54 protein-coding genes (1 of these 54 only partly in view) are annotated in these 55,545 nt (G+C 71.8%); 33 read left to right on the top strand and 21 right to left on the bottom strand.

All coding sequences use genetic code 11. The features are described 5' to 3' along the window. The 4 genes in view from M8C13_RS31240 to folP are tightly spaced (at most 32 nt apart) and all read right to left on the bottom strand, a layout consistent with a single transcriptional unit that may run on beyond the window. Nucleotides 1–1,183 carry the 5' portion of an FGGY-family carbohydrate kinase gene (locus M8C13_RS31240; protein ID WP_252484340.1) on the bottom strand. It extends 308 nt beyond the left edge of the window, so only the first 1,183 of its 1,491 coding nucleotides appear in the window; it begins with the start codon at nt 1,181–1,183; its stop codon lies off the left edge, out of view. A gap of 8 nt (nt 1,184–1,191) precedes the next feature. Next, entirely contained in the window at nt 1,192–1,365 is a 174-nt protein-coding gene (locus tag M8C13_RS31235) for a hypothetical protein (RefSeq protein ID WP_252484339.1), read from the bottom strand. Between the two features lie 32 nt (nt 1,366–1,397). After that, complete coding sequence (locus M8C13_RS31230; protein WP_252484416.1) at nt 1,398–2,027, bottom strand: nitroreductase family protein; 630 nt, start codon at nt 2,025–2,027, stop codon at nt 1,398–1,400. Next, complete coding sequence (gene folP / locus M8C13_RS31225) at nt 2,024–2,869, bottom strand: dihydropteroate synthase (RefSeq protein WP_252484338.1); 846 nt, start codon at nt 2,867–2,869, stop codon at nt 2,024–2,026. Before folP ends, M8C13_RS31230 begins: the two co-directional genes overlap by 4 nt. A gap of 186 nt (nt 2,870–3,055) precedes the next feature. On the opposite strand from folP, the gene M8C13_RS31220 reads away from it, so the two are divergent. Further along, entirely contained in the window at nt 3,056–4,042 is a 987-nt protein-coding gene (locus tag M8C13_RS31220; RefSeq protein ID WP_252484337.1) for a GGDEF domain-containing protein, read from the top strand. Here M8C13_RS31220 and M8C13_RS31215 read toward each other — a convergent pair. Both M8C13_RS31215 and M8C13_RS31210 read right to left on the bottom strand, forming a co-directional pair. Next, entirely contained in the window at nt 4,039–5,247 is a 1,209-nt protein-coding gene (locus M8C13_RS31215) for a glycosyltransferase (RefSeq protein WP_252484336.1), read from the bottom strand. The two genes, M8C13_RS31220 and M8C13_RS31215, sit on opposite strands and share 4 nt — an antisense overlap. 125 nt (nt 5,248–5,372) lie before the next feature. Then, entirely contained in the window at nt 5,373–6,407 is a 1,035-nt protein-coding gene (locus M8C13_RS31210) for an LLM class flavin-dependent oxidoreductase (protein ID WP_252484335.1), read from the bottom strand. A gap of 50 nt (nt 6,408–6,457) precedes the next feature. Here M8C13_RS31210 and M8C13_RS31205 point away from each other — a divergent pair, with 50 nt between their 5' ends. From M8C13_RS31205 to M8C13_RS31190, 4 genes are all read left to right on the top strand, one after another. Then, a complete protein-coding gene (locus M8C13_RS31205; protein ID WP_252484334.1) occupies nt 6,458–8,038 on the top strand; it encodes an FAD-dependent oxidoreductase in 1,581 nt (526 codons plus the stop codon). A gap of 217 nt (nt 8,039–8,255) precedes the next feature. Beyond that, complete coding sequence (locus M8C13_RS31200; RefSeq protein WP_252484415.1) at nt 8,256–8,723, top strand: hypothetical protein; 468 nt, start codon at nt 8,256–8,258, stop codon at nt 8,721–8,723. Next, nucleotides 8,720–9,808: an MAB_1171c family putative transporter gene (locus M8C13_RS31195; RefSeq protein WP_252484333.1), complete on the top strand. Its 1,089-nt coding sequence runs from the start codon at nt 8,720–8,722 to the stop codon at nt 9,806–9,808. The genes M8C13_RS31200 and M8C13_RS31195 overlap by 4 nt, the downstream gene beginning before the upstream one ends. Before the next feature lie 41 nt (nt 9,809–9,849). Beyond that, entirely contained in the window at nt 9,850–11,004 is a 1,155-nt protein-coding gene (locus tag M8C13_RS31190; protein WP_252484332.1) for an NAD(P)/FAD-dependent oxidoreductase, read from the top strand. Here M8C13_RS31190 and M8C13_RS31185 read toward each other — a convergent pair. Continuing rightward, nucleotides 10,998–11,393, bottom strand: a complete 396-nt coding sequence (locus M8C13_RS31185; protein ID WP_252484331.1) for a YbjN domain-containing protein — start codon at nt 11,391–11,393, stop codon at nt 10,998–11,000. The genes M8C13_RS31190 and M8C13_RS31185 overlap by 7 nt on opposite strands. 121 nt (nt 11,394–11,514) lie before the next feature. On the opposite strand from M8C13_RS31185, the gene M8C13_RS31180 reads away from it, so the two are divergent. After that, nucleotides 11,515–12,162 carry a nitroreductase family protein gene (locus M8C13_RS31180; protein WP_252484330.1) on the top strand — a complete coding sequence of 216 codons (648 nt, stop codon included), beginning with the start codon at nt 11,515–11,517 and terminating at the stop codon, nt 12,160–12,162. Nucleotides 12,163–12,188: 26 nt separating this feature from the next. Next, entirely contained in the window at nt 12,189–12,971 is a 783-nt protein-coding gene (locus M8C13_RS31175) for a cyclase family protein (protein WP_252484329.1), read from the top strand. Here M8C13_RS31175 and M8C13_RS31170 read toward each other — a convergent pair. Next, the gene (locus M8C13_RS31170; protein WP_252484328.1) at nt 12,921–13,664 is read right to left on the bottom strand and encodes an SDR family oxidoreductase; all 744 of its coding nucleotides are present in this window, start codon (nt 13,662–13,664) and stop codon (nt 12,921–12,923) included. The two genes, M8C13_RS31175 and M8C13_RS31170, sit on opposite strands and share 51 nt — an antisense overlap. Nucleotides 13,665–13,778: 114 nt before the next feature. Between M8C13_RS31170 and M8C13_RS31165 the strand changes: the two genes are divergently transcribed. After that, nucleotides 13,779–14,174 (top strand): helix-turn-helix domain-containing protein, encoded by a 396-nt coding sequence (locus M8C13_RS31165; protein WP_252484327.1) that lies wholly within the window; start codon nt 13,779–13,781, stop codon nt 14,172–14,174. On the opposite strand, the gene M8C13_RS31160 is transcribed toward M8C13_RS31165, so the two are convergent. After that, nucleotides 14,171–15,550 carry a PLP-dependent aminotransferase family protein gene (locus M8C13_RS31160; protein ID WP_252484326.1) on the bottom strand — a complete coding sequence of 460 codons (1,380 nt, stop codon included), beginning with the start codon at nt 15,548–15,550 and terminating at the stop codon, nt 14,171–14,173. The two genes, M8C13_RS31165 and M8C13_RS31160, sit on opposite strands and share 4 nt — an antisense overlap. Then, entirely contained in the window at nt 15,543–16,001 is a 459-nt protein-coding gene (locus M8C13_RS31155) for a carboxymuconolactone decarboxylase family protein (protein ID WP_252484325.1), read from the bottom strand. Before M8C13_RS31155 ends, M8C13_RS31160 begins: the two co-directional genes overlap by 8 nt. Before the next feature lie 125 nt (nt 16,002–16,126). Here M8C13_RS31155 and M8C13_RS31150 point away from each other — a divergent pair, with 125 nt between their 5' ends. Beyond that, entirely contained in the window at nt 16,127–17,605 is a 1,479-nt protein-coding gene (locus M8C13_RS31150) for an MFS transporter (protein ID WP_252484324.1), read from the top strand. Here M8C13_RS31150 and M8C13_RS31145 read toward each other — a convergent pair. After that, complete coding sequence (locus tag M8C13_RS31145; protein WP_252484323.1) at nt 17,574–18,389, bottom strand: alpha/beta fold hydrolase; 816 nt, start codon at nt 18,387–18,389, stop codon at nt 17,574–17,576. The genes M8C13_RS31150 and M8C13_RS31145 overlap by 32 nt on opposite strands. A 178-nt stretch (nt 18,390–18,567) precedes the next feature. Between M8C13_RS31145 and M8C13_RS31140 the strand changes: the two genes are divergently transcribed. The 3 genes from M8C13_RS31140 to M8C13_RS31130 all read left to right on the top strand — a co-directional run bounded on the left by M8C13_RS31140 (nt 18,568) and on the right by M8C13_RS31130 (nt 21,882). Then, nucleotides 18,568–19,704: a serine hydrolase gene (locus M8C13_RS31140; protein ID WP_252484322.1), complete on the top strand. Its 1,137-nt coding sequence runs from the start codon at nt 18,568–18,570 to the stop codon at nt 19,702–19,704. A gap of 29 nt (nt 19,705–19,733) precedes the next feature. Beyond that, complete coding sequence (locus M8C13_RS31135; protein ID WP_252484321.1) at nt 19,734–20,843, top strand: serine hydrolase; 1,110 nt, start codon at nt 19,734–19,736, stop codon at nt 20,841–20,843. Between the two features lie 76 nt (nt 20,844–20,919). Beyond that, nucleotides 20,920–21,882, top strand: coding sequence for a LuxR C-terminal-related transcriptional regulator (locus tag M8C13_RS31130; RefSeq protein ID WP_252484320.1), 963 nt, complete (start codon nt 20,920–20,922; stop codon nt 21,880–21,882). Between the two features lie 5 nt (nt 21,883–21,887). Here M8C13_RS31130 and M8C13_RS31125 read toward each other — a convergent pair whose 3' ends face one another. After that, on the bottom strand, nt 21,888–22,478 hold the full coding sequence (locus tag M8C13_RS31125) for a dihydrofolate reductase family protein (protein ID WP_252484319.1): 591 nt from the start codon (nt 22,476–22,478) through the stop codon (nt 21,888–21,890). 35 nt (nt 22,479–22,513) lie between these two features. Between M8C13_RS31125 and M8C13_RS31120 the strand changes: the two genes are divergently transcribed. Next, complete coding sequence (locus M8C13_RS31120) at nt 22,514–22,735, top strand: hypothetical protein (protein WP_252484318.1); 222 nt, start codon at nt 22,514–22,516, stop codon at nt 22,733–22,735. 730 nt (nt 22,736–23,465) lie between these two features. Here the strand turns inward: M8C13_RS31120 and M8C13_RS31115 are convergent. Continuing rightward, nucleotides 23,466–23,648 carry a hypothetical protein gene (locus M8C13_RS31115; RefSeq protein WP_252484317.1) on the bottom strand — a complete coding sequence of 61 codons (183 nt, stop codon included), beginning with the start codon at nt 23,646–23,648 and terminating at the stop codon, nt 23,466–23,468. A 156-nt stretch (nt 23,649–23,804) separates the two neighbouring features. Between M8C13_RS31115 and M8C13_RS31110 the strand changes: the two genes are divergently transcribed. Further along, a complete protein-coding gene (locus M8C13_RS31110; protein ID WP_252484316.1) occupies nt 23,805–24,182 on the top strand; it encodes a DUF1963 domain-containing protein in 378 nt (125 codons plus the stop codon). 1 nt (nt 24,183) lies between these two features. Here the strand turns inward: M8C13_RS31110 and M8C13_RS31105 are convergent, their stop codons facing one another. Further along, entirely contained in the window at nt 24,184–24,453 is a 270-nt protein-coding gene (locus tag M8C13_RS31105; protein WP_252484315.1) for a hypothetical protein, read from the bottom strand. A 508-nt stretch (nt 24,454–24,961) separates the two neighbouring features. Between M8C13_RS31105 and M8C13_RS44765 the strand changes: the two genes are divergently transcribed. From M8C13_RS44765 to M8C13_RS31090, 4 genes are read left to right on the top strand one after another with little or no spacing between them, the layout of a single operon-like run. Beyond that, complete coding sequence (locus tag M8C13_RS44765) at nt 24,962–25,087, top strand: hypothetical protein (protein ID WP_256510023.1); 126 nt, start codon at nt 24,962–24,964, stop codon at nt 25,085–25,087. Further along, complete coding sequence (locus M8C13_RS31100; protein ID WP_252484314.1) at nt 25,084–25,626, top strand: DUF305 domain-containing protein; 543 nt, start codon at nt 25,084–25,086, stop codon at nt 25,624–25,626. The genes M8C13_RS44765 and M8C13_RS31100 overlap by 4 nt, the downstream gene beginning before the upstream one ends. A 30-nt stretch (nt 25,627–25,656) precedes the next feature. Continuing rightward, nucleotides 25,657–26,676, top strand: coding sequence for a LacI family DNA-binding transcriptional regulator (locus tag M8C13_RS31095; RefSeq protein WP_252484313.1), 1,020 nt, complete (start codon nt 25,657–25,659; stop codon nt 26,674–26,676). Nucleotides 26,677–26,735: 59 nt separating this feature from the next. Further along, the gene (locus M8C13_RS31090; RefSeq protein WP_252484312.1) at nt 26,736–27,290 is read left to right on the top strand and encodes a dihydrofolate reductase family protein; all 555 of its coding nucleotides are present in this window, start codon (nt 26,736–26,738) and stop codon (nt 27,288–27,290) included. Here M8C13_RS31090 and secA2 read toward each other — a convergent pair. Together secA2 and M8C13_RS31080 are read right to left on the bottom strand one after the other, a co-directional pair. After that, nucleotides 27,268–29,523, bottom strand: coding sequence for an accessory Sec system translocase SecA2 (secA2, locus tag M8C13_RS31085; RefSeq protein WP_252484414.1), 2,256 nt, complete (start codon nt 29,521–29,523; stop codon nt 27,268–27,270). The two genes, M8C13_RS31090 and secA2, sit on opposite strands and share 23 nt — an antisense overlap. 34 nt (nt 29,524–29,557) lie before the next feature. Beyond that, on the bottom strand, nt 29,558–29,986 hold the full coding sequence (locus tag M8C13_RS31080) for an HIT family protein (RefSeq protein ID WP_252484311.1): 429 nt from the start codon (nt 29,984–29,986) through the stop codon (nt 29,558–29,560). Nucleotides 29,987–30,040: 54 nt separating this feature from the next. On the opposite strand from M8C13_RS31080, the gene M8C13_RS31075 reads away from it, so the two are divergent. Beyond that, complete coding sequence (locus M8C13_RS31075) at nt 30,041–31,000, top strand: M48 family metallopeptidase (RefSeq protein WP_252484310.1); 960 nt, start codon at nt 30,041–30,043, stop codon at nt 30,998–31,000. Between the two features lie 44 nt (nt 31,001–31,044). Here the strand turns inward: M8C13_RS31075 and M8C13_RS31070 are convergent, their stop codons facing one another. Next, complete coding sequence (locus M8C13_RS31070) at nt 31,045–32,223, bottom strand: AAA family ATPase (protein ID WP_252484309.1); 1,179 nt, start codon at nt 32,221–32,223, stop codon at nt 31,045–31,047. Between the two features lie 82 nt (nt 32,224–32,305). Between M8C13_RS31070 and M8C13_RS31065 the strand changes: the two genes are divergently transcribed. Further along, entirely contained in the window at nt 32,306–34,165 is a 1,860-nt protein-coding gene (locus M8C13_RS31065) for a Na+/H+ antiporter (RefSeq protein WP_252484413.1), read from the top strand. A 33-nt stretch (nt 34,166–34,198) separates the two neighbouring features. On the opposite strand, the gene M8C13_RS31060 is transcribed toward M8C13_RS31065, so the two are convergent. Next, complete coding sequence (locus M8C13_RS31060; RefSeq protein WP_252484308.1) at nt 34,199–34,894, bottom strand: PP2C family serine/threonine-protein phosphatase; 696 nt, start codon at nt 34,892–34,894, stop codon at nt 34,199–34,201. Nucleotides 34,895–35,026: 132 nt separating this feature from the next. Here M8C13_RS31060 and M8C13_RS31055 point away from each other — a divergent pair, with 132 nt between their 5' ends. The 4 genes from M8C13_RS31055 (at nt 35,027) to M8C13_RS31040 (ending at nt 41,404) form a co-directional block, all read left to right on the top strand. After that, the gene (locus M8C13_RS31055; RefSeq protein WP_252484307.1) at nt 35,027–36,067 is read left to right on the top strand and encodes a LacI family DNA-binding transcriptional regulator; all 1,041 of its coding nucleotides are present in this window, start codon (nt 35,027–35,029) and stop codon (nt 36,065–36,067) included. 393 nt (nt 36,068–36,460) lie between these two features. Continuing rightward, nucleotides 36,461–37,321: a dienelactone hydrolase family protein gene (locus M8C13_RS31050; RefSeq protein WP_252484306.1), complete on the top strand. Its 861-nt coding sequence runs from the start codon at nt 36,461–36,463 to the stop codon at nt 37,319–37,321. A gap of 15 nt (nt 37,322–37,336) precedes the next feature. After that, entirely contained in the window at nt 37,337–38,275 is a 939-nt protein-coding gene (locus tag M8C13_RS31045; protein ID WP_252484305.1) for a glycosyl hydrolase 53 family protein, read from the top strand. A gap of 45 nt (nt 38,276–38,320) precedes the next feature. Continuing rightward, nucleotides 38,321–41,404 carry a glycoside hydrolase family 2 TIM barrel-domain containing protein gene (locus M8C13_RS31040; protein ID WP_252484304.1) on the top strand — a complete coding sequence of 1,028 codons (3,084 nt, stop codon included), beginning with the start codon at nt 38,321–38,323 and terminating at the stop codon, nt 41,402–41,404. A 53-nt stretch (nt 41,405–41,457) separates the two neighbouring features. Here M8C13_RS31040 and M8C13_RS31035 read toward each other — a convergent pair whose 3' ends face one another. Next, on the bottom strand, nt 41,458–42,324 hold the full coding sequence (locus tag M8C13_RS31035) for a GDSL-type esterase/lipase family protein (RefSeq protein WP_252484303.1): 867 nt from the start codon (nt 42,322–42,324) through the stop codon (nt 41,458–41,460). Nucleotides 42,325–42,625: 301 nt separating this feature from the next. Further along, nucleotides 42,626–43,666 (bottom strand): LacI family DNA-binding transcriptional regulator, encoded by a 1,041-nt coding sequence (locus tag M8C13_RS31030; protein ID WP_252484302.1) that lies wholly within the window; start codon nt 43,664–43,666, stop codon nt 42,626–42,628. 122 nt (nt 43,667–43,788) lie between these two features. On the opposite strand from M8C13_RS31030, the gene M8C13_RS31025 reads away from it, so the two are divergent. Genes M8C13_RS31025 through M8C13_RS30990 form a run of 8 tightly spaced genes read left to right on the top strand, consistent with a single transcriptional unit; the run spans nt 43,789 to nt 53,190 of the window. Further along, nucleotides 43,789–45,291, top strand: coding sequence for a sugar ABC transporter ATP-binding protein (locus tag M8C13_RS31025; protein WP_252484301.1), 1,503 nt, complete (start codon nt 43,789–43,791; stop codon nt 45,289–45,291). Then, a complete protein-coding gene (locus M8C13_RS31020) occupies nt 45,288–46,325 on the top strand; it encodes an ABC transporter permease (protein ID WP_252484300.1) in 1,038 nt (345 codons plus the stop codon). The genes M8C13_RS31025 and M8C13_RS31020 overlap by 4 nt, the downstream gene beginning before the upstream one ends. Further along, nucleotides 46,318–47,292, top strand: coding sequence for an ABC transporter permease (locus M8C13_RS31015; protein WP_252484299.1), 975 nt, complete (start codon nt 46,318–46,320; stop codon nt 47,290–47,292). Before M8C13_RS31020 ends, M8C13_RS31015 begins: the two co-directional genes overlap by 8 nt. Then, nucleotides 47,289–48,350, top strand: coding sequence for a rhamnose ABC transporter substrate-binding protein (gene rhaS, locus M8C13_RS31010; protein WP_252484298.1), 1,062 nt, complete (start codon nt 47,289–47,291; stop codon nt 48,348–48,350). The genes M8C13_RS31015 and rhaS overlap by 4 nt, the downstream gene beginning before the upstream one ends. Before the next feature lies 1 nt (nt 48,351). After that, nucleotides 48,352–48,669: an L-rhamnose mutarotase gene (locus M8C13_RS31005; protein WP_252484297.1), complete on the top strand. Its 318-nt coding sequence runs from the start codon at nt 48,352–48,354 to the stop codon at nt 48,667–48,669. 18 nt (nt 48,670–48,687) lie between these two features. Then, complete coding sequence (rhaI, locus tag M8C13_RS31000; RefSeq protein ID WP_252484296.1) at nt 48,688–49,842, top strand: L-rhamnose isomerase; 1,155 nt, start codon at nt 48,688–48,690, stop codon at nt 49,840–49,842. 1 nt (nt 49,843) lies between these two features. Next, on the top strand, nt 49,844–51,868 hold the full coding sequence (locus M8C13_RS30995) for a bifunctional aldolase/short-chain dehydrogenase (RefSeq protein WP_252484295.1): 2,025 nt from the start codon (nt 49,844–49,846) through the stop codon (nt 51,866–51,868). Continuing rightward, nucleotides 51,865–53,190 carry a rhamnulokinase family protein gene (locus M8C13_RS30990; protein ID WP_252484294.1) on the top strand — a complete coding sequence of 442 codons (1,326 nt, stop codon included), beginning with the start codon at nt 51,865–51,867 and terminating at the stop codon, nt 53,188–53,190. Before M8C13_RS30995 ends, M8C13_RS30990 begins: the two co-directional genes overlap by 4 nt. Here M8C13_RS30990 and M8C13_RS30985 read toward each other — a convergent pair. After that, on the bottom strand, nt 53,138–54,190 hold the full coding sequence (locus M8C13_RS30985) for a LacI family DNA-binding transcriptional regulator (protein WP_252484293.1): 1,053 nt from the start codon (nt 54,188–54,190) through the stop codon (nt 53,138–53,140). The two genes, M8C13_RS30990 and M8C13_RS30985, sit on opposite strands and share 53 nt — an antisense overlap. 330 nt (nt 54,191–54,520) lie before the next feature. Between M8C13_RS30985 and M8C13_RS30980 the strand changes: the two genes are divergently transcribed. Continuing rightward, nucleotides 54,521–55,522, top strand: coding sequence for an SGNH/GDSL hydrolase family protein (locus M8C13_RS30980; protein ID WP_252484292.1), 1,002 nt, complete (start codon nt 54,521–54,523; stop codon nt 55,520–55,522). Nucleotides 55,523–55,545 lie beyond the last annotated feature (23 nt).

Genomic DNA, 55,545 nt, shown 5'->3' with positions numbered 1-55,545 from the left:
CCAGCCGCTCCGCCTGCCCGCCCGCGGCGGCCATCGCCTCCAGGTTGTGCCGGACACCGTGCGCCACGCCTTCCAGCGCGGCCCGGTACAACTCGGCGCGGCCGTGCCGCAGGGTGAGCCCGGCGATGATGCCGCGCGCGTCCGGGTCGAAGATCGGCGTGCGCTCCCCCGCGAAGTAGGGCAGCACCAGCAAGCCGTTGCTACCGGCAGGCACCCGCGCCGCCTCGTCCAGCAGGGTGCCGACCTCGCCGCCGAGCAGGCCGCGCAGCCAGTCGGTGATCGAGCCGGAGGTGGCCATCCCGGCGGCCAGGCTGTAGGTGCCGGGAAACACGCCCCTGGTGGTCCACAGCTCCGGCGCGGGCACGGGGTCGGCCGGCACCTGGATCAGGAACATGGTGCTGCCGTACATGATCATGGTGTCGCCGGGCGCGCTAACGCCGACGCTGGTCGCCTCGGCCCAGGCGTCCACCGTGCCCGCGGTGACCGGGATCCCCGGCGGCAGCCCGGTCTCCCGCGCCGCCTCCTCGGTGACCACACCGGCGATCTCGGTGGGCCACAACAGCTCCGGCAGTGGCAGGCCGGGCGCGACCCGCTCCGCCCAGTCCCGCGCCCAGTCCGCGGCGTGCAGGTCGTAGAGCGGATCGCACTGGCTGGCCGAGTGGTGGTCGAGCACGAACCGGCCGGTGAGCCGGTGCACCAGGTAGGAGCTGGCCATGAACCACAGCTCGGTCCGGCGGTGCGTCTCCGGCTCCAACTCGGCCACCCAGCGGATCTTGGGTCCGACCGCCTGGCTGGACAGCGCGGTGCCGCCGCGGGCCAGGATCGGCGCCGCGCCCAGTTCCGCGGTGAGCGCGCTGATCTGCTCGGTCGCCCTGGTGTCCACGCCGTAGAGGATCGCCGGGCGCAGCGGCCTGCCCGCGCCGTCGGCAGGCAGGTAGCAGGGGCCGATCCCGCTGACCGCGACCGCGGCCACCGGCCCGGCCTGGGCCAGTTCCCTGGCCAGCGCCCGGAAATCGGCCCACCACACCGCGTCCGCGTCGTGCTCGAACCAGCCCGGACGAGGCGTCGAGGTCTGGTGCGCCCTGGTCGCGGTGGCCAGCACGGTGCCGTCCCGCCGGGTCAGCACGCCCTTGCTGCTGGCGGTGCCGATGTCGATCCCGAGCAGCAGTCCCTGGTCCGCCACCGCGCCGGTCAGGCGTCCTTGGTCAGGTCGACCCCGTGCTCACCGGCCAGCCGCTTGAGGTTGTTCAGATCGGCTTCGTGCAGGTCGGCGCGGTGCTCATCGCCCTCGGCACGGGCCGCGCGGACGGCCTCCTTGGCCTGCGCCACCCGCTGGTGGATGTTCGTCTCGAACTCACTTGCCACGTCTTGGTCCCCGAACTCTTGAAAGAAATCGCTCACCAACGGTCAAAATGCAGCACGTCGGACAGCGGCTGGCGCGCCGCGCGCCGGAAGTCCGTGCCGACAGCGTAGGCGGTGGGTATCAGCGCCGCCTGACGGACATCCTCGGGCAGTCCGAGCAGCTCGGCGATCTCGGTTTCAAACGCCAGGTGCAGGGTGGTCCACGCGGTGCCCAGGCCCCTGGCGCGGGCGGCCAGCATGTAGCTCCAGGCCGCGGGCAGGATCGAGCCCCACAGCCCGGCCTGGTTGCCCGCAGGCAGCTCCGGCACCCGCAGGCACGGGATGACCAGCACCGGCACCTCGCCCATCTTCTCGCCCAGGTAGGCCACGCTGCTGCCCACCCTGGACTGCACCTTGGCCCGTTCCGGATCCTCGGCGAACAGCTTGCCCGCCGCGCCGCTGGACTCCAGGTACCCGGCCACCGCGCGCCGGTAGAACTCGCCGATCGCGGCCCGCTGGGCCCGGTCGGTGACCACCAGCCAGTGCCAGCTCTGCCGGTTGCTGCCCGAGGGCGCCTGCAACGCGATCTCCAGGCACTCCTCGATCAGCTCGCGCGGCACCGGGCGGTGCAGGTCGAGGCGCTTGCGGACCGAGCGGGTGGTGGTCAGCAGCTCGTCTGGGCTCAGGTCGAGGGTGGACACGCCAGCAGCGTAGCGACGGTGTCGAGCACCGTCCGGGTGCGGGCGACCTGGTGCGCCCGGAACACCGCGGCCCCGGCGTGCGCGGCGATCGCGGTGGCGGCCAGCGTGCCGTCCACCCGCTCGGCCAGCGGCACCCCGAGGGTCTCGCCGACGAAGTCCTTGTTGGACAGCGCCATCAGCACCGGCCACCCGGTGCCGACCAGCTCGTCCGCCCGGCGCAACAGCTCCAGCCCGTGCCAGGTGTTCTTGCCGAAGTCGTGGGTCGGGTCGATCAGGATGCCCGCCCGGGGCACGCCTTGGCGCACCAGGCTTTCCGCCCGCCGCGTGGTCTCGGCGACCACCTCGCCGACCAGGTCGGCGAAGCGCACCCGGAACGGGCGGTGCCGCGGTGTCAGCCCGCCGGTGTGCGAGCAGACGAACCCGGCGCCGAACTCCGCGGCCACCTCGATCAGCGCCGGGTCGGCCGCCGCCCAGGTGTCGTTGATCAGGTCCGCGCCCTCGGCGCAGGCCACCCTGGCCACCTCGGCCCGCCAGGTGTCGATGCTGATCACCACCTCGGGGAAGCGGGCGCGCACCGCGACCACGAACGGGACCGTCCTGGCGATCTCCTCGGCCACCCCCACCTCGGCGCCGGGCCCGGCCTTCACGCCGCCGATGTCGATGATGTCCGCGCCCTCGGCCACCGCCTTGGCCACCGAGGCCATCGCGGCCTCATCGGCGAAGTTGGCCCCACCGTCATAGAAGGAGTCGGGGGTGCGGTTGATGATCGCCATGATCATGGCGCCGTTCCTGGCGACCCGGCGCCCGCGAAAGCTCAACTCCACCACGTGCCCAGAACTATCACACGCACCTGACAACCAGTGCTGACGCGATCCGCACGCTGGCTATCACCCAGTCGAGTGATCACCCGGTTGAACGTGATTTCACCCGCTTACGCATGATCTCCTCGCCTACTGGAGCTGGTACAAACACCCCACCGAGTGCTGATTACCAAACGGAGGGCTGGCCCAGTCATGACCGCGCCCGGTTCGAGCGCCGATCCCGTGGACCCGGCCTGCCAGTCCTGCGGCCACGCCGCCACCGACCGCCTGACCGGCCTGCTGGACCGCTGGGGCTGGGACGAGCGGGCCCCGGCCGAGCTCGCGCAGGCCGCCGCGCAGCGGGACTCGCTGGCGCTGCTGGTGATCGACATCGACCACTTCAAGCGGTTCAACGACCGGTTCGGGCACATCGCCGGGGACGCGGTGATCAAGGCGGTGGCCGACACGGTGCGCCGCTGCACCAGGGAGACCGACGTGCTCGGCCGCTACGGCGGGCACGGCGGCGACGAGTTCCTGGTGCTGCTGCGCCAGACCGACGCGGCCGAGGCGCTCTCGGTGGCGCACCGCATCCGCACCGGCGTGCGCGCGATCGCGGTGGACGCGCCCAGCACCGACGGCGGCATCATCCGGCTGGACAAGGTGACCACCTCGATCGGCGTGTGCGCCAGGGTGCCCGCGCCGGAGGAGGACCTGACCGCGTTCGTGGTGGCCGCCGACGCCGCGCTCCAGGTGGCCAAGCAGGCGGGCCGGGACCGGATCCGGCTGGCCGAGGACTCCCGCACCCCGCTGCCGGTGCCGCTGGCCAGGCACCGCGCGGAACCGGTGACGCCGGTCCGGCGGTACGTGCCGGTGCTGGTCGGCCTGGGCTCCGCGCTGGCCGCCTTCGCCTACATCGTGGCCTTCGCGCCGCCGCCGGAGCGGGAGGAACCGGCGATGGCGGCCGCGCAGCTCGCCCCGGCCACCCCGACCACGCCCTCGGTGGAGACCACCGTGATCGTGGTGACCACGGTGATCGCCCCGCCACCGCCCGCCCCACCGCCGCGCCCGGCGAGCAAGGCGGCCCCGGCGAAGAAGAAACCCACCACCAGCAAGCCCCCGCCGACCACCACGACCACCGAGCAGAAGCCGCTGGTCGACGTCTGCCTGATCATGCGGCAGATGATCGGCCGGGGCTGCTAGCCGATCAGCAACCGAGCGGCGACCAGGGTGCCGTCGGTGCGCACCTGACCGGCCACCTCCTTGGCCCGCGCGGCCACCTCCGGCCGCAACACCTGGGTGAGCGCCTCGATCAGGGAGTCCGTGGTCGGCACTCCCCTGGCGTGCGCGAAGCCGACGCCGAGGGCCTGCACGCGTTCGGCGAAGTAGTGCTGGTCGTACATCTGCGGCACGATCACCTGCGGCGTGCCGGCCTGGGTCACCGCGGTGGTGGTGCCGGAACCGCCGTGGTGCACCACCGCGGCCAGCCGGGGGAACAGCGCCTGGTAGTTGACCTCGTCCACGGTCAGGCAGTCCGGCTCGCCGGTCAGGGCCAGGTCGGCCCAGCCGCGGGAGATGACCGCCCGGCGGCCGAGCGCCCTGGCCGCCTTGAGCAGGGCGTGGCCCAGCTCCGGCGGCGCGGCCATGCTGCCGAAGCCGAAGAACACCGGCGGCTCCCCCGCCGCCAGGAACTCCTCGACCTCGGCGGACAGCGGCCGGTCGTCGGCCATGGTCCAGGCCCCGGTCTGCACCACTTTCAGCTCCGAGGGCTCGGGCCACGGCGCGAGCACGGGATCAGCGGCCAGCCAAGGCGAGTCGGTGAACATGTGGTCGCGGACCTCGGTGACCGACGGCAGGCCGAGCCGGGCGCGGTGGATGTTCAACGGCTCCCGCCAGAGCTGGTTCACAAATTCCGCGTTCTCCGCCCACAGTGCCCGGAAATCCGCCCCTTCGGCCGACGGGTGCTGGCCGAGGCTGTCGAATGGCGCGGGACCGTGGTGCGGAGAAGGCAGCGTGGTCGGACCGTAGGCGATGTAGACGTAGCGAATTCCCCGGTGTTCGGCCACCGAGCGGGCCGCGATCTGCAACGCCGACCAGGCCACGATGACCTCGCAGTCCGCCGCCGCCTCGGGCAGCGCCTCGAACTGGCTGGCCACCGTGGCCGCGATCATCTTCCGCCGCTGCTCAGCGGTGGGTGGCGCGGGCCTGACCTCGGGCTCGGCCTTGACCTGCGGCCGCAGTTCCGGCCCGACCGGGAAGAACGGGAACCCCAGGGACTCGATCCACTCGCGGTAGTCCGGCGGCGCCGCGATCCGCGCCTGGTGACCCAGTTCGCGCAGTCGCACGGCCAGCGCCACCACCGGCTGGACGTCACCGCGCGACCCGATTGTGGACAGCAGCGCACGCATGACAAAACCCCCTTGGTAAAGGTGAATGCGCGCAGTGGCACGCACAGCGCGAAATCATGGACCAGTACCGGGGCCTTGCCACAAGTCCCCCACCGCACTATAAGTTCCAATGGGGCGGGAAATCCCTAGTTCGTGAACTCCTTCCGGACGCGGGGCAGCACCTCGGTGCCGAGCAGCTCGATCGCCTTCATCACCTGGTGGTGCGGCACCCCCGACCAGTCCATCTGCATCGCGTACCGGTCCGCCCCAACCAGCTTGCCCACGCTGATCAGCCGGTCGGCCACCTCCTCCGGGCTGCCGGTGAACAGCGCGTTCGCGTTGTCGGTGTAGCCGTCGTAGTCGGCCCTGGTGGGCATCGGCCAGCCGCGCGCCCGCGCCCCGTACTTCATGGTCTGCAACCAGTACGGGTAGAAGATCTCCTTGGCGTCCTGGGAACGAGGCGCGATGAACCCGATCGCGCTCATGGTCACGTGCAGGTCCGCCGGCGCGTGCTCACCGGCCTCGCCTGCCTGGCGGTAGAGGTCCACCAGCGGGGCGAAGCGTTCCGGTTGGCCGCCGATCACCGCATAGACCACGGGCAGGCCGAGCACCCCGGCGCGGATCGAGGACTCCGGGTTGCCGCCGGTGCCGATGGAGATGCGCAGCCGCCGCCGGTACGGGCGGGGCAGCACGCGCACGTTCTTCAGCGGCGCGCGGTACTTGCCGGACCAGGTCAGCGGGTCCTCGCGGTCGATGCGCAGCAGCAGCGCGAGCTTCTCCTCGAACAGGTCGTCGTAGTCGCCGAGGTCGGCGCCGAAGAGCGGGAAGGACTCGGTGAAGGAGCCGCGCCCGGCCAGCAGCTCGGCCCGGCCCTGGCTGAGCTGGTCCAGGGTGGTGAACTGCTGGTAGACCCGCACCGGGTCCTCGGTGCTGAGCACGGTGACCGCGGAGCTGAGCGTGATCTGCTCGGTGATGCTGGCCGCGGCGGCCAGCACGGTGGCCGGGTTGGAGATCGCGTACTGGTCCAGGTGGTGCTCGCCGAGGCCGTAGAAGGACAGGCCGAGCTCGTCGGCCAGCTTGATCCGCTCCAGCTGGTTGGCCAGTGCGCGCGCCACGGAGACCTGCTCGCCCGTCACCGGGTCGGGGCTGCGGTCGCCGAAGCTGTAGATACCGAGTTCCATGGGTACTGCAACGTTCCGGCGGGTTAACCGATTCCAGGCAGGTGCGGGCCATGATCGACCAGGCGGATGTGGTGGTGGCGGGCTCCGGCGCGGCCGGGCTTTCCGCGGCGCTGGCCGCGGCCGTGGGCGGGGCCTCGGTGCTGCTGCTGGAGGGCAGCGCGTGCTGGGGCGGCACCACCGCGGTCTCCGGCGGGCAGGCGTGGGTGCCGGACAACCACCGGATGGCCGAGCTGGGCGTGGCCGACGACCGGGCCGAGGCGCTGACCTACCTGCTGGGCCGCACCGCCGGGCGCGAGCCGGGGCTGGCCGCCGCGTTTGTGGACGGCGCGCCGCGGATGGCCCGGTTCGTGGAGGAGCACAGCCCGATCCGGTTCACCGCGATGAGCGTGCCGGACTCCTTCGCCGAGGCTCCCGGTGGCCGTTCGTCAGGCCGGAACATCGAGGTCGCGCCGGTGGCGCTGGGTGAGCTGGGCCGGGCCGAGGAGCTGTTCTGGCCGCCGCCGTACCCAATGGTGCTGACCAACGAGGAGGTGATCGGGCTGGGCCTGGTCAGCGGCGGCGAGCTGCCCTCGGGGCTGATGGAGTACCGGCTGGCCAACGGGCAGGTCACCCTCGGGCAGGGCCTGGTCAGCGGGCTGCTGCACGGCTGCCGGGCGGCCGGTGTGCGGCTGCGCAAGGGCCAGCCGGTCACCGGTCTGCTGCGCTCCGAGTACGGGGTCACCGGTGTGCGCACCCCGTACGGCGAGGTCGGCGCGGGCGCGGTGGTGCTGGCCTGCGGCGGGTTCGAACACGATCCGGACATGGCCGCCGGGCTGCTGCACGGGCCGTTCACGCACCCGGTGTCGCCGCCGGTCAACCGGGGTGCGGCGATGCGGCTGGCGGCGCAGGCCGGGGCCGCGCTGGCGCACCTGGGCGAGGCGTGGAGCTGGCCGGTCAGCCAGGGCTCGGCCTGGCCGGATGGCACGCCGCGGCCGGAGCTGGTGATGGCCGAGCGGATGCTGCCGCACGTCATCTGGGTCAACCGGGCCGGGCGGCGGTTCGTCAACGAGTCCAGCCACAACGCCGCCCTCGCCTTCGCCGGCGCCGACCCGGCCACCGGCCTGCCTGCCAACCAGCCCGCCTGGGCCATCGCGGACGCCGCCTACCGCGCCCGCTACCCCTTCGCCGGGGCCTACCCTGCCCAGCCGCTACCCGACTACGTGGCCCAGGCCGACACCCTGCCCGACCTCGCCGAGCAGCTCGGCATCTCCCCGGACGCGCTGGCCGCCACCGTCTCGGACTTCAACGCACACGCCGGCCAGGGCCGGGACCCGGAGTTCGGCCGCGGCGAGACCGCCTACGACCGCCACGGCGGCGACCCCGCGGCCGAGCACCCCAACCTCGGCCCGCTCACCGAACCCCCGTTCCTGGCCATGCCGGTGCTGCCCGGCCTGGTCGGCACCAAGGGCGGCGCCAGGGTCGACGGGCATGGTCAGGTGCTGGACTGGGACAACGAGCCGATCCCCGGCCTGTACGCGGCGGGCAACGCGATGGCCGCGGTGATCGGCCCCGGCACCGTGTCCGCGGGCGCGACCATCGGCTCCGCGCTCACCTGGGGCTGGCTGGCCGGCTCGGCCATCGCGGGCCACTGAGGGCCGGTGACCGTCTCATGTGGACCACCACCGGGCGCGCCCGGTCCGCCGCCGCCAACCGGGTGGCAGTCGCCGCCGCCACCGGCCGATGCCGACCGGCCCGGTGCAGGTCAGCGGCGTCGGCAGCCGGGCGGTTCGCGCGCACCACATCAGACATGCTGGCGTGCCCTCCACTCCGGTGGATGTTGCTGGCACCATGGCGTCCGTGCCACGGCTGGTGAACGAACGCAGGTTGCGCCAGGAGTGTCGCCGGTTGCTGGAGGAGCTGGGCATCCGGCCGCCACTGGACGTGCGGGAGCTGTGCCGCCTGGTCGGCAGGCGGCGCGGGCGGCCGATTCACCTGACGCCGCACCGGTTCCCGGCGCCCGGCCCGTTCGGCGCGTGGACCGCGGGCGCCGAGGCCGACCACATCTACTTCCAGGCGCAGACCTCCACGGTGCACCAGGACCACATCATCCTGCACGAGCTGAGCCACCTGCTGGCCGGGCACGAGCCGACCCCGGCGGAGGCGCTGTTCCGGCGCACCTGCTACGACACCGCGCAGGAGTACGAGGCCGAGGCGGTGGCCACCATCATCCTGGAGTGGTCCGCGGTGGCCGCGCGGATCAGCGCGGGCGAGTCCAGCAGCCTGCCCGCCCAGCGGATCAGCCGCAGCCTCTCCGGTGAGCGGGTGGGCTGGTTGTGAGCGCGATCTACCCGGTCGCCACCTACCTCACGCTGGGCTGGGTGCTGTTCCTGCTGGCCCGCCGCCCGCACGACATCCGGCTGCGCGCGATCGTCGGCGTGGTCCTCTGCTGGGCGCTGGCCTACCCGTTCCTCAAGCTGGCCAACGCGCACGCCACCTTCGCCGGGATCTCGCCGATGGGCTCCCGGTTCGTCCAGCACTCGCTGACCCTGGCCGCGGTGAACTGCCTGATCGTGTTCTTCCTGCACTCCGCGCTGGATGAGGAGGTGGCCCGGCGCCGGGCCCGCTGGTGCCTGGTGCCGCTGGGCATCGCGATCACCGTGCTGGGCGTGGCCGCCGCGCTGACCCCGCCCGAGGTGGACACCAACGACCAGTCGGTGACCCCGGTCGCGGTGTTCTTCGTGATGTCGCTGGCCTACGTGATCTTCGGCTTCAGCGTGGCCTGCTTCTGGACCCTGCGCTACGCCCGCGGCGCGGAACCGCGGCTGGCCATGGGCCTGCGGCTGGCCGCGGTCGGCCTGGCCGGGATCGTGGCCGCGGACCTGGTGTTCCTGCCGACGGTGCTGCTGCGCTGGTCCGGAGCCGAAGTGCCGCGCTGGTTCGTCGACACCGGGATCACCCTGGTGCTGCTGGGCATCCTGCTGTTCCTGGCCGGGGTGTGCTACCCGGCGGCGGGCATGCGGCTGGCCGGGCTCGGCGTGTGGTGGCAGCACCTGCTGCTGTACCGGCGGCTCCATCCACTGTGGACGATCATGCACGAGCGGTTCCCGCAGGACACGCTGGACTCCTTGCCCGCCAACACCCTGCGCGAGCTGTACGGGCTGCGCGGGGTGCACCGCCGCTACTACCGGCGGGTGATCGAGTGCCGGGACGGGCTGGTGCGGATCAGCCCGTACCTCAGCGGCGTGCGGCGGCAGGAGGTGCCGCTGGCCGAGCAGCTGCTGGCCGCCCTGCGCGCGCACGCGGCGGGCATCCCGGCCGCCGAGCACGCGGTCCCGCTGGCCATCCCCAGTGCGGAGGGCCTGGAGGCGGATGTGCGGGAGTTGGTCGCGCTGTCGGACGCGCTGCGCACCGGAGGGCGCTAGCGTGAAGCGGTGACTGACTGACGTTGGCGTAGGGGGGCGCGATGACCGAGGCAATCATCATCGGCGGCGGGATCGCCGGTCCGGTGGCGGCGATGGCGTTGCGGCGGGCCGGGATCGGCGCGACCGTCTACGAGGCCTATCCCAGCGGCGCGGAGGACATCGGCGCGTTCATGTCCATCTTCCCCAACGGGGTGGACGCGCTGGCCGCGATCGGCGCCGAGCACGCGGTGCTGGACCACGCCTTCCCGGCCAGTGGCCTGGAGTTCTTCAACGGCAACGGAAAACGCCTGGCCGCGATGCCGCTGGTGCCCGGCCCGCAGACCATCACCCGCACCGCGCTCTTCCGCGCCCTGCACGCCGAGGCGGCCCGGCGGGAGATCCGGATCGAGCACGGCGCGCGGCTGACCGGGGCGGGCATCGAGCCGGACGGCCGGGTCACCGCGCACTTCGCCGACGGCCGCAGCGCCACCGGGGACCTGCTGATCGGCGCGGACGGCGTGCACTCCACGGTGCGCACCCTGATCGACCCGGCCGCGCCGTCGCCGCGGTTCCTCGGCCTGCGCACCATCTGCGGCTACGCGCCGGTGCCCGCCGAGCCGGGCGTGTACCGGATGACCTACGGCCGCAAGGCTTTCTTCGGTTGCACGGCCAGCCCGGACGGCGAGACCTGGTGGTTCGCCAACGTGCCCGGCCCCGAGCTCACCCGCGCCGAGCTGCGGGAGACCTCGGCGGCGCACTGGCGGGACCACGCGGCCGGGTTCTACGCCCGCGACCGCGCCGGGGTCGCCGAGCTGATCAGGGCCACCACCGGCCGGATCACCCCGAGCAACTCCTACGACCTGGCCAGCCTGCCCCGCTGGTCGGCCGGACCGATGATCGTCATCGGCGACGCCGCGCACACCGCCGCGCCCAACGCCGGCCACGGCGCGTCCATGGCGATGGAGGACGCGGTGGTGCTGGCCCAGTGCCTGCGCGACCACCCGGTGCGGGCCGCCTTCGCCCGCTTCGAGGAGATCCGGCGGCCCAGGGTGGAACGCCTGGTGGCGACCAGCGCGCGGATGGGCGGCCGGGCCGCGCCGGGACCGGTGAAACGCCTGCTCCGCGACCTGATGCTGCCTCGCCTGCTGGCCAAGCGCCCGCGCAACTCCTCGGCCTGGCTGACCGAGCACCACATCGAGTGGGGGCAGGTTCAGTAGTCGTCGTCCTCGCCGGAGAACTGCTCCTCCAGCTCGTCCGCGGTGGCGGCCAGCAGGCTCAGCGGCTCGGTGAACTCGTTGAGGTCCAGGTTCTCCAGCGGCAGGGTGTGCCGCAGCACCACGTGCTCACCCATGATCACCACGCCACCGGCGACCGTGTTGTGCCCGACCTCCACCAGCAGCGCCCGCAGGTCCACGTGCCCGACCTGCCCGCACGGTGAGGCGATCTGCACCCACTCGTGTTTCCGGTCGAGCGTCTCCCGGCCGATCAGCACGGTCTGGCTGCGGTCGTCCTCGAACCGCACCAGCAGCCGCAGCTCGTCGGGCCGCTCCTCGACCACCTTGTAGGCCGACCGGACGTAGCTGACCAGCTCGTCCCAGCTCGCCACGATGTCCCTCCCCTGCCCCGGAAACACTTTGTCGCCGAGCCTAGTGCCCCATGATCTATTCCCGCCGTTCCACTCTCCGGGATCACGCTGCCGGGGCAACCCGCGCCCGGATACTGGCCGCATGACCGAGCTCACCGCGCACGAGGTGCTCACCACCACGCGCACCGTCCGCCGCCGTCTCGACCTGGAACGCCCGGTCGACCTGGACCTCATCCGCCAGGCCCTGACCACGGCGTTGCAGGCGCCCAGCGGTTCGAACGCCCAGAGCTGGCACTTCCTGGTGATCACCGACGCCGACCAGCGCGCGGCCGTCGGCGAGTACTACCGGCGCGCGGCCGAGGCCTACTTCGACACCCCGGAGTCCGCGGGCAACCAGCCGCACCCCGACCCCAACCGCCAGCGCACCCAGCAGCGGGTGCGCACCAGCTCCGAACACCTGGCGCGGAACATGGGCCGGGTGCCGGTGCTGGTCATCCCGGCCATCGAGACCCCGGACCGCACCGAGCTGCCCGCGGGCAACCAGTCCGGTCTGTGGGGCTCGATCCTGCCCGCGGCCTGGAGCTACATGCTGGCCGCGCGCAGCCTCGGCCTGGCCACCGCCTGGACCACCCTGCACCTGAAGTACGAGCGCGAGGTCGCCGACCTGCTCGGCCTGCCGCCCACCGTGCACCAGGCCGCGCTGATCCCGACCGCGCACTACACCGGCGAGGGCTTCAAACCCGCGCCGCGCCAGCCGCTGGAGCAGGTGCTGCACCTCAACCGGTGGTGACCAACCGGCTGGACCATGATGTCGGCATGCGCACCTTCGTCGACATCTCGGTCCCGCTGATGAGCGGCATCGCCTCCGACCCGCCCGGCTTCACCCCGGAGATCACCTACCTGGACCACCAGGAGACCGCGGCCGATGTCATCTCCTTCTTCCCCGGCGCGAAGAAGGAGGACCTGCCCGACGGCGAGGGCTGGGCCATCGAGTGGGTGCGGATGACCACCCACTGCGGCACCCACCTGGACGCGCCCTACCACTTCGCGTCCACAATGGACGGTGGGCAGCGGGCGATCACCATCGACGAGGTGCCGCTGGAGTGGTGCCTGCAACCCGGGGTGAAACTGGACTTCCGGCACTTCCCGGACGGCTACGTGGTGACCCCGGCCGACATCGACGCCGAACTGGCCAGGATCGGCCACACCCTGAGCCCGCTGGAGATCGTGGTGGTCAACACCAGCGCGGGCACCCGCTACGGCCAGCCGGACTACGTCTCCACCGGTTGCGGCGTCGGCCGCGCCGCCACGTTGCACCTGCTGGAGCAGGGCGTCCGCCTCACCGGCACCGACGCCTGGAGCTGGGACGCCCCGTTCGTGCACACCGCCAAGCGCTACGCCGCCGAGGGCGACCCCTCGGTGATCTGGGAGGGCCACAAGGCAGGCCGCGACATCGGCTACTGCCACCTGGAGAAGCTGCACAACCTGGAAGCCTTGCCCGCCACCGGTTTCCAGATCTCCTGCTTCCCGCACAAGGTGCACCGCGCCTCAGCGGGCTGGACCCGGGCGGTCGCCATCATCGACACCCCGGAGACCTGAGCCGGAGCTCGCGGCGACGAGGGCGCGGAACGCATCGAGGTCCCCGATGACCTCTTCGGCCCGCTCCCGCCGCCGGTAGGACTCGTAGTAGCGGTCGCCGATCCGGTCCGGGTCGGCGACCGGGTCGCCGGGGATGACCCCGGAGGCGATCGTCACCGTCGCCACGTGGATGCCCTCGGGCCGCAGCTCGGCGTGCAGGGTGTGCGCCCAGTTGCGCAGTCCGGCCATGGCCAGGCCCACGTTGGCCAGGAACGGGGCGGGGACCGCGGCGGAGACGCCGGTGGTGAGCAGCAACGTGCCCGCGCCGCGCGCCCGCATGTCCGGCAACACCGCCGCCACCGCGGTCACCGCGCCGAGCACGTGCAGCTCGAACTGCTCGGCGGCGGAGGCGACCGTGGTCCGCACCGCGCCGGTGATCGCACCGGTCGGACTGGGGCTGAACTCCAGCACGTCGACCGGCCCCAGCGCTCGCCCGGCCTGGCCGAGCGCGTCGGTCAGCGCGGCGCGGTCCCTGATGTCGGCGGGAAAGGCCGCGGCGGTCACGCCGAGCCCGGTCAGCTCGCCGACCAGGCCGTCGAGCGCCTCGGCGTTCCTGGCGATCAACCCGACCCGGAACCCGCGACGGCCGAACGTCCGCGCCACCCCCATGCCCAACCCCGGACCGGCACCGACCACGACCAGAGTTCTCGCCACCCCAACCCCTTCCCGCCATCACGGCTACTGTTCGTTCGCAAGCACATGCTTTGGCACCGGCGGTCCGGCGGCAAGACGGCACATTCCTGTCGGTGACGCACACGGAGGTAACCATTGGCGACTCGCGAACCCGCCGCGACGGATGAGCAGGCGTGCCGTCAGGTGCTGGGGATCCTCGGCCTGGTCGGCGACAAGTGGACCATCCCGGTCATCGGGCGGCTCCGCGATCAAACGCTGCGCTTCAGCGAGCTGCACCGCGCGGTCACCGGCATCTCACAGCGAATGCTCACCCTCACCCTGCGGCAGCTCGAACGCGACGGCCTGCTGACCCGCACCGCGCACCCCAGCGTGCCGCCCCGGGTCGAGTACACCCTCACGCCACTGGGCCGCGCGCTGCTGGACGCGGCTGAGGGCCTTGGCGAATGGGCCGAGGCGCACCGGCACGAGATCGGCGACAACCAGCGCCGCTACGACGAAGTTCAGGCGCGGCAGGCACAATCGCCGGTCTAGCGGAGGGTGTGCAGCAGGGTTTGCAGGGTGCGGCGCCAGGTGTGCGGGGCGGGGGTGGCGAAGCCGAGGACCAGGGCGGCGGGCGGCGTGCCGGGCTGGTCGTGCCAGTAGCCGAAGGCGTGCATCCCTTGCAGCAGCAGGCCGTTGGCGCGAGCGGCCGCGACCAGCTCGGCCTCGCGTTCGGCGGACTCCAGTGGCAGCAGGGTTTGCAGGCCTGCCGGGATTCCGTCCACTGTGGACTGAGTGGCGGCTTCGATCGCGGTGACCAGCTCGGTGCGGCGCCTGCGGTAGGCCAGGCGGGCACGGCGGATGTGGCGGTCGTAGTCGCCTTGCCCGATCAGGTCGGCCAGGGCCAGCTGGTCCACCGACGGGACGGCCGCGCCCAGGGCGAACAGCTGCTCGCGGACGGGTTGGCGCAGCGCGGGTGGCAGCACCAGCCAGCCGATCCGCACGCCGGGGGCCATGGTCTTGCTGGTGCTGCCCGCGAAGACCACCCGGTCCGGGGCCAGCGCCTGCAGCGCGCCGACCGGGCGCTGGTCGTAGCGGAACTCACCGTCGTAGTCGTCCTCGATCAGGTAGCCGTCGACCCGGTTCGCCCAGTCCACAAAGGACTGCCGGCGGGCCGGGGTGAGCACGCAGCCCTTGGGGAACTGGTGGTTCGGGGTGAGCAGCGCGGCGCGGGCCTCGCCCGGCAGGTCGGCGGGGTCCGCGCCGTGGGCGTCCACGGTGAGCGGGGCGGTGGTCAGACCGGCCGCGGTCAGCCACTGGCGGTGCCAGGGCAGGCTGGGGTCCTCGGTGGCGATGGTGCCGATGCCCAGTTCCCGCAACACCCTGGCCAGCACGGCGAGGCCGTGGCTGAAGCCGCAGGTGACCACGACGGCGTCCGGGTCGGCGCGCACGCCGCGGGTGCGGGCCACGTAGTCGGCGAGGGCCGCGCGCAACCCGGGCAGGCCGCCGGGAGCGCCGTAGTCGAAATCCATCCGGCCCGCGGTGCTCAGCGCGCGCCGGATGCTGGCGGTCCACGCGGTGCGCGGGAAGGCGCTGATGTCCGGGCGACCGGGCCTCAGGTCCAAAGTGGACGGTGGTGGCGTGGCGGGCGGGACGGCCGCGGCGTCAGCCCCCGGGGCGACGCGGGTGCTGGAGCCGCCGCTGCCCACCAGCCAGCCCTCGGCGATGAGCTGGGTGTAGACCTGCACCACCGTGCCCCGGGCGAGCCCGAGGTCCGCGGCGAGTCGGCGACTGCCGGGCAGGCGCGCGCCGGGTGCGAGGCGGCCGGAGCGGACCGCCTCGCGCAGCGCTTCCTCCAGTGAGCGGCCGACCCCGCCCTGGCTGCGGCGGATGCCGCCCAGGTGCAGGTCCAGGCCGGGATCACGCATCCAGGAGCTTTCGGCCGCTGGGCACCGCGAGCCGGTTGTAGGCGTTGATCACCACGATCATCCACATCACCGCCTGGTACTCCTGCTCGCTGAACACCGCGGTGGCGCGCCGGTACATCTCCTCGGGCACCTCCCTGGTCTCGGCCAGCCGGGTGACCTGCTCGGTCAGCTCCAGCGCGGCACGCTCCTGCTCGGTGAACAGCTCGGTCTCCCGCCAGGCGTTGAGCAGGAAGATCCGGCGTTCACTCTCCCCCTGCTTGAGCGCCTCCTTGGTGTGCAGGTCGATGCAGAAGGCGCAGCCGTTGAGCTGCGAGCCGCGGATCTTGACCAGCTCCAGGATCTTGGCGTCCAGACCGGCCTCGCGGGCGGCCTTGCTGACGTGTCCGGCGGTTTCGAGCAGGGACTTGTAGGCGGCGGGGATTCCGGTGTTGAGCGCGATTCGTTCGGTCACGAGCTCCACGCTAGGCCCGGTCAGCCCCCGTCCGCTGGACCGGTTGACGACCGGTTCCCTGTACCAGTCGGCTTGACTCCGCAAAGTGTGAGTGATTAATTACTCACACTTTCCCGGAGGTGAACATGACCGGCAGAACCGGTCCCCTGGTGGTGCTCGCGACCGCGCAGTTCCTGGTCGTGCTGAGCACCTCGATCGTGAACGTGGCCCTGCCCGCGATCCGCACCGGACTGGGCTTCGACCCGGCCGGACTGTCCTGGGTGGTCAACGCCTACGGCCTGGCCTTCGGCGCGCTGCTGCTCCCCGGCGGACGCCTCGCCGACCTGGCAGGCAGACGCCGCCTGCTGCAAGCCGGACTGGTGATCTTCACCGCATCAGCGCTGCTCGCGACCCTGTCCTGGTCACCGGCGGTGCTGATCGGCGCACGCGCGGCCCAGGGCGTCGGCGCGGCCCTGCTGGCCCCGGCCGCACTGTCCCTGGTGCTCACCCACTACCCGCAACCGGCGGCCCGCGGCCGGGCACTCGGCGTGTGGGGCGCGGTCTCCGGCGCGGGCGGCGCGGCCGGGGTGCTGCTGAGCGGAGTGCTGACCGAGGTGGGCGGCTGGCGGTCGATCTTCGTGCTGATCGGGGCCGCCGGGCTGGTGACAGTGCTGGCGGTGCCGAGGGTGGTGCCGGCGGACCAGCCAGGCAACGGCGGACGGCTGGACCTGGTCGGCACAGTCAGCGTGACCGGCGGGTTGGTGGCACTGACCTACGGTCTGGCTGCCTCGGGGGTGGCACGGTGGGTAGGACTGGCGGTGGGGGCAGGGTTGCTGGCGGTCTTCGTGCTGGCCCAGCGACGGGTGGCGGAACCGTTGGTCGCGCCCAGGGTGGTACGGATCCGGTCGGTCGGACTGGCGAACCTGGTGATGCTGGCGCTGGGCGGGTTGTGGGTGGGCCTGTTCTTCTTCCTGCCGCTGTACCAGCAACAGGTGCTGGGGTACTCGGCGCTGGTGGCGGGGCTGACGCAGCTGCCGCTGGCGGGGGCGATCATCCTGGGCTCGGCAGTGGCCGGTTGGGTGGGGCGGGCCGGGCGGAGTGAGCAGGCCGGGAGCGGCGGGCGGGCGGCGCTGGCCCGGAGCAGCGGGGCGCGGGGCGGCGAGGCGCGCGGGAAGAACGGCGGCAGCGGGGCAGGCGGCAGCGCGGCGCGGGGCAGCGGCGGGACGGGCGACAGCAGCGCGGCGCGGGGCGGGTTGCGCGCCTGGGCGGCGCCGGTCCTCCTCCCGGCAGCGCTCGCCCTGGTCACCGCCGGCCTGATCTGGTTCGGCCGCGCCCCGGCGCACGGCGCCTTCCTCCCCGACCTGCTCGGCCCCTCCCTGCTCACCGGCCTCGGCCTGGGCCTGGCCTTCGTCCAGCTCACCGCCCTGGCCAGCGCGAACGTCCCCACCTCCGACTCTGGCCTGGCCAGCGGGCTGATCAACACCACCCGCCAGGTCGGCGGCGCGCTCGGTCTGGCCGGACTGACCGCGCTGGGCGAGGACTTCGGCCTGATCTTCACCGCCGCGGCCGGGATCGGCGGGCTCGCGCTCCTGCTCAGTCTTGTGCCCGCAGGAACCCGTCGATGAGCGTGTTCACCGTCTCCGGCACCTCCAGCGCGGCCAGGTGCGCGGCGTTGTCCAGCACCACGAACCGCGCGCCGGGAATCGCATCGGCCATGGCCCGGGTCTCGGCCACCGGGAAGGTCGGGTCCTCCACTCCCGCGACCACCAGCACCGGGGTGCGGATCAGGCCGAGCAGCCCGCGCTGGTCCGGGCGGCGCGGCACCACGCTGGTCACCGCCCAGGTCACCGAGTTGACGTTTGCCCTGGTCAGGGCGGCGCGGATGGCGGCGACGGTGTGGGGTCTGGTGCGGCGGGAGGTGGGGCCGAGGAAGGCGCCGATCACCGAGGGGACCAGGGGTGCGCGGATGCCGCCCATCAACCTCGCGATCCGGGTGAGCAGGGCGTACTCGAGTCGCTGGCGCAGGCCCGCCGGGGAGGCGGTGCAGTTCATCAGCACCGCGGCGCCGATGCGGTCCGGGTGCCGGGCGGCGAAGGTGCCGCCGATCATGCCGCCCCAGGAGTTGCCCACGAAGTCCGCCCGCGGCAGGCCGAGGTGGTCCAGGACCTGCACCACGCAGGTGGCGCATTCGGCGAAGGTGAACTCGCGGGTCAGTGGCTGGCTGGCGCCGTGGCCGGGCGGGTCGATGAGCACGACCTGACGGGTGCCGGCGAAGTACTCCGCCTGGGCTGTCCACAGTGCACTGTCCATCAGCAGGCTGGGCCAGAACAGCATGGCCGGACCGGCGCCTGCCTGGCGGATCCGCAGGCGGCCGAGCACGGTCGGCACGTACACGTCCACTAGTTCCACCGGAACCTCCTGCCGCCGAGGTGGCGGCGAGACTACTGGCGTAGTTGGGCCATTGCCCACCTGCGACAGGCAGAACCACCCCGCTGACCCCGGTTCCCTGGCCAGAATCTGCCTTGCCGGACGGCCTAGCAAGGGGGCCGGGCCGTCCGGCACCGCTGACAACAGACAGGACAGGGATATGTCGAGGACGAAGCTGCGCCGGTTCGGCGTGGGGGTGGTCGTGCTGGCCGCGGTGGGCGGGCTGACCGCGCCTGCCGCGGTGGCCGCCGAGCCGCACGCGGCCACCCAGGCCGCGGTGGACCAGCACCGGCTGAGCCGGGCCGCGATCGGCGGCGGTGCGACCGTGCGCGATGGCGAGACCATGTGGAGCGTCACCAGCGGCACCCGGATGCTGGGGCAGAACCTGCCGGTCGGCGCGGAGCACAAGGTGCGCACCGGCAGCCTGGCCAAGACCTTCACCGCCGCGATGATCTTGCAGCTGGTCGACGAGGGCAAGCTCAGCCTGGACGCCAAGGTGGAGCGATACCTGCCGGGTGTGGTGCAGGGCAACGGTTACGACGGCAACACCATCAGCCTGCGCCAGCTGCTCAACCACACCAGCGGCATCTACGACTACGTCACGGTCGCGCTGACCAACCCGCAGCTCCAGCTGCGCCAGTTCACCCTGGCCCAGGTGGCCGCGCTCGGCCTGGCCAACCCGCCCTACTTCGCGCCGGGGCAGGGCTGGCGCTACTCCGGCACCAACTACATCCTGCTCGGCATGATCATCGAGGCGGTGACCAAGCGGACCTACCCCGAGGAGCTGGCCACCCGCATCGTCACCCCGCTCGGCCTGACCAACACCTTCGTCCCGGCGGGCACCAAGGCGCTGCCGCCAGGGCACGTGCGCGGCTACATCGGCCGCGGCCTCTACGTCGATGTCACCCAGGTGTTCGAGCCGAGCCTCGGCGGGTCCAGCGGCGGCATCGTGACCAGCGGCGCGGACGCGACCAAGTTCTACCAGAGCCTGCTCGGCGGCAAGATCGTCTCACCGGCGCGGCTGGCCGAGATGCTCACCCCGCACACGATCCCGAACGCGCCCGAGTACGGCATGGGCATCATGCGCATCCCGCTGCCCTGCGGCGGCGAGGCCTGGGGCCACGACGGCGTCTGGCCGGGCTACCACTCCATGGCCGCGGCCGGCACCGACGGCCGCGCCGCGTTCGTCACGGTCAACAACCTGGACCCGGCCGAGCTGGCCGGCGCCTCCTCCTCCGGCACCCCGGCCAGCCAGCTGGTCGAAGCCGTGAAGACCGCGCTCTGCGACCGCGGCTGACCGTTCCGACAACCAGAGGAAACCTCCACATGTCTCTCCCCACTCTGCTGCGGCGCGGCGCGGTCCTGCTGACCGTCGCGGTGGCCGCCACCACCACCGGCGCCGCCACCGCCGCGCCTGCCCCGGCCAAGGACGTCGCACAGGCCGCGGTCAACGCGCTGGTCGGCCAGCACCGCGCGATGGGCTCCTCGGCGTTCAAGCTCGGCGCCGGCGAGCACTGGTCGGTGCACGCGGGCAAGGTCTCCGGGCAGGAGAACCGGCCGATCACCGAGCAGGACCACTTCCGCGTCGGCAGCCTGACCAAGATGTTCGTCTCCACCGTGGTCCTGCAGCTGGTCGCCGAGGGCAAGGTCGGGCTGGACACCGGTTTCGGCGCCTACCTGCCCGGTCTGGCCACCGGCACCACGCACGACGACACCAAGATCACCGTGCGGAACCTGTTGCAGCACACCAGCGGCATCGGCGAGTACCTCAACACCATCGTGGCGCTGCCGACGAACTGGTGGCGCACCTGGAACGTGCTCGACCACGCCAAGTCGGGGCTGTCCCAGAACTCGCTGTTCCCGCCCGGCAGCAAGTACAGCTACTCCAACACCAACTACATCCTGCTCGGCCTGCTCATCGAGCGGGTCACCGGGCGCACGGTGAACCAGGAGATCGCCGAGCGCATCCTCCTGCCGCACGGGCTGGCCAACACCGGCCTGCAGACCGCGGGCCAGCAGCTGATGCCCGCGCCGTACGTGACCGGCTACGTGGCGGTGCCGCTGGTGCCGGTGCGCGTCGACAGCCGTTCGCAGGACCCGACCCTGGCCTGGGCGGCCGGCGCGATGTACTCCACCGCGGTGGACGTGGCCAAGTTCCTCGACCTGCTGCTCAAGGGCGAGCTGCTGCCGCCGGCGCAGCTGGCGGAGATGAAGAAGCCGTTCCCCGGCGGGTTCTACGGGCTCGGCCTGGCCAAGATCGACCTGCCCTGCGGGGTCAGCGCCTACGGGCACAACGGCGCGATGGCCGGGTACACCACGTTCGGCTTCGCCACCGAGAGCGGCAAGCAGTCGGTGGTGCTGAGCAGCGTGACCCCGATGAGCAACGGCGGTCTCAAGCTCAACGACGACACCATGGCCGCGACTCTGTGTGCCTGAGCTACCCAGGTTGACCGTCGGCGTCCCCGGCTCCTATGGTCCGGTCCGGGGCTCGGGGACGCGACGGGGGTGGACGGTGTTGGAGGCGCTGGACCCCGCCACCGAACACGGGCAGGTCTACCGCGCGCTGGTCGCGCTGCCGCGCAGCACGGTCGGCGCGCTGGCCGCCGAGACCGGCATCGAGGCCGAGCGGGTGCGCCAGGTGCTGCACGAGCTGGCCGGGCTGCGCATCGCGGTGGCGCTGAACCTGGAGGGCACCGCGTGGGAGGCCAACTCCCCCACCGAGATCACCGAGTCCTTCCTGCAGCGCGACGCGGTGCGCCGGGCCGAGCTGCGGCGCACCGGCACCGAGCTGGAGCGGCTGTTTCGCTTCGCCCGCAAGGAGAACGGCACCTACGGTCCGCTGGAAGTGATCAGCGACACCGACCAGATCCTGGCCACCATGCAGCAACTGCAACGGGCCGCCCGGCGTGAGGTGCGGGTGATCGACCGGCCGCCGTACTTCGCCCCGCCCTCCTACTACGTCGCCCAGGAGAAGCTGCAGTACGAGCGGATGGCCGCCGGGGTCGCCTACCGCACGATCTACTACGAGGCGGCCTTCAGCGACACCACCGTGCCGGACATCGCGGACATGGTGACCGCGGGTGAGCAGGCCCGCACCATGGAGGACCTGCCGATGAAGCTGGTGATCGGCGACGACGAGCTGGCCGTGGTGACGCTGGAGGCGGACAGCGGTCCCGGCGTGGTCGCGCTGCTGGTGCGGACCTCCAGCCTGTTCACCGCGTTGTCCAACACCTTCGAGACGCTGTGGAAGCTGGCGGTCCCGGTCTCCGCGGCCGGGGTGGACGCCCCCGAGGACCCGCGGGACCGCCAGATCCTCACCCTGATGGCCATCGGCGCCACCGACGACGCGATCGCGCGCAGGCTGAACCTGTCCCGCCGCACGGTGGTCCGCCGGGTGGCCGTCCTGCAGGAGCGGCTCGGCGCGACCACCCGGTTCCAGGCCGGGGTGCAGGCGGCGCGACGCGGCTGGCTCTGAGGCGGCTACTTCACCACCCGGTACTTCAGGTGGGTCACGCCGATGCCCTGCTCCACCGAGAACGGCCCGTCCAGCGGCGTGGTGCCCAGCGACTGGAAGTACGGGGTGCCGCCGCCGAGCACCACCGGCACCAGCTCCACCCACACCTCGTCCACCAGCCCCGCGGCCAGGGCCTGGCTGCCGATGGTGCCCGCGGACACACCCACGATCTTGTCACCGGCAAGTTCCCTGGCCTTGGCAATGGCGGCCTCGATGCCCTCGGTGACGAAGACGAAGTTCTTCCCTTCCCGCTGCCAGCCGTCGGGCACCTGGTGGGTGAGCACCACCACCGGGCAGCCCATCGGGTGCAGGCCGCCCCAGCCGCCGGTGTGGTCGAACACGCCACGGCCGCACACAATCGCCCCGGAGTCCTCGATCTGGCCGCGCACGTGGGCGGCGCTGGTCTCGGTGAGCTTGAAGGACAGCTCGGGGTTGGTGGTGGTGATCTCGATGTCACCGGATGTGCACCACCGGAAGAGCTGGTCGAAGCCGGTGTTGTCCGGCCCGGAGACGTAGCCGTCCAGGGACATGCTCGCGCCGACGATCACCTTCGCCATGGTCCTGCTCCTGTTCGTTCGAGGTCTTCACAGGGTTGGACCCGGGCCGCGGCGAAAACTCATCGGTCCCCGGAAAACAAAGCTGGTCGCTGAACCAGCGCGGCCTCAGCGCGGGCACCACGGGTGACTACCACGGCACGCCCAAAGCCTGGCGCGGCACCACTTCGCTGGGCACGCTCCCACTACCGGTGGGCACCACCACGGCGCACGTGGACCTGATCGCCGACGACGACACCATCTTCGGCCGCAGCGAGTAGCGCGCCATCCGCTGGCGCTGCTTCCCCAACTGACCGGGCACCGGCCGGTGAGCTGGTCACCCCGAGGTGACCTGCCGTCCTTGCGAGTAACCACCATCCGCGGTTTATCTTGCGGCACATGAGATTTCCCGCCGTACTGCTGGCAGTCGCGCTGGCCTTCCCACTGGCCGGCGCGACCGTCCCCAGTCTCCGCGTCGCCGCGCAGAGCGCGGAGATGATCTGGAACGCGGTGGCCGTCGACCGCGGCCGGGTGTTCGTCTCCGGTCCCCGCTGGAGCGGCTCGCGCGGTCCGGCGCTGGGCCTGCTGGACCAGGACGGCCTGCCCCGGCCCTATCCCAGCGCGGAGTGGAACTCCTGGCGCGCTGGGCAGGATCCCGCGCGGAAGTTCGTCAACGTCAACGCCATCCACCACGACAGGCGCGGTTCGCTGTGGGTGGTGGACACCGGCTCGCCCGACTTCGGCGGTGACCCACTCCCCCGTGGCGCGAAGCTGGTCCGGATCACCTTGGCCACCAACGAGGCCAGCTGGATCCACCACTTCGACCGCTCGGTCGCCCTGACCGGCGGCTACCTCGACGACGTCCGGTTCCACGGCCGCCACGCCTACCTGACCGACGCCGGCCGACCGGCCGCTGGTGCTGGACGGCGCGGTGCTGCGCGCGCCGGATGGCAGCCCGCTGCGGGTGCACGCCGATCCGCTGGAGCTGTCCCCGGACCGGAAGTGGCTCTACTACGGCACATTGCACGGCCCGTGGTCCCGGGTGCCCACCCGCCTGCTGGACGATCCGGCGGTCTCCGCCGGGCAGCTCACGGCGGCGGTCGAGCCCTGGGCGGAGCTGCCCGCGGTGGGCGGCACGGCCATGGACGGCGAGGGGAACCTGTACTTCACCGACCTGGTGGCGCACGCGCTCAAGCGCCGCACCCCGGACGGCCGGATCAGCACCGTCGTCCGGGACGACCGTCTACATTGGACGGACGCGCCGTTCCTCGAACCGGGCGGGCGGATCTGGCTGCCGGTGCCGCAGCTTGACCGGGTGGCCCTGTTCCACCAGGGGCAGAGCGCCGTCCGGTGGCCGGGACGGCGAGCGGGGCCACGCTGGCCGAGGCCGTGCGAACGGTCCTCGGTCCGGGGCGGTCGGGCACCGACGTGTTCGGCGAGCTGCGCTGGGAGGTGGACAAGGGGCCGTTCCACCAGGTCGGGGGTTTCGCCGCGCCGGTCCAGGGGCCGGTGGAGAACGAGCTGGCCGCCCTGGAGCTCGCGGACTCCTGGCAGGACCCGGGTTTTGCCGGGGAAGCGGCGCGCTGGGTGCTGCTCGCCCAGATCGACAGTTGCCAGGAAGCCGGCATGTGCTGGGGTGACGCCGGAATGCTCTACTGGGTGATCCGGGCCGAGGACCTGGCCGCGGGCCGGTTCGAGGCGGGTCGGTGCGCCATGCAGTGCGGCTGACTCAGTCCACCGGTTCGGGGACCAGTTTCCGCTGCTCGCGCAGGACTCGCCGCTGCTCCATCGCCTCGGTGAGGCAGTGGTGGCAGCGCACCACGAACCAGCGGCGGGGGTGGTGCGCCATCCGGTGCCACCGGGTGGGTCCACCGGTGAGCATCTTCTGGTGGGCCCGGTCAAGGGCCTGATCGGCCGCGATCAGCAACCGGCCCAGCACGAGGACCAGCGCACCTCCCGCAACGAGAATGACTAGCACGATGATCAGCGACCAAGGCATGGGGAGAAAGTTCCTACGGGCTTGAGTGCTCCCTCAGCTGAGGGACCGACGACGATGGCGGCGACGACGCGCGTCCTCAACCTGGACGCGCGCCGTCGCCGCCACCCGGTAAGGCCGATCTGCCCGCTGTGCGGACCAGCCGTGTGGCTGCCTCCTCCACGGCCCAGCGGTCCACGTCCATACGTGGCCCCTTCCTTCCCTCACACCCCGACTGTGTGCCGTCCGCACTGACGGCCAGAAAGCCCCCGCTGACCGGGGAAATCGCCCTGCGGCCAGTCGTTGCTGTTGATCAACATCCTAGGTAGCAGCGGAAATGCGCGGCAAGGAGACACGGGCAAACGGCACCTAAGGGGTGACAAGTGCGGGCAGGGAGAGCGCTTCCCGGCGACTGCCCGCTCATCCGAACGGCGGTTGCCGGTTCTCGCCGCCCAGCGCCATAGTGCTGACTGGGAGCGCTCTCTCCCCACGTTCGCGTCGGGCCCGATGCCAAGTGAGAGGGAGTTCCGCAATGGCTTCTGCCCTGACGAAGAGACGCCCCGCCCTGTTCGCGGTCCTGGCGGGCAACGCCAAGGCCACCGGGCCGAGCGAGAGCATCGCGCGCTGGTCCTGCCTGCACGCCGGGGTGCCCGGATGAGGGGGATCGTGGTGGCCGTCCTGCTGGTGCTCGGCCTGACCGGCTGCGCCCAGCGGGCGGAGGCCCCGCCGCCGTCCACGCCCTCGCCGACGGCGGCGGCGGCCTTCGGACCGGCTGAGACCGCCTTCGTCGAGCTGGTCATCGCCACCGACGACCAGGCGGTGAAGCTGCTGGACGCGGGCGCGCGGCGAGCCGGGCCCGGACTTCGGGAGCTGGCAACGGATCTGGCCGCGGCCCGGCGGGCGGAGCTGGCCGCGCTGCACGAGCTGCTGCGCCAGGCCGGGGTGGCCTACGTGAACAACCACGAGGGCCACGACATGCCGGGCATGCCGACCGAGCCGGAGCTGACCGCGCTGGCCGCGGCCCCGGACTTCGACCGGGAGTTCGCCCGGCTGCTGCGCGCGCACCTCACCGAGTCGGCCACCGTGGCCGGGTCCGCTGGCTCGCTCGCCCACCCTGCCACCAAGGACGCGGCCGCTCGGATGACCGAGGGGCGCAAGGCCGAGCTCGCCCGGTTGGACCAGCTCGGACGCGGCTGAGCGGTCGGCGGGAGCCGGTATAAAGATCAGGTGTCCGGCTCCCGCCGCCCCTCGGCCGACCGCGTGACCCTGGAGGTCGTGGCGCGGGTCGCGGGGGTGTCGCGGGCGACGGTGTCCAGGGTGGTCAACGGCAAGGCCAGCGTGGACGAGTCACTGCGCCAGGCGGTGGAGCGGGCCATCTCCGAGACCGGCTACCTGCCCAACCTGGCGGCCCGCGCGCTGGTCACCCGGCGCGCGGAGGCGATCGCGCTGGTGCTGCCCGAGGAGAGCCGGATCCTGGGCGACCCGTTCTTCGGCCGGGTGGTCAGCGGGGTGACCAGCGTGCTCACCCCGCTCGGCCTGCACCTGGTGCTGCTGATGACCGGCCGGCACACCAGGGAGCAGGTGGTCACCGACCTGCGCCAGGGCCGCCTGGACGGGGTGATCCTGATCCACACCTACCCGCAGGACCCGCTGCCCGGCCAGCTGGTCAAGGCCCGCCTGCCGGTGGTGCTGGCCGGGAAACCGCAGACCTCGGCGCGGATCACGCACGTGGACGTGGACCAGGCCGCGGGCGGGGCGCTGGCCGCCCGGCACCTGCACGCGCTGGGCCGCCGCCGCTTCGCCACCATCACCGGACCGCTGGACGCGCCGGCCGGTCAGGGCCGCCTGCACGGTTTCCGGGACACCCTGACGGCACTGGGCCAGTCCGCGCCGCTGGTCGCCGAGGGCGACTTCAGCCGGGACGGCGGGGCCGCCGCGATGAGTCGGCTGCTGGCCGCGGAGCCGGAGCTGGACGCGGTGTTCGTGGCCTCGGACCTGATGGCGCAGGGCGCGCTGCCGGTGCTGCGGCGGCACGTGCGGCGGGTGCCGGCGGACGTGGCCGTGGTCGGCTTCGACGACAGCAGCGCGGCGCTGGCCTGCGAGCCGCCGCTGACCACGGTCCGCCAGCCGGTCGAGGACATGGCCGCCGAGCTGGCCAGACAGGTGCTGACCAGGGTGGACAACCCGGAGGTGCCACCGGCCGCGGTGCTGTTCGAGCCGACCCTGGTGCACCGGGACTCGGCCTGACCGATGAGTTTTGGCCCTCGCCGGCGTCACAACTGGTGACGTCACAGCGAGGAGGACTCATGCGGAAGCTGTACCTGTCGATCTCGATGAGCCTGGACGGGTTCGCCTGCGGGCCGGAGGGCGAGCTGGACTGGATCATGGTGGACGATCCGGAGCTGTCGGAACTGATGGCCGAGCAGCTGCGCGGCATCGACGCGATGATCTTCGGCCACACCGCCTACCGCGAGCTCGCCGGGTACTGGATGGACGGGCCGACCGAGAAGCCGGTGGACCGCGAGCACACCCGGCTGATGAACTCGATCATGAAGCTGGTCCTGTCCAGGAGCGAGCCGGAGCTGCACTGGACCCCGGCCCAGCGGATCGGCGCGGACCTGCACGCCGAGATCACCGAGCTGAAAGCCCAGCAGGGCAAGGACATCGCGGTCTTCGCCGGCGCCGAGACGGCCCGCGCGCTGGCGTCCTATGTGGACGAGTACCGGCTGCTGGTCTACCCGCTGCGGCTGGGCGCGGGGCGCCCGGTGTTCACCGAGCGCCCGGAACGGCTGGAGTTGCTGGGCAGCCGCGAGTTCGCCGCCTCCGGGGTGGTGCAGCTCAGGTATCGGCCGGTGCGCTGACCTTGCCGGAGCGGCGGCGCATCAGCTTGGCGATGCCGTCGATGGAGCGGTCCAGCTCGGAGCCGCTGGGGTTGTCCTGCACCATGTAGGTCCAGGTGGAGGTGGGCCGGATGACCCCGGCCGCGGGCAGGTCGGCGCCCTCGGCGGTGATCGGCACCGCGGTGAAGGTCTCCACCACCCTGGCCTTCAGCTCGGCGGGCAGGTCCTGGCGGAAGGCCGGGATGGCCACCCGGTGGAACTCGTCGAGCGGGTTCTCCCTGGCCAGCGCGCGCAGGTGGATGGTTTCGCGCAGCTCGGCCAGCAGTGCGAGGTGGTCGGCCCAGCAGCGGTCCATGTGGTGCAGGGTGACCTGCCGGGCCGCCTCGATCAGGACCTCCTCCGGGATGTCCTGCGCGCGCAGCTCCTTGAGCCGCTCGGCGCAGGGCTCCTCCAGGTCCTTGAGCGCCCGGTCGGTGCGCAGCACCTCCTCGCGCTCCTTGGCCAGCTGGTCGCGCTGGTGCTCCAGCAGCTGGTTGTAGCGCCAGGTGTTGCTGTGCACGGTGAGCATCTCGGCGTCGGCCACCCGCTGCAGGTGGTCGATCATCTTGGCGTTGCGCACCGGGCCGTAGCGCAGCACCAGCTCGTCGGTGAGGCTGACGAAGAACACCGAGCGGCCGGGGTCGCCCTGCCGTCCGGCGCGGCCGCGGAGCTGGTCGTCCAGGCGGCGGCTGAGCTGACGGCCGGTGCCGATGACGTAGAGGCCGCCGGTCTCCCGCACCCGCTCGGCGTCACGCTGGTCCGCGCCGCCCAGGCGGATGTCGGTGCCGCGCCCGGCCATCTGGGTGGACACGGTGACCGTGCCGTAGGTGCCGGCCTCGGCGATGATCGCGGCTTCCTTGGCGTCGTTCTTGGCGTTGAGCACCGTGCACTCGACCCCGGCCGCGCGCAGCCGCTCGGCCAGGCGCTCGGACTCGGCCACGTCCAGGGTGCCGAGCAGGATCGGCTGGCCGGTGGCGTGCACCTCCAGCACGTGCTCGACGATCGCGGTCTCCTTCTCCTCGACGGTGTCGAAGAGGCGGTCCGGCTCGTCCACCCGCACGCACGGCTGGTGCGGCGGGATCTGGGCGACCTCCAGGTTGTAGAAGGTCTGGAGCTGTTCGGCGGCGACCACGGCGGTGCCGGTCATGCCGCAGACGGTGCGGTAGCGGCGGATGAAGCCCTGCACGGTCATGGTGTCCAGCACCTCGCCGGACTCGCTGGGGGCCAGGCCCTCCTTGGCCTCCACCGCGGCCTGCAGGCCGTCCGGCCAGCGCTGCAGGTTGGCCACCCGGCCGCGGGACTCGTTGATCAGGTGCACCTGGCCGTCCTTGACCAGGTAGTGCACGTCCTTGACCAGCAGCACGCGGGCGTGCAGGGCCAGGTTGACCAGGGTGAGCGTGCTGGAGATGTGCTCCTCGGAGTAGAGGTCGATCTCCAGGGAGGCCTCCACCACGGCCGCGCCGACGTCGGTGAGGGCGACGTTGCGGCCCTCCTGGTCGGCGGTGAAGTCCACGCCCGGCCGCAGCGTGCGGACCAGTTCGGTGATCGAGCGGGAGGGCGCCACGCCCTCGGCGGCGCCTGCCAGCACCAGCGGCACCCTGGCCTCGTCGACCAGCACCGAGTCGGCCTCGTCCACGATGGCCACGTCGTTGTCCGGCGCGACCAGGGCTGCCACCGAGGTGGCCAGCCGGTCGCGGAGCAGGTCGAAGCCGATCTCGCTGACCGGGGCGTAGGTGACCTGGGCGGCGTAGGCGGCGCGGCGCTCGGCCTTGGTGGACACCGAGCCGACCCAGCTGACCGAGACGCCGAGGAGGTCATAGAGCGGGGCCATCCACTCCGCGTCGCGGCGGGCCAGGTAGTCGTTGACCGAGACCACGTGCACCGAGCGCCCGCGCAGCGCGAAGGCGGCCGCGGCGATCGCGCCGGCCAGGGTCTTGCCCTCGCCGGTGGCCATCTCCACCACGTCCCCGGCCAGCATCCGGGCCGCGCCCAGCAGCTGCTCGTCGAAGGGCCGCTCGCCGATCGAGCGTTCGGCGGCCTCACGGGCGATGGCGAGGAACTTCAGCAGGTCGTCCACGTGCTCGGCGGCGGCCGCGGTGAGCTCGGCGTCGGTGAACCCGGCCGCCCACTCGGCGTGCGCGCCCGAGGCCACGACCAGCTTGGCCGACCGGGACCGCGCCCGCTCGGCCTTCCCACGCAGCAGCTTCCAGAACATCCGCCGCACCGGGTTCCCCCTCCTCCGCCTGCCCCTAGTCGGCAGGCACGTGTTCCTCGTGACCCAGCTCGCGCAGGGCCACCCGTAGCCGGTGCATCGCGTCGTCGAGCTTCGCGCCGTCCGATTCCATCTCTACCCGGCTGAAGTCGAAATCGTCCATGTCCCAGACTGGCGACACGTGCACGTGCAGGTGCGGAACCTCGAACCCGGCCACGATCAGCCCGGCCCTCGGCGCCGCCCACGCACGTTGCACACCCTGCCCGATGACCTGTGCGATTGCCATACAGCGACCGAGCAGTTCCGGGTCGGCCTCGGTCCACTGGTCGACCTCGGCGTGCGGCACGACCAGGGTGTGGCCGGGCCGCAGCGGCGCGATGCTCAGGAACGCGGAGACCTCCGCCTCGCGCCAGACGAAGCGGCCGGGCAGCTCACCGGCGATGATCCGGGAGAACAGAGTCGACATGCGCCCATTCTCGCCAACCCGCCGGCGGAAGGCATATCGCGGGTGTTGCGGGCCATGGCCGCGCTGGCCGGGGTCGCCACGGCCGCGCCACTGCTGGGCGAGCCCACCACGGCCCAGGCCAGTCCCGGTGGTGACGCGGACGCGCTGTTCCGGGCCGGGCATTTCGAGCAGGCCGGTCGCGCGTACGAGGAAATCCTGAAAAAGGACCCGGGAAATGTGCACGCCGCCCGTCGGCGCGGCTATGTGGGATTGCTGTGCAACAATTTCCCGGACACCGAGAAATACCTCAAGAAGGCCATCGAACTGGCGCCCGGCGACCGGGAGGCCCACCGGTTCCTGGCCGACTGCTACACCCGGCAGGACAAGTTCGCCCTGGCCGCACCACACTGGAAAGCGGTCGGCTACCAGGCTTATGCCACGTTGTTCGCGGCCTTCCACGGCCGGCCGTATGAGATCCACGGCGACACCGGGCGGGCGCCCTTTGTGCAGCTCGACCCGATTCCGCAGGTGGCGGCATCGCTCAACGGCTGGCCACTGAAGCGGTTCTCCTTCTACACCCGCGTCGACTCGCTGGGAGTGTCGGCGAAGGCGGCCGAGGAAGCCGGACTGCGCGACATTCCGGTGCGCTGGTCGGACGGGGACTCCGGCGAGCAGTCCGATGACGGCATGATCGGCACCTGGATCCTGTACCACTTCCTGACCACCGTCGACTACGCGGACCGGTCGCTGATCCTGCGCCGCAGAACCCCCGAGACGGCCAGGAAGATCCGCGCCGAGGCCGAACAAGCAGGCGCCCAGCCCCTGCCGCTGTGGCTGGCCCAGGAGCACCTGCTGTTCAGCCGGGGCAGCGTGGCTACCCGAAGGAGGTCCGCCTCGGCAACGCCGTCGCCAGGGACGCCTACTGCTACGCGGGCGCACCGTCCGGGCCCGGCCGCGAGGGGTTCGAGCAGCTGGCCCACCTCTCGCACAGCTTCTACAAGCCCTTCCACGTCACCCTGGACTTCACCGACATGAACATCCACGTCGCGCGCGGCCCGGCCAGCTGAGCCTGGCGGGCGCTAGCGCTTCGGCCAGTGCCAGGAGGGCCGGTCGAGGCGGCCCTGGCCCTCGATCCGGGTCTCCCCCAGCTCCTTGACCAGCTCCACCGCGCCCAGGTCGGCCCCGGTCTCCTCGGCGCCCGCCTCGATCGCGGCGATCAGCGGCCGCGCGTGCGAGACCACCACGACCTGGGTGTTCTTCGCCGCGGTGACGATCAGCCTGGCCAGCGAGGGCAGCAGGTCGGGGTGCAGGCTGGTCTCCGGCTCGTTGAGCACGAACAGCTCCGGCACCCTGGGGCTGAGCAGCGCGGCCACCCACAGCAGGTAGCGCAGCGTGCCGTCGGAGAGCTCGGCGGCGCGCAGCGGGCGCAGCAGCCCGTGCTGGCGCAGGGACAGCTCGAACCGCCCGTCGGCGTGCCCCACCGAGAGCCGCGAGCCGGGGAAGGCGTCCTCGACGGCCAGGCTGAGCGCGTCCGGTTCGCCGATCTCCAGGATGGTCTGCACCGCGGCGGCCAGGTCGGCGCCGTCCTGGCTGAGCACCGGGGTGCGGGTGCCCAGCCGGGCCTGCCGGGCCGGGGCGTCGGCGTCGGTGCGGAAGTGGTCGTAGAACCGCCAGGACCGGATCCGCTCCCGCAGCAGCACCACCTCCGGCGCCACCCTCGGGTCGGTGAACTCGCTGAGCAGGCTGTCGTAGGGCCGGATCCGGAAGGTGTCCTCGCCCCAGGCCCCGGTGGCCCCGCGCAGCAGCACCGCCCCGTTGTGCCGCTGCGCGAACAGCTTCTTCTGCGCGAAGACCGGCCCTTGCCAGACCGCCTCGGACTTGATCTCCGGGTCCAGCGCGAACGCGGTCTCGCCGGGGATGGGCAGGCCGAGGTCGATCGCGTAGCCGAAGTCGTCCCCGGCGAAGCCCAGCCGCAGCCCGACCGGCTCCTTGCGCACCGTGCCCTGCACCGCGTACCGGCCCTCGCGCACGCCCTTGCCGATCACCGCCGGCCCCGCCCACAGGGTGGACTGCAGGCCGCCCTCCCTGGCCAGCGCGGCCACCGCGCCGTTGCGCGCGGCGTCGGCGAGCAGCCGCAGCGCCCGGTAGAGGCTGGACTTGCCGCTGCCGTTGGCGCCGGTGACCAGGTTCAGCTCACGCAAGGGCAGCACCAGCTCGCGCAGGGACCGGTAGTTCTCCACAGCGATGGTTCTGAGCACAGGTGCGAAGCTAACCCGCCGCACCGACATCATCGGGTGGCACGTGCGGTGACCAGCGGCGCGGTGGTTCATGCTGTTGCCCATGGAGATCGCGGTGGAGATCATCGGGCTGGTCGTCGCGGTGCTCGCGGTGAGCTTCCTGGCGAAGGTGCTGAACCTGTCCGCCCCGCTGTGCCTGATCGTGGTCGGGGTCGCGCTGTCCTTCCTGCCCGGGGTGCCGGACTACGCGCTCAACCCGGACCTGGTGCTCATCGGCCTGCTGCCGCCGCTGCTCTACGCCACCGCGATCCGCACCTCGCTGATCGACTTCCGGGCCAACCGCGGCCCGATCGGACTGCTGTCGGTCGGCCTGGTCGTGTTCACCACCCTCGGCGTCGGCGCGGTGGCCTGGCTGGTCATCCCTGGCGTGCCGCTGGCCGCGGCCTTCGCCCTCGGCGCGGTGGTGGCCCCGCCGGATGCGGTGGCGGCCACCGCGGTGGCCCGCAAGGTGGGCCTGCCGCGCACCATCGTGCGGGTGCTGGAGGGCGAGAGCCTGGTCAACGACGCGGCCGCGCTGGTCGCGCTGCGCACCGCGATCGCGGCCATGGCGGGCGCGGTCAGCTTCTGGCAGGTCGGCGGGAACTTCCTGCTCGCCGCGGGCGCGGGCGTGCTGCTCGGGCTCCTCGTCGGCCAGGTGGCCAGTGTGCTGCGCACCCGGTTGCAGGACCCGGTCTTCGACACCGGCATGTCGCTGGTGGTGCCCTACGTCGCCTACGTGGCCGCGGAGGCCGTGCACGGGTCCGGCGTGCTGGCGGTGGTGATCGCCGGGCTGATGCTGGGCCACCGGGAGCCCAGGATGCTCAACGGCGCGGCCCGGATCGCGGGCACGGTGAACTGGCAGACCATCCAGTTCCTGCTGGAGAACGTGGTCTTCCTGCTCATCGGCCTGCAACTGCGCCGGATCCTGACCGAGGTCGGCGACACCGACCTGTCGCTGGGCACCCTGGTGCTGGCCTGCGCCATGGTGCTGCTCGCGACCATCCTCTGCCGGATCCTCTGGATGGTCGGGATCACGTTGCTGCGCAAGGCTTTTGGCCGCAAGGCCTGGCGCTGGCGGTACTCCGCGGTGACCGCGTGGGCCGGCATGCGCGGCGTGGTGACCCTGGCCGCGGTGTTCGTGCTGCCCGAGGACACCCCGCAGCGCCCGGTGCTGGTGCTGGCCGCGTTCGTGGTGGTGGCGGGCACCCTGCTGCTGCAAGGCGGCACCCTGCCCTGGCTGGTCCGCAAGCTGCGGCTGCCCGCCCCCGACCCGGCCCAGGACGCCCTGCAGGAGGCGGTGCTGCTGCAGAGCATGACCACCGCCGCGCTGGAGCGCCTGGAGCGGGAACGCCGTCCCGAGGACACCCCGGAGGTGCTGGACCGCCTGCGCTCCCGGATGAGCAACCGGGTCAACGCCGCCTGGGAGACCCTCGGCCGCTCCGAGGAGGACCTGGAAACCCCGAGCTTCGCCTACCGCCGCCTGCGCCGCGCCATGCTGGAGTCCGAAATGGACACTCTGCTGGCGGCCAGGGACAAGAAGGCGGCCGACGACGTGGTGCTGCGCAGGGTGCTGGACATGCTGGCCATCGAAGAGTCCATGTTGGACAGATCGACCCAGCTGGTCAACGACCCCGCCGCCGGCTGGCTCAAGGCCCCGCCCAGCACCACGGCCTGCAAACACCTCAAGTCCGCGCCCTACCACGTACCGGCGGACTCCGAGGAGGGCTGCCGGGACTGCCTCGCCGAAGGCACCACCTGGGTGCACCTGCGCCTGTGCCTGACCTGCGGCCACGTCGCCTGCTGCGACTCCAGCCCCGCCCAGCACGCGACCCGGCACTTCCGCGACAGCCAGCACCCGGTGATGCGCAGCTTCGAGCCGGGCGAGAAGTGGCGATGGTGCTTCGTGCACGGCTCGCTGGGTTAGGCACCCACCGTCCGCAATGGTCCCCAGGTCAGGTCAGTGGCTGAGCAGGACGGCGGTGGCGTTGTCGGTGGCGCCCCGGTCGATCGCGGTCGCGACCAGTTCCTGGGCGCGGGGGCCGAAGCGGGATGGCCTGGCCACGATCGCGGTCATCGTGGCCGGGTCCAGGCCGCCGTAGACGCCGTCGCTGCACAGCAGCAGGCCGGTCTCCTCGCGGGTTTCCACCAGTCCGATGTCCCTGGGCTGCCCGGTGCGCACGCTGGCGGTCACGATGTGCTCCATCCGCGGCGTGGTGTGCATGCCCTGCCGCCGGAAGTACTCGGCCACGGTGTGGTCGCTGGTCAGGCGGGTCAGGGTGTGGCCGTCCCAGCGGTAGGCGCGGGCGTCGCCGACCCAGGCGATCCGGTAGCCGCTGCCGAGTTGGTCGGCGAAGGGCATGGCCACCACCAGCACGCAGTCGCCGGTGTGGCCCAGGGCGAGCACCGCGCGCTGGGCGGCCAGCACGGCCTCGGTGGGGCCGCGGGCGGGCAGGGTGCCGGTGGCGGCGACGACCGCGACCCTGGCGGCGTCGGCCGCGTTCTCGGTGTCGCCGATGCCGTCGGCCAGGGCGAGGACGGGTCGCATGCCGTCCCAGCCGGGGCGCACGGACACGGCGTCGGCGTTGACCCTGCGGTGGCCGGGGTCGGTGGCGGTTTCCCAGTGGACGCGGCTGCGGTTCTCCATCGTGGTCATGACTCCAGCCTGGCCCCGTTTCCTAAGAACTTGCTGTGAGCGGGATAGCTCTTCGCTGTGGCCTCGTCGCAGGCAGGTCCCGGCACCGGGGCCGGTAAGATCATGGGCAGCAGCGACAGTGGATGAGGCCAGATGACCGACACCGCGCCACGACGGCGAGCACGAGCGGCACGCCCGCCGACCATCCACGACGTGGCCGCGCACGCCGGTGTCTCCCGCGGCACCGTCTCCCGTGTCCTGCAGGGCGGCCACAACGTCAGCCCAGCCGCCCAGGAAGCCGTCACCACCGCGATCCGCAAACTCGGCTACGTGGTCAACCGCGCCGCACGCAGCCTGGTCACCCAGCGCGCGGGCTCGGTGGCCTTCCTGCTCTCCGAGACCCAGGACCGGTTCTTCGAGGACCCCAACTTCACCACCCTGCTGCGCGCCTGCACCACGGCGCTGGCCGAGCACGACCTGCCGCTCATCCTGATCACCGCGGGCACCGCGGACGAGCGCCGCCGGATCGCGCCCTTCCTGTCCGCGCACCACGTCGACGGCGTGCTGCTGGTCTCCTCACACCGCGGCAACCCGATGATCGACCACCTCCGGCAGGCCAACCTGCCCTTCGTCTGCTGCGGCAAGCCACTCGGCGAGCGCGGCGCGCTGTCCTACGTCGCCTCCGACGACCGCGAAGGCGCCAGGACCATGGTGCGCCACCTGCTCGACTCCGGCCGCAAGCGCGTCGCGACCATCGCCGGTCCGCAGGACACCCCCGGCGGCCTGGACCGGCTGCACGGCTACCGCGAACTGCTCGCCGAGCACGGCATCGCCCATGACCAGCGGCTGGTCGCGGTCGGCGACTACAGCCGGGCCAGTGGCGAGGCCCGCATGCGCGAACTGCTGGCCGCGGCACCGGACCTCGACGCGGTGTTCGTCGCCTCGGACCTGATGGCGGCGGGCGCGCTGGCCGCGATCGAGCGGGCCGGCCTGCGCGTGCCCGAGGACATCGCGGTCGGTGGTTTCGACGACTCCTCGGTCGCCGTCACCACCCAGCCCCCGCTGACCACGATCCGGCAGCCGTGGGACCGGATCAGCGCGATGATGGTGCGCCAGCTGCTGGCCGAGATCAACGGTGAGGGACCGGCCACGGTCATCCTGCCCACCGAGCTGGTCGTCCGCGAGTCGGCTTGAGGCATGGCTCGGCCAGCCTGTGCACGTTCACAGAGTCTAACCGACACGCCCTTGAAACAATCGTAAGAATAAGCTTTCATCGGAGCGGTTCACCTGCAAGCCCGGACTGTGCACGTTCACAGTCCCGCTCGCCCTCCGCCGGTCAGAGGAGATCGGATGACTGCGTACGGCCCAATCCGTCGGAAAGCGCTCTCCACTGAGGAGCCCGATCGCTTTCCGAACAGCACCGCCGCCGCGCAGCGCCCGCCCGGCACGCCGTACCCGGCGACGGCTGGGTGAGCCACGCCGTCCTCGCCCGGCACCGCCCCTGCTCCGCACAGGAAGAGGTACCGCACCGTGTCCCCAGCGTGCCTTGAACCCCAGCGATCCCGGCTCCCGCTGCTGCGACGAGCGGTGACCGTCTTCGCCGCCGTCCTGGGCGTCGTCACCTCCGGCGTGGCCGCGGTCCCGGCCTTGGCCGCGGACAACCCGTACCAGCGCGGTCCGAACCCGACCTCAGCCAGTGTCGCCGCCTCCCGCGGCACCTTCGCCACCGCGGAGCTGAGCGTCCCGCGCGGGAATGGCTTCGGCGGCGGGAAGATCTACTACCCGACGGACACCACACAGGGCACGTTCGGCGCGATCGCGATCGTGCCCGGCTACACCGCGACCTGGGCGGCCGAAGGCGCCTGGATGGGGCACTGGCTGGCCTCGTTCGGGTTCGTCGTCATCGGGATCGACACCAACAGCCGCAACGACAACGACACCGCGCGCGGCACCCAGCTGCTGGCGGCGCTGGACTACCTGACCCAGCGCAGCTCCGTGCGCGGCCGGGTCGACGCCAAGCGCCTCGCGGTGATGGGCCACTCCATGGGCGGTGGCGGGGCACTCGTCGCGGCGCGGCAACGTCCGTCGCTGAAGGCCGCGGTCGGGCTGGCGCCGTTCAAGCCCTCCGGCCCGCCGAGCGCTGACCGGGTGCCCACGATGGTCATCGCCGGTCAGCGCGACGGCACCGTCACTCCGTCCTATGTGGACGGTCTGTACCGGGCGATCCCGGCGGGCACGGAGAAGGCCTACCTGGAGTTCGCCGGGGCTGGGCACGCCTTCCCGACCCGGCCGAACCCGCTGCAGATGCGGCTGGTGATCCCGTGGCTGAAGAGCTTCACCGACCACGACACCCGATACCACCAGTTCCTGTGCCCGCTGAAGGACCGGACCGGCGTCACCGCCTACCGCAGCACCTGTCCGCTCGTGGCTCCCGGAGCCCGCGACTAGCCGGAGGGCGCCGCCATGGCCGACACACCGGCCGCGCCGTTCGTCAAGGGTGCGGACATCAGCTGGATGCCGCAGATGGAGGCCAACGGCTACTACTGGCACAACCGGCACGGGCAGCGGCAGGACCTGTTCACCATCCTCAAGGACTACGGCATCACCGCGGTCAGCCTGCGCACCTGGGTCGACCCGGTCAGCCACCCGGTCAACGGGCACTGCGGTATCGAGGAGACCGTGCGGATGGCCGCCCGCTGCGAGGCGGCGGGCCTGCGGGTCCTGCTCGGGTTCCACTTCGGCGACACCTGGAACTCCGTCGGCGTCCAGCAGCCGCCACGGGCCTGGACGGGCATGTCCTACCAGCGGATGCGCGACGCGCTGCGCGGCTACGTCTCCCGCTCGTTGCGGCTGCTCAGGTCCGCCGGGGTGACGCCGGGCTGGGTGAAGATCGGCAACGAGACCAACAACGGCCTCTGCCACCCGGTCGGCGGCATCCACCGGCCCGACCAGATGACCGGACTGCTCAACGCCGCGTACGGGGAGTGCAAACAGGTCTTCCCGGACACCCCGGTGCTGGTGCACGCCGCCCAGCCGCAGAAGTTCGCCAGCGTGTCGAACTTCCTCAACGCCTACCGCGACAACGGCGGCAGGTGGGATGTCACCGGGCTTTCCTCCTACGCCCAGGGCAGCGAGGTCACCGCCGCGCTGAACAGCATGCGGACCATCCAGGCCAACTGGCGCCGGCCGGTCATGCAGGTCGAGCACGGCGGGCCGGTGCACAACTCCATCCAGGCCCGCGGTTCGCTGCGGCGGTTCATCACCGGCCTCAAGGGTTTTGGCGGCCTGGGCACCTTCTTCTGGGAGCCGCAGGGCTACCCGCCGTTCACCGGCTACGACATGACCGCCTGGACCAGCACCCGGCGGCCCACCGCGGCCCTGGACGGCTTCCGCAACGCATGACCACGGATGTCGATATCAGTGCAGAGATCACCATGGGATGGTGCGATGTTGTTGAAACCACGGGCACGACGATGGTCGAGCCTGCTGCTCGGCTGCACGGTCCTGGCCGGGCTGCTCAGCTCTCCCGCGGCGGCCGGACCCGTTGCGGCGGAACAGGTCAAGCCCACCGGGCGGACCGTCGACTTCACCGACGGCTGGCAGTTCTCCTTGGTCAACACCACCGGCGCGGAGGCTCCTCAGCCGGGTGCGGGTGACCCGTCCTGGCGGAACGTGCGGCTGCCGCACGACTGGAGCATCGGGCTCAACCCGGTGCAGAACGCGCACACCACCGCGGGCACCGCCTTCCTGCCCGGCGGGCTCGGCTGGTACCGCAAGACCTTCACCCTGCCACCATCAGTCGCGGGCAAGAAGGTGGCCATCGAGTTCGACGGTGTCTACATGGACGCCGAGGTCTACCTCAACGGCAAGCTCATCGGCCGCCACCCCTACGGCTACACCGGCTTCGCCCTCGACCTCACCCCGCACGCCCACACCAACGGCACCCCCGACGTGCTCAGCGTCCGGGCCCGCAACCAGATCCCCAGCAGCCGCTGGTACTCCGGCAGCGGGATCTACCGCGACGTCCGCCTGGTCGTCACCGACCCGGTGCACGTCACCCGCCACGGCGTGACCGTGACGACCCCCGATCTGGCGAACACGATCAAGTCCGGCTTCGCCACCATGCGCGTGCAGACCAGCGCGGTGAGCGAGAACTCCCCGGCTCAGGCCGAGATCACCGCCACGGTCAAGGACGCCACCGGCAAGGTCGTCGGGCAGGGCACCACTCGGGCCGAGCTGGCCGCGCAGCCGCGCACCGCGAGCACCGATGTGCGGATCGAGCAACCGGTGCTGTGGTCGGTGGAGCAGCCGCATCTGTACACAGTGGACACCGAGGTCAAGGTGGGCGGGAAGACCGTGGACGCGGTGTCCACCCGCACCGGTGTGCGCTACTTCGCCTTCCACCCGGACAACGGCTTCTCGCTCAACGGCAAGGAGACCAAGTTCAAGGGCGTCAACCTGCACCACGACCTGGGCGCCCTTGGTTCCGCGATCAGCAAGGACGCGATCGTCCGGCAGTTGCAGATCATGAAGAGCATGGGCGTCAACGCCGTGCGCACCTCGCACAACCCGCCCGCCCCGGAGTTCACCCAGGCCTGCGAGGAAATGGGTCTGCTGTTGCAGATCGAGGCCTTCGACACCTGGCGCACCCCCAAGACCCCGTACGACTACGGCCGCTTCTTCGACGCGCACAGCAGCGCCGACATCCGCGAGATGGTGCACGCGGCCAAGAACTCCCCGTCTGTGGTGATGTGGTCCATCGGCAACGAAATCCCGGACTCCACCGCGGCGATCGGCGTCCCGATCGCCAAGCGGCTCATCGCGGACGTGCGGGCGGTGGACAACACCCGGCCGATCGTGATGGGCTCGGACAAGTACCGCCGGGTGCCCGCGGCCGGGTCGCCGCAGGACGAGATCCTGAAGCTGCTTGACGGGATGGGCCTGAACTACAACACGGCGGCCTCGGTCGACGCGCTGCACGCCCGCTACCCGGACAAGTTCTTCTTCGAGAGCGAGTCCTCCTCCTCCACCTCCACCCGCGGCTACTACCAGGACCCGGACCAGCTCAACACCGGGGAGAACTTCACGCCGGGGCGTCGCAACGTCTCCTCCTATGACAACAACCTGGAGACCTGGACCTACAGCGGTGAGTACGGGCTGAAGAAGGACCGGGACCGCAAGTGGTTCGCCGGGCAGTTCCTGTGGACCGGCATCGACTACCTCGGCGAGCCCACGCCCTACAACGTGTTCCCGGTGAAGGCCTCGTTCTTCGGCGCGGTGGACACCGCCGGGTTCGCCAAGGACTTCTACCACCTCTTCCGCAGCCAGTGGTCCGCCGAACCCATGGTGCACCTGCTGCCGATGAACTGGACCGACCACAAGCCGGGCGATCAGGTCTCGGTGTGGGCCTACAGCAACGCCGACACCGTGGAGCTGTTCCTCAACGGCAAGTCCTTGGGAGAACGCAAGTTCGACACCAAGACCACCGTTGATGGCACCCGCTACCTGGAGACCACCGAAGCGACCGGGGACGACAAGACCGTCACCACTGGCCGGTTCCCTGGCAGCTACACCAGTCCCAACGGCAGCGCGGGCAAGCTGCACCTCACGTGGTCGGTGCCGTTCCAGCCTGGACAGCTGGTCGCGGTCGCCAAGCGTGGCGGCTCTGAGGTTGCCAGGGATGAGCTCCGCACCGCGGGCGCACCGCATGCGATCAAGCTGACCCCGGACCGCAAGACCACCAAGGCCGATGGCAAGTCGCACACCTTCGTCACCGCCGAGGTCGTCGACCGGGCCGGGGTGGTCGTACCGGGGGCTGACAACCTGATCTCCTTCCGGGTCAACGGCGGCAGCCTTGCCGGGCTGGACAACGGGCGTCAGGAGAGCGCGGAGAACTACCAGGCCAACTCGCGAACCGCGTTCAACGGCAAGGCGCTGGCCATCATCCGATCAGGACAGACCTCTCCGGTCATCCAGGTGACCGCCAGCGCGCCGGGCCTGCGCGACGGAACCGCGACCGTCGCGGCCACCGGCGGCCGCGCCGGAGCCGCCGAACCCGAAATCCCGGCCGCGCCGGCGGATGTCGCGGCCGCGCCCGCGGCGGATGCGAGCTACTCCGGCCGGGCGGACACGCTCCCGGCCGCGATGCTCGATGGCAACCCGGCCACCGCCTGGTCCAACTACTACCTCAAGCGCGCCACCGCCCTGCTGCCTGAGGTGAGCCGCGCGCACCAGCAGGACTGGGTGTCGCTGTCCACCTCGGACACCGGCCGGACGGGCTCGGTGCGGGCCTCGTTCATCACCGATGCCACGCACGCGCTGCCCGCGAGCATCGCTGTGTCCTATTGGGACGGACGCGCGTTCGTCCCGGTGCGCAATGCCCGGATCGAGTGGGCTACCGCGTCCGGTCAGCCGACCAGGATCACCTTCAGCCCGGTGCGCACCAGCCGCATCCGGCTGGACCTGACCAGCCGCGCGCCGGGCACCGGGCACGGCTTCCTCCGGATCGCGGAGCTGACGGCCGGACGGTGACCCAGGGCGTGTGGTCCCCCGTGCGGGGTCGGGGGACCACACGCCGCGAGGCGCTAGCGCAGGTACGAGGCGAGCCCGATCCGCTGGTCCCGCAACGCCTTGGCCACCACGCCGGCGATCCGCAGCGCCCCGGCCCGCTCGAAGTGGGTGTGGTCGTTGCAGAAGAACGCGCCCACCGGGCCGGTGTTCCAGTTCCCGTCGTGCGGGCAGAACTTCAGCGAGTTGTACAGCGTGTAGCTCAGCCGGTGCAGGTCGATCAGCGGCGCCCCGGAGCGGGTGGCCGCGTCCGCGGTCTCCCGGAGGAAACCACGGCTGGCGACCGCGGTGCCGCCCTGGCACCGCAGGGCCGAGACCGGGGTCAGCAGCACCGGGTGCGCGCCGCGGTCCTTGGCCGCCTTGGCCATCATGGACAGCAGCTCCTGGTAACGGGCCGATCCGACGTGCCGCGGACAGGACGCGCTGCCGTCGTTGATGCCGAACTGGATGATCAGGTAGTCACCCGCCCGCATGCCGGTGTCCGGGTTGAGCATGTCCAGCCAGCGCTTGGCGAAGGTCTTCGGGGAGACCACGCACTCACCGTCCGGACCCTTGGTGTTCTTGACATTCGACTCGTACAGCCAGGTCTGCACACTGCGCCCGCCGACGGCGCTGTTGACCACGGTGGCATCGCCGGTGAACAACGAGCCGAACTGGCTGCCCCAGCCCGCCGGGCAGCTGCCGTTCGGATTGGCCATTGTGGAGTCACCGGCCAGCCAGACCTTGATCTTCGGCGCGGCGGCGGTGCTGGCGGCGGGCGCGCAGTCGGCCGCGCGGTCCTGTCCGGCTTGCGCGGCCAGGGCGTCGCCCGCGCCCGCCGTCAAGGTGAACTGGGTGATGAGGACGGCCAAGGGCAGCAGGAGTCGCTTTCGAAAGAATGTCATTGTCTCTCCACGGCAGGGGGACTCGCGGACCACGATCACGATGACTGTCGCCAGCCGGTTTCGCCCCTGTCAACGAGCAATGCGCCGGCTGAGCCGGATTCGACTCGGTTCGACCACAGCACCGGCATGTTCGACGCCGTTAGGCCGTGTCGTCAAAGCCCCGTCTGCGGGAGTCGTGATCGGTTTGGCCGCTGGCGGCGCGGCCGGGACGCCCTCATACCGGACGTATTCGGGCGTTCCGGCCGTGCCGCCAGCGGCCAAACCGGCGCGGCTACCGCGGGCGGGGCTTTGACGACACGGCCTAGGACCGCGGCCGCCGGCCCCTGCCCACCGCGGTCGACGCGCGCACCACGAGCTCCGGCTGGAACTTCACGTGCCGGTGCACGTGGTCCGGATCGCCCTCGGCCTCTTCCAGCAGGAGCTGCGCGGCGGTGCGGCCGAGTTGTTCGCGCGGCTGGCGGACCGAGGTGAGCGGCACGGCCGCGGCGGCGGCGAACTCGATGTCGTCGTAGCCCACCACGGCGAGATCCTCCGGCACGTGCAGGCCCTGCTGGGTCATGGACTGGAGCAGGCCGAGCGCGAGCAGGTCGTTGGCGCAGAACGCGGCGGTGGGACGGCGCGCGGACGGCAGCCCCACCAGCCGCTCCCCCGCGCTGCGGCCTTCGGCCACCCGCAAACCCTTGGTCTCCAACAAGGTCAGCGACTCGGGCGGCAGACCGGCCTGCGCCAGCGCCCGCAGCGCGCCCTGGTGGCGGTCGCGCACCTGCTGGATGGACAGCGGGCCGCCGACCATCGCGATCCGGGTGTGGCCGGTCTCGATCAGGTGCGTCATCGCCAGCTCGCCGCCGAGCACGTCGTCCACGGCCACCGAGCACCGCGTGCCGTCCTGGGTCTCGCGGTCGACCAGCACCACCGGCGTGCCCCGGCTCAGCAGCTCGGCGAACCGCTCGGCGTCGGCGTCCACCGGCGTGATCAGGATGCCCTCGACCCGCTGTTCGTGCAGCAGCTCCAGGTACTCGCGTTCGCGGCCTGCGTCGGTGGCGCTGTTGCACAGGTACACCGCGAGGCCTGCCGCCCGCGCGGTGTCCTCCACGCTGCGGGCCACGTCGGTGAAGAACGGGTTCGCCGCGTCCAGCACCACGAAGGCGATGACCCGGCTGCGGCCCGCGCGCAGCTGGCGCGCGGACTCGTTGCGCACGAAGCCGAGCTCGGAGATCGCGGCCAGCACCCGCAGCCGGGTGGCGGGCGCGACCACCTCCGGCCGGTTCAGCACGTTGGAGACGGTCGCGTTCGAGACGCCGGCGCGCCGCGCGACCTCGCGGATGCCGACGGCAGGTTTCACGAGCAGCTCCTCCGCTTGAAACGTGACAGCGAATCGTACCTCTGCCATCTTGACACTGAGCCCCCTTCGCACCCAGGCTGCTCCTAGCCCGGTTTTTAAAACGTTTCAACGAGGAGACGGACGTGGACCGACCTCCCCTGGTGGCGCTGGACGAGGTGAGCAAGGCCTTCGGCGCGGTGCGCGCGCTCTCCGGCGTGTCGCTCCAGCTGCTGCCCGGTGAGGCGCACGCGCTGCTCGGGGAGAACGGCGCGGGCAAGTCGACGCTGATCAAGACGCTGGCCGGGGTGCACCGGCCGGACGCCGGACAGGTGCTCGTCGACGGTCAGCAGCAGCGCTTCGCCGGTCCCGCCGGCGCGCTCGCCGCGGGCATCGCGGTGATCTACCAGGAGCCGACGCTCTTCGGTGACCTGTCGGTGGCGGAGAACGTGTTCATGGGCCGTCAGCCGCTGCGGTTCGGCAGGCGGGTCGACGTGGGCCTGATGCACGCCCGCACCGAGGAGCTGTTCGCCCGCCTCGGCGTGCGGCTGGACCCGGCGCGGCCCGCGCGCGGGCTCTCCATCGCCGACCAGCAGCTGGTGGAGATCGCCAAGGCGTTGTCCTTCAACGCCCGCGTGATCGTCATGGACGAGCCGACCGCGGCCCTGTCCGCGCACGAGGTGCAGCGGCTTTTTGGCGTGGTGCGGGCGTTGCGCGAGCAACAGGCCGCGGTGCTGTTCGTCTCGCACCGGCTGGAGGAGGTGTTCGCGCTGTGCCAGCGGGCCACCGTGCTGCGCGACGGCGAGCTGGTCTGGTCCGGCCCGCTCGACGGTGAGACGCCAGACTCCCTGGTGCGCCGGATGGTCGGCCGCGAGCTGTCCCAGCTGTTCCCCAAGCAGGACACCACCGCGGGCGAGGTGCTGCTCTCGGTGCGGCGGCTCACCCGCGAAGGGGTCTTCACCGACGTCTCCTTCGAGGTCAGGGCGGGCGAGATCGTCGCGCTGTCCGGTCTGGTCGGCGCCGGTCGCAGCGAGGTCGCGCGGGCGGTGTTCGGCATCGACCGGCCGGACGCGGGCGAGGTGCTGGTGGGCGGCAGGCGACTGAAACCCGGCTCCCCCACCGCGGCGATGGCCGCGGGCATCGGGTTCGTGCCGGAGGACCGCCGGCAACAGGGCCTGGTGATGGACGCGTCCATCGAACGCAACACCGCGCTCGCCTCGCTGGCCCGGCTGTCCACCTTCGGACTGCTGCGGCGGCGCGGCGAACGCGCGCTGGCCCAGGACTGGGCGGTGCGGCTGCGGCTGAAGTTCGCCCGGCTGAGCGACCCGGTGGGCGTGCTCTCCGGCGGCAACCAGCAGAAGGTGGTGCTGGCCAAGTGGCTGGCCAGAGCGCCGTCGGTGCTGATCGTGGACGAGCCCACCCGCGGCATCGACGTGGGCACCAAGGCCGAGGTGCACCGGCTGCTCTCCGAGCTGGCCTGCCGGGGCGTGGCGGTGCTGATGATCTCCTCGGAGCTGCCGGAGGTGCTCGGCATGGCCGACCGGGTGCTGGTGATGCACGAGGGCCGCCTGGCCGAGGAGCTCTCCCGGGCCGAAGCCACCGAGGAACGGGTGGCGCTGGCCGCGGCCGGCCGGACGGTGGCCCGATGACGCCGCTGACCACGGCCGCGCCGCCGCGTCGCACCGCGGCCCGCCGCCTCAGCGATCGCCTCGGCCGGGTGCGCGAGCTCGGCATCCTGGTCGCGCTCGCCCTGGTGGTGATCCCGACCGCCGTGGCGAACCCGAGGTTCGTGCAGGCGCAGAGCGTGCGCGACCTGCTGCTCAACGCCTCGATCGTGGCGCTGCTCGCGGTCGGCCAGACCCTGGTGGTGGTGACCCGCAACGTCGACCTGTCCGTCGGTTCCGTGCTGGGCCTGTCCGCCTTCCTCACCGCGCAGCAGTTCGCCGAGCACCCCGGCACCCCACTGCTGGCCGGCATCGGGTTCGGGGTCGCGGTCGGCCTGGCCTGCGGCCTGCTCAACGGCGCGCTGGTCGCCCTCGGCAACGTGCCCAGCCTGGTGGTCACCCTCGGCACCCTCTACGTCTTCCGCGGCCTGGACTACGCGCTGGCCCAAGGCAGGCAGGTCAACGCGGCGAACCTGCCGGACACGTTGCTCGACCTCGGCAGCAGCCGGGTCCTGGGCATCCCGGTGCTGGTGCTGGCCACGCTGCTGGTCATCGCGATCGCCGCGGTGTACCTGCGCTCCTACCGCTCCGGCCGCGAGCTGTACGCGATCGGTTCCAACCCGCAGGCCGCGGTGCTGGCCGGTATCCCGGTGGCCAGGCGCACGCTGACCGCCTTCGCCCTCTCCGGACTCATCGCCGGGCTGGCCGGCGCGCTGTGGGTGGCCCGCTACGGCACCGTGGACGCGGCCACCGGCACCGGGCTGGAGCTCCAGGTGGTCGCGGCCGTGGTGGTCGGCGGCGTGGCGATCTTCGGCGGCTCGGGCACGGTGGCGGGCGCGGCGCTCGGCGCGCTGCTGCTGGCCACCATCACCAGTTGCCTGGTGGTGCTGCAGATCCCCGCGTTCTGGCAGCAGGCGATCGCGGGCGCGTTGTTGCTCAGCGCGATCACCGTGGACCGCCTGCTGGCCCTCCGCCTGGTGAAGGCGTTGCGCCGCGCGGAAGGGACCAGCCATGCGTAAGTTCCTGCGCTGGGAGACAGCGCTGGTGGTGCTGCTGCTGATCGTGGCGGTCACCGGTCAGCTCGGCACCGGCGGCTCGTTCCTCTCCGGCGGCAACCTGTTCTACCTCGGGCTGGACATCGGGGAGATCGCGCTGATCGCGCTGCCGCTGACCCTGGTCGTGGTGGCAGGCCAGATCGACCTGTCGGTGGCCTCGGTGCTCGGGTTGTCCAGCGCGCTGGTCGGTGCGCTGTGGAACGCGGGCTGGCCGCTGGAGGCGATCCTGCCGTTCGTGATCGTGGTGGGCGCGGTGTGCGGCGCGGTCAACGGCCTGCTGGTCACCCGGCTCGGGCTGCCCTCGCTCGCGGTCACCATCGGCACCCTCGCGCTCTACCGCGGCCTCGCGCTGGTGGTGCTGGGCGACACCGCGGTCGCGGACTTCCCGCCGAGCTACACCGCCTTCGGCTCGACACCGGTGCCCGGCACGGACATCCCCTACCCCATCGCACTGGCCGCGGTGCTGGCCGTGCTGTTCGGGATCACGTTGCACGCCAGCTCGTTCGGGCGGTCGGTGTTCGCCATCGGCGCCAACGAGGAAGCGGCCCGCTTCTCCGGCATCCGGGTCAAGCGGGTGAAACTGGTCCTGTTCGTGCTCACCGGCGCGGTGGCCGCGGTGGCGGGCATCGTCTACACCTTCCGCTTCTCCAGCGCCCGCGCCGACAACGGCTCCGGGCTGGAACTGGCCGTGGTGGCCGCGGTCCTGCTGGGGGGCGTGTCCATCTTCGGCGGCAAGGGATCGCTGTTCGGCGTGCTGGCCGGCGTGCTGCTGCTGGGCGGTCTGCGCAACCTGCTGATCCTGCGGGACACCTCCACCGAGGTGCTCACCATCGTCACCGGCCTGCTGCTGCTGGTGAGCGTGCTCGCCCCCTCGATCACCCGGGCCGTAGCCGGCCGACGAGCCGGAAACCCAGGAAAGGCAACGCCATGAACCCACGTCTTGTGCTCGCCCTGGCGGTGTCCGGGGCCCTCGCGCTCACCGCCTGCGGTGGCACCACCAAGGACAACGCGGGCCAGCAGACCGGAGGCGCGGCCAACACCGCCGCGGCCAACCCGAACGCGCCGCTGCGGGAAGGCCTGAAGATCACCTTCTTGCCCAAGCAGGTGAACAACCCGTACTTCACCGTGGCGCAGAAGGGGGCCGAGCGGGCAGGTGCGGCGGTCAAGGCCGAGCTGAAGGCCACCGGTCCCTCCGACGCCGCCGCCTCCTCGCAGGTCACCTACATCAACACCGCCGGGCAGCAACGGCAGCACGCGCTGGTGCTCTCCGCCAATGACGCCAACGCGGTCGCGCCCGCGCTCAAGACCGCCCGCGGCCAAGGGTTGAAGGTGGTCACCTTCGACTCCGACGCCGCGCCGGACGCGCGGGACGTCTTCGTCAACCAGGCCTCCCCGCAGGACATCGCGGTCGGCCAGGTGAAGCTGATCTCCGAGGCCGTCGGCGGCTCCGGTGAGATCGCGATCCTGTCCGCGACACCCAACGCCACCAACCAGAACGCCTGGATCGAGCTGATGAAGACCGAGCTGGCCAAGCCGGAGCACGCCGGGCTGAAGCTGGTGGAGACCGCCTACGGCAACGACGACGACCAGACCTCGTTCCAGAAGACCCAGGGCCTGCTCCAGGCGCACCCGAACCTCAAGGGCATCATCTCCCCCACCACGGTCGGCGTCGCCGCGGCCGCGCGGTATCTCAGCTCCTCGGAGTACAAGGGCAAGGTCGCGCTGACCGGGCTGGGCACGCCCAACCAGCTGCGCAAGTTCACCCACGACGGCACGATCCGCGCCTTCGCCCTGTGGGATCCGGACAAGCTCGGCTACCTCGCCACCTACGCCGCCGCCGCGCTGGCCTCCGGGCAGATCACCGGCGCGCAGGGTGAGAAGTTCACCGCGGGCGAGCTGGGTGAGTACACCGTCGGGGCCAAGGGCGAGCTGGTGCTCGGCCCGCCGACGGTGTTCACCAAGGACAACGTCGACCAGTTCGACTTCTGACATGCGCGTCTGTTTCACGCTGCGGGTGCGGCCGGACCGGATCGCGGAGTACCGGGAACGGCACCGCGCGGTCTGGCCGGAGATGCTGGCCGCACTGCGCGCGGCGGGCTGGCGCGACTACTCCCTCTTCCTCGGCGAGGACGGCCTGCTGGTCGGCTACCTCGAATGCGAGGACTTCGACACCGCGCTCGCCGAGATGGCGCGCACCGAGGTGAACGCCCGCTGGCAGGCCGAGATGGCGGAGTTCTTCGTCGATCTCGGTGACGCCAAGGCCGACGAACGCATGCGGACACTCGACGAGGTCTTCCACCTCGACTGAGCACTTCCAGGAGAGAACATGAGTGTCAAGGCCGCGCTGCGGGAGCAGCGGATCGAGACGCCCTCGTGGGCGTACGGGAACTCGGGGACCCGGTTCAAGGTCTTCGCCCAGCAGGGGGTGCCGCGCACGCCGTTCGAGAAGATCGACGACGCGGCGGAGGTGCACCGGTGCACCGGCATCGCGCCCACGGTGGCGCTGCACATCCCCTGGGACAAGGTCGAGGACTACGGCGAGCTGGCCGGGTACGCGCGGGAACGCGGCGTCGAGCTGGGCACCATCAACGCCAACGTCTTCCAGGACGACGACTACCGGCTGGGCAGCGTCACGCATCCGGACGCGGCGGTGCGGCGCAAGGCGATCGGGCACCTGCTCGAATGTGTCGACATCATGGACCAGACCGGGTCGCGGGACCTGAAGCTGTGGTTCGCCGACGGGCTGAACTACCCCGGCCAGGACAACCTCAGGGCCCGGCAGGACCGGCTCGCCGAGGCACTGCGTGAGACCTACCAGCGACTCGGCGCCGATCAGCGGATGTTGTTGGAGTACAAGCTCTTCGAGCCCGCGTTCTACGCCACCGACGTGCCGGACTGGGGCACCGCGTACGCGCACTGCCTGCAACTGGGTGACCGGGCGAAGGTCGTGATCGACACCGGGCACCACGCGCCGGGCACGAACATCGAGTTCATCGTCTCGGTCCTGCTGCGCGCCGGGAAGCTGGGCGCCTTCGACTTCAACTCCCGGTTCTACGCCGACGACGACCTGATGGCGGGCGCGGCCGACCCGTTCCAGCTGTTCCGGATCATGCACGAGATCGTGCTGGCCGACGCGCTGACACCGGCTGCCGGCATCGCGTTCATGCTCGACCAGTGCCACAACATCGAGCCCAAGATCCCGGCGATCATCCGCTCGGTGCTCAACGTGCAGGAGGCCACCGCCAAGGCGCTGCTGGTCGATGCGGAGGCGTTGTCCGCCGCGCAGCGCGACGGTGACGTGCTGGCCGCCAACGGCGCGCTGATGGACGCCTACAACACCGATGTCCGGCCACTCCTGCGCGAGCTGCGCGCGGAGCAGGGCCTGGATCCCGACCCGATGGCGGCCTACCGGCGGTCGGGGTACGCGGAACGGATCGTCCAGGAACGAGTCGGCGGCCAGGCCGCCGGATGGGGTGCGTGAGATGAACCAGGTGGCAGCGCTGCTGGGGCGGAGCAACCGGCTCGGCGCCGATCCGCGCAACACCAACTACGCAGGCGGCAACACCTCCGCCAAGGACTCGGTGACCGACCCGGTCACCCAGCAGCCGGTGGAGTTGTTGTGGGTCAAGGGATCCGGCGGTGACCTGGGCACGCTCACCGAGGCCGGGCTGGCCGTGCTGCGGCTGGACCGGCTGCGCGCGCTGGCCGAGGTCTACCCTGGGGTGGACCGCGAGGACGAGATGGTCGCCGCCTTCGACTACTGCCTGCACGGCAAGGGCGGTGCGGCGCCCTCGATCGACACCGCGATGCACGGCCTGGTGGACGCCGCGCACGTGGACCACCTGCACCCGGACGCGGGCATCGCCTTCGCCACCGCCGAGGACGGCGAGAAGCTGGTGCGGGACTGCTTCGGCGACCGGGTGGTCTGGGTGCCGTGGCGGCGGCCCGGTTTCCAGCTGGGGCTCGACATCGCCGAGGTGAAACGAGCGAACCCGCAGGCCATCGGCGTGATCCTGGGCGGGCACGGCATCACCGCCTGGGGCGAGACCAGCCAGGAGTGCGAGGCCAACTCCCTGGAGATCATCCAGACCGCGCAGCGCTACCTCGACGAGCACGGCCGCGCCGAGCCGTTCGGGCCGGTGACCCACGAACCGTTGCCCGCCAAGGAACGCCGGGTACGCGCGGCCGAGCTGGCCCCGGTCATCCGCGGCCTGGCCGCCACCGACAATCCGCAGGTCGGCCACTTCACCGACACCGAGGTGGTGCTCGACTTCCTCTCCCGGGCAAGGCATCCCGAGCTGGCCGCGCTCGGCACCTCCTGTCCCGACCACTTCCTGCGCACCAAGGTCCGGCCGCTGGTGCTCGACCTGCCGCCGGCCGCGCCCCTGGACGAGGCGATCGCGCGGTTGCGCGAGCTGCACGAGGCCTACCGCGCCGACTACCGGGCTTACTACGAGCGGCACGCCGAGCCGGACAGCCCGCCGATGCGCGGCGCGGACCCGGCGATCGTGCTCGTGCCCGGTGTCGGCATGTTCAGCTTCGGCAAGGACAAGCAGACCGCGCGGGTGGCAGGCGAGTTCTACGTCAACGCCATCAACGTGATGCGGGGCGCGGAGTCGGTGTCCCGGTACGCCCCGATCGAGGAGCGGGAGAAGTTCCGCATCGAGTACTGGGCCCTGGAAGAGGCGAAGCTGCGCAGGCTGCCCAAGCCCCGGCCGCTGGCCACCAGGGTGGCACTGGTCACCGGTGGCGGCTCCGGCATCGGCAAGGCGATCGCGCGGCGGCTGGCCGCCGAGGGCGCGTGCGTGGTGGTCGCCGACCGCGACGGCGAGGCCGCGCGGACAGTCGCCGAGGGCATCGGCTCCGCCGACGTGGCCGTGCCGGTCACCGTGGACGTCACCGACGCGGCGGCGGTCGCCGAGGCGTTCCGCACCGCGGTGCTGGCCTTCGGCGGGGTGGACCTGGTGGTCAACAACGCCGGGCTGTCGATCTCCAAGTCGCTCGCCGAGACCACCGAGGCCGACTGGGACCTGCAGCACGACGTGATGGCCAAGGGCTCGTTCCTGGTGTCCCAGCAGGCCGCCAAGGTCATGCGCGGGCAAGGGCTGGGCGGCGACATCGTCTACATCTCCAGCAAGAACTCGGTGTTCGCCGGGCCGAACAACATCGCCTACGGCGCGGCCAAGGCCGACCAGGCGCACCAGGTCCGGCTGCTGGCCGCCGAGCTGGGGGCCGACGGCATCCGGGTCAACGGGGTCAACCCGGACGGCGTGGTGCGCGGCTCCGGCATCTTCGCCGGTGGCTGGGGCGCCCAGCGCGCGGCGGTCTACGGCGTGCCGGAGGAGGAGCTCGGCGCGTTCTACGCCCAGCGCACCCTGCTCAAGCGCGAGGTGCTGCCCGAGCACGTGGCGGCCGCGGTGTTCGCGCTCACCGGTGGCGAGCTGTCGCTGACCACCGGGCTGCACGTGCCGGTGGACGCCGGTGTGGCCGCGGCGTTCCTGCGATGAGGGTGAGCGTGGCCGCGGTCGACCTCGGCGCGTCCAGCGGGCGGGTGGTCCGGGGACTGGCCGGGGACGGGGCGCTGGCGATCGAGGAGGTGCACCGGTTCCCGAACGGGCCGGTGCGCCTGCGCGAGACCCTGCACTGGGACGTGCTCGGGCTGTACCGGGAGGTCCGCACCGGTCTGCGCCGGGCAGGTGAGATCGACAGCATCGGCATCGACAGCTGGGCCGTGGACTACGGCCTGCTCGATGAGCGCGGGGCGCTGCTGGGCAACCCGGTGCACTACCGCGACGCCCGCACCGACGGCATCGTCCCGACGATCGACCCCGACCGGCTGTACCGGCTCAACGGCTTGCAGTTCCAGCCGTTCAACACGATGTTCCAGCTGGCCGCCGAACCGCTGCTGGCGCACGCGGCCCAGCTGCTGCTCATCCCGGACCTGCTCTCCTACTGGCTGACCGGACAACGCGGCGCCGAGTACACCAACGCGACCACCACCGGCCTCATCGACGTCCGAAGTGGACAGTGGTCGGCGGAGCTGGCGCGCGGCCTGCCGCCGGGGCTGCTGCCCGAGCTGCGCCATCCCGGTGACCCGGCCGGCGACTGCGAGGGCGTCCCGGTCACCGCGGTCGGCTCGCACGACACCGCCTCGGCCGTGGTCGCGGTGCCGGCCGAGGGCGAGGCCTTCGCCTACATCTCCTGCGGCACCTGGTCGCTGGTCGGCGTGGAGCTGACCGCGCCGGTGCTGACCGCGGCGAGCAGGGCGGCCAACTTCACCAACGAGGGCGGGGTGGACGGCACGATCCGCTACCTGCGCAACGTGATGGGCCTGTGGCTGATCCAGGAGTGCCTGCGCTGCTGGGACATCGAGCTGGAGCCGGTGCTGCGGGCCGCCGAGGGCGCGCGAGGCTCGGTCTTCGACCCGAACGACCCGGTGTTCCTGCCGCCGGGCGACATGCCCGCGCGGATCCAACGGTGGTGCCGCGAGGCGGGCGAGCGGGTGCCGGAGGCGCCCGGCGAGATTGTCCGGTCCATTGTGGACAGTCTCGCGCTGGCCCACCGGGACGCCATCGCGGAGGCGCAGCGGTTGTCCGGCAAGGAGGTCGAGGTGGTGCACGTGGTCGGCGGCGGCTCGCGCAACGAGCTGCTGTGCCAGCTCACCGCCGACGCCTGCGGCCTGCCGGTGGTCGCCGGGCCCGCCGAGGCGACCGCGCTGGGCAACGTCCTGGTGCAGGCCCGTGCCGCCGGCGCGGTGCCCGGCACCCTGGGCGAGCTCAGATCGCTCGTGCGGGCGACCCAGCCATTGCGGCGCTACCTCCCCCGGTGAACGCCGGGCCGGGCGCGGTGCTCGCGCGGGTGCGCAGCTTCGGCGGCAGCAGGGTCAGCGGCGGCGTCGGCAGCCCGTTCACCTTGGCCACCAGCAGGTCCACCGCCTGCCGGGCCAGCTCCTCCGCTGGCAGCCGCACCGAGGTCAGGAACAGCTGCTCGGCCAGCTCGTCCGGGCAGATGGCGACCACGGCCACGTCCTCGGGCACCCGCCGGCCCAGCGCGCGCAGGCTGCTGGCGACCCAGCCCAGCGCCGCCTCGTTGTGCACCACCAGCGCGGTCATCGCCGGTTGCGCGCGCAGCAGGGCCCGGGTGCAGATCAGCACCGACTCGTAGTCGTCCTCGGCGGGCAGCGCGGTGGAGGCGATGCCGCGGCGCATGGCCGCCGCGCCGAAGCCCGCCATCGTGCGCTGCGCGTACCCGGTGTTGCGCTGGTACACCACGCTCGGCGCGCCCAGGAAGCCGATGTAGCGGTGGCCGAGGTCGGCGAGGTGGTCGACGCACCGCGCGGCCGCGGCCTCGAAGTCCAGGTCCACGCAGGTCAGCCCGTTGGTGGTGGCCGGATGCCCGATCAGCACGGAGGGCTGGGCGAGCTGGCGCAGCAGGGGCACCCGCTCGTCGTCCAGCTCGACGTCCATCACCAGGAACCCGTCGACCTGGGCGCTGCCGGCGACCCGGCGCAGCCCTTGCGCGCCCTGGTCCGCGGTCACCACCAGCACGTCCAGCTCGTGCCTGCGGGCCTCGACGATGGCCGCGGTGACGAACCGCATCAGCACCGGCAGGTACGCCCCGCGACGCAACGGCAGCACCAGTGCCACCACGTTGGTCCGGCTGGTCGACAGCGCCCGCCTGCCCGCGTGCGGACGGTAACCGAGCAGCCGGATGCTCTCGGTGACCCTGGACCGGGTCCGCGCCGAGATCGACCGCCTGCCGGTCAGCACGTACGAGACCGTGCTCGGCGCGACACCGGCGTGCCGCGCCACATCCGCGATGGTGACCACGTTGGCACCTCCGTGCGTTGAAGCGCTTCGACGACTTTCTGGCGGCTCAGCATGCACGTCCGGAACCGGAAATGTAAGCGCCGAAGGTCAGCGGTTCGACCTGTTCGACCCGGTTCCGTCGAATGACCGTCGAACGGTCACCGCCCACTTGCGACCAGGGGATTGAATCGTTACAACAAAAGGCTAGGCGCGCTCCTCCGGCCGCGTCAACCGCCGATCAGTGAAAGCGCCTTCCAGCTTATCCGGCAAGGCTTTTGCCTCTTGCGCCATGAGTTGAAACGGTTCATCGTCACACAGCGGCAGCGTAGCCAGAACCTGAGGAGAAACGACATGAAGTTGCTCGTCGCGGCGGCACTGCTGGCCAGTGTGGTGCTCCCGGTCCCGGCGGCGCAGGCCGCGACCACGGGTTCGCCTGCCGATCCGAACGTCAAGTACTTCGGCCGGTGGAACACCAGCTCCGCCAGCGCCTACACCTCCGAGTGGGCGGGTGGGTACCTGGTCGTCGGTTTCACCGGCACCACGCTGAAGCTCAAGCAGCGCAGGGCGATCGACTTCTTCGTCAGCATCGACGGCGGCCCCGACGTCTCCTACGTCAACCGCAGCGGCACGGTGGACCTCACCCCGAACAAGCTCCAGCCGGGCAGGCACACGGTGCGCGTGTCCTACCGGCCGATCGCCGGGTCCTACCGGGGTGACGCGGTGTTCCAGGGCATCACCCTGGACGCTGGCGCGACCACGTTCGCGCCGAGCGTGCCGTCGAAGATCATCGAGTTCGTCGGCGACTCGATCACGGTCGGGCAGCGGTCCTCGAAGCAGGCGCTCACCGCCTACGGCTGGCTCACCGGCGAGAAGCTGAAGGCCGGGCACACCCAGATCGCGGTCGGCGGGGCCTGCCTGCACCCGGCCGCCGACGGCTGCCTGAGCATGCGCGAGGGCTTCCTGCGCACCGGCCTCGCGACCAACGCGCCCGCGTGGAACTTCAACCGCTACCGGGCGAACGCCGTGGTGATCAACCTCGGCACCAACGACGTCGGGCACAACGTGAGCAAGGAGGACTTCCGCTCCTCCTACGTCACGCTGCTGCGACGGGCCCGGGAGAAGTACCCCACCGCGGCGATCTTCGCCATGGGCTCCTTCCGCAAGCGGTACCTGCCCGAGACGCAGGCGGCGGTGCGCACGCTCAACGACGGCGGCGACCGCAACGTGCACTACGTCAACACCGAAGGCTGGATCAACGAGGCCACCGACACCGTGGACAACGTGCACCCCAACGACCAGGGCCACCGCAAGATCGCCGACCGGCTGGCGCCGATCGTCGGCGCGAAGCTCTAGGGCGAACTACGGCCGGATCCTTC

Origin of the sequence: Crossiella sp. SN42 (genome assembly GCF_023897065.1) — a bacterium.
In the GTDB taxonomy this organism is placed as follows: Bacteria; Actinomycetota; Actinomycetes; order Mycobacteriales; family Pseudonocardiaceae; genus Crossiella.
The sequence above is the reverse complement of the archived record's forward strand: the minus strand, read 5'-3'. Positions and strand labels throughout refer to the sequence as shown.

Excerpts from the sequence above, each read along its gene's own strand:
- M8C13_RS31220 (WP_252484337.1), top strand. The coding sequence starts at position 3,056 with ATGACCGCGCCCGGTTCGAGCGCCGATCCCGTGGACCCGGCCTGCCAG.
- M8C13_RS31215 (WP_252484336.1), bottom strand. The coding sequence starts at position 5,247 with ATGCGTGCGCTGCTGTCCACAATCGGGTCGCGCGGTGACGTCCAGCCG.
- M8C13_RS31210 (WP_252484335.1), bottom strand. The coding sequence starts at position 6,407 with ATGGAACTCGGTATCTACAGCTTCGGCGACCGCAGCCCCGACCCGGTG.
- M8C13_RS31205 (WP_252484334.1), top strand. The coding sequence starts at position 6,458 with ATGATCGACCAGGCGGATGTGGTGGTGGCGGGCTCCGGCGCGGCCGGG.
- M8C13_RS31190 (WP_252484332.1), top strand. The coding sequence starts at position 9,850 with ATGACCGAGGCAATCATCATCGGCGGCGGGATCGCCGGTCCGGTGGCG.
- M8C13_RS31180 (WP_252484330.1), top strand. The coding sequence starts at position 11,515 with ATGACCGAGCTCACCGCGCACGAGGTGCTCACCACCACGCGCACCGTC.
- M8C13_RS31175 (WP_252484329.1), top strand. The coding sequence starts at position 12,189 with ATGCGCACCTTCGTCGACATCTCGGTCCCGCTGATGAGCGGCATCGCC.
- M8C13_RS31160 (WP_252484326.1), bottom strand. The coding sequence starts at position 15,550 with ATGCGTGATCCCGGCCTGGACCTGCACCTGGGCGGCATCCGCCGCAGC.
- M8C13_RS31150 (WP_252484324.1), top strand. The coding sequence starts at position 16,127 with ATGACCGGCAGAACCGGTCCCCTGGTGGTGCTCGCGACCGCGCAGTTC.
- M8C13_RS31140 (WP_252484322.1), top strand. The coding sequence starts at position 18,568 with ATGTCGAGGACGAAGCTGCGCCGGTTCGGCGTGGGGGTGGTCGTGCTG.
- M8C13_RS31135 (WP_252484321.1), top strand. The coding sequence starts at position 19,734 with ATGTCTCTCCCCACTCTGCTGCGGCGCGGCGCGGTCCTGCTGACCGTC.
- M8C13_RS31125 (WP_252484319.1), bottom strand. The coding sequence starts at position 22,478 with ATGGCGAAGGTGATCGTCGGCGCGAGCATGTCCCTGGACGGCTACGTC.
- M8C13_RS31105 (WP_252484315.1), bottom strand. The coding sequence starts at position 24,453 with ATGCCTTGGTCGCTGATCATCGTGCTAGTCATTCTCGTTGCGGGAGGT.
- M8C13_RS44765 (WP_256510023.1), top strand. The coding sequence starts at position 24,962 with ATGGCTTCTGCCCTGACGAAGAGACGCCCCGCCCTGTTCGCGGTCCTG.
- M8C13_RS31100 (WP_252484314.1), top strand. The coding sequence starts at position 25,084 with ATGAGGGGGATCGTGGTGGCCGTCCTGCTGGTGCTCGGCCTGACCGGC.
- M8C13_RS31090 (WP_252484312.1), top strand. The coding sequence starts at position 26,736 with ATGCGGAAGCTGTACCTGTCGATCTCGATGAGCCTGGACGGGTTCGCC.
- secA2 (WP_252484414.1), bottom strand. The coding sequence starts at position 29,523 with ATGTTCTGGAAGCTGCTGCGTGGGAAGGCCGAGCGGGCGCGGTCCCGG.
- M8C13_RS31080 (WP_252484311.1), bottom strand. The coding sequence starts at position 29,986 with ATGTCGACTCTGTTCTCCCGGATCATCGCCGGTGAGCTGCCCGGCCGC.
- M8C13_RS31075 (WP_252484310.1), top strand. The coding sequence starts at position 30,041 with ATGGCCGCGCTGGCCGGGGTCGCCACGGCCGCGCCACTGCTGGGCGAG.
- M8C13_RS31065 (WP_252484413.1), top strand. The coding sequence starts at position 32,306 with ATGGAGATCGCGGTGGAGATCATCGGGCTGGTCGTCGCGGTGCTCGCG.
- M8C13_RS31060 (WP_252484308.1), bottom strand. The coding sequence starts at position 34,894 with ATGACCACGATGGAGAACCGCAGCCGCGTCCACTGGGAAACCGCCACC.
- M8C13_RS31055 (WP_252484307.1), top strand. The coding sequence starts at position 35,027 with ATGACCGACACCGCGCCACGACGGCGAGCACGAGCGGCACGCCCGCCG.
- M8C13_RS31045 (WP_252484305.1), top strand. The coding sequence starts at position 37,337 with ATGGCCGACACACCGGCCGCGCCGTTCGTCAAGGGTGCGGACATCAGC.
- M8C13_RS31040 (WP_252484304.1), top strand. The coding sequence starts at position 38,321 with ATGTTGTTGAAACCACGGGCACGACGATGGTCGAGCCTGCTGCTCGGC.
- M8C13_RS31035 (WP_252484303.1), bottom strand. The coding sequence starts at position 42,324 with ATGACATTCTTTCGAAAGCGACTCCTGCTGCCCTTGGCCGTCCTCATC.
- M8C13_RS31020 (WP_252484300.1), top strand. The coding sequence starts at position 45,288 with ATGACGCCGCTGACCACGGCCGCGCCGCCGCGTCGCACCGCGGCCCGC.
- M8C13_RS31015 (WP_252484299.1), top strand. The coding sequence starts at position 46,318 with ATGCGTAAGTTCCTGCGCTGGGAGACAGCGCTGGTGGTGCTGCTGCTG.
- rhaS (WP_252484298.1), top strand. The coding sequence starts at position 47,289 with ATGAACCCACGTCTTGTGCTCGCCCTGGCGGTGTCCGGGGCCCTCGCG.
- M8C13_RS31005 (WP_252484297.1), top strand. The coding sequence starts at position 48,352 with ATGCGCGTCTGTTTCACGCTGCGGGTGCGGCCGGACCGGATCGCGGAG.
- rhaI (WP_252484296.1), top strand. The coding sequence starts at position 48,688 with ATGAGTGTCAAGGCCGCGCTGCGGGAGCAGCGGATCGAGACGCCCTCG.
- M8C13_RS30995 (WP_252484295.1), top strand. The coding sequence starts at position 49,844 with ATGAACCAGGTGGCAGCGCTGCTGGGGCGGAGCAACCGGCTCGGCGCC.
- M8C13_RS30990 (WP_252484294.1), top strand. The coding sequence starts at position 51,865 with ATGAGGGTGAGCGTGGCCGCGGTCGACCTCGGCGCGTCCAGCGGGCGG.
- M8C13_RS30980 (WP_252484292.1), top strand. The coding sequence starts at position 54,521 with ATGAAGTTGCTCGTCGCGGCGGCACTGCTGGCCAGTGTGGTGCTCCCG.